Here is a 57,671-nt window from a genome sequence, read left to right as displayed (position 1 = left end):
GAGTATTACTACCCGGCCAAACGTTCGGGAAGACTTTCTATATCTGTAATTTAATAAGAATAATCTAATATCAATATAGAGCCCGGACAGCATTGTCCGGGCTTTTTTTGTTTTAAAACCAAATAATTATGATCAGTACATTACAAGAAAATGCAGCCATTATTCTTCCGGAAAACGGTCTGGAACAAAAATTCAAACAGGCGGAACTGGAAAACAGAAAATTAATGATCAAACTGGGATTTGATCCTACTGCTCCGGATCTGCATCTGGGGCATGCTGTTGTACTTAAAAAGTTGAAACAGTTTCAGGATCTGGGGCATCAGATCATTATTGTGGTTGGAAGTTTTACGGCCAGAATCGGTGATCCTACGGAAAAAAATAAGGCCAGAAAACCTTTGAGTGTTGAGGATGTCAATCACAATGCACAAACTTACATCAATCAGCTTTCTAAGATCATTGATGTGGAAAAAACGAAAATTGTTTTTAATTCTGATTGGCTGGATGCCCTCAGTTTTTCAGAAGTCATCCAGCTGATGTCAAAAGTTACCGTAGCTCAGCTGATGCACAGAAATGACTTTAATAAAAGATTTACGGAAAACACGCCTATTGCGATGCATGAACTTGTATACCCTATCCTTCAGGGCTTTGATTCGGTACAGATTAAATGTGATATTGAGATGGGCGGAACGGATCAACTTTTCAACTGTACCATGGGAAGACAGCTTCAGGAAGTTCATCAGATGCCAGCACAGATTGTGATGTGCATGCCTCTTTTGAAAGGTCTTGACGGTAAGGAAAAAATGAGTAAATCTTTGAACAATACTATCGGTCTGACGGATGAACCGAATGAAATGTTTGGAAAAACAATGTCGATTCCGGATAGCCTGATCGAGGAATTTATTGATCTCGCTTCTGACTTTACTTCTGAAGAAAAATCAGATTTAAAATTAAAATTAGAACACGGAGAAAATCCAATGCATATCAAAAAGAGAGTCGCTAAAAATATCATTACGCAATACCATGATCGATCAGCGGCATATCTTGCAGAAAAATTTTTCAGTAGTCAGTTTCAAAATAAAAACTTTGAAGAGAAAGTGTACGAACCTGTATCTTTAGCCTCATTTCAATCTCAAGCAAATAGAGTGACAGCAGTGGAATTGTGCAGCCGGCTTAAAAGTGACCTCAGCAAATCGGCCATTCGAAGAATGATCCAAGGCGGAGGCATTCAGATTAATGATACCAAGATAACGGATCCTGATCAGGAAATTGAGCTTTTAAAGGAGACTAAAATAAAAATCGGGAAACTAAGTTTTTTCGAACTTGTTTAAAATCGGGGGATTGGGTGCATAATTTTAATTATATTCGTCTGATTAAAGACGAAAGATGAGCTATTTTATGGTCGATATTGAATCGGATGGCCCGATTCCCGGAGATTTTTCGATGGTCTGCTTTGGAGCAGTCCTTGTGAATGACGCATTGGATACTACTTTCTACGGAAAACTGAAACCTATTTCAGAAAAATTCAATCCGGATGCTTTAGCGGTTTCCGGATTCAGCAGGGAGGAAACCATGTGTTTTGATGATCCTAAAGAAGTCATGCTGGAATTTGAAGAATGGATCAAAGAAAATTCGAAAGGAAGGCCAATTTTCATCAGTGATAACAACGGTTTCGACTGGATGTTCATCTGCTGGTATTTTCATCATTTCACCGGAAAAAATCCGTTCGGCTATTCTTCAAGAAGGCTTTCTGATCTCTACTGCGGACTGGAAAAGGATACTTTCGCGCAGTGGAAGCATCTCCGTAAAACAGAACATACGCACCATCCTGTAGATGATGCCAAAGGAAATGCTGAAGTTCTGCTGCATATGAAAAATGAAATGGGACTGAAAATCGGATTAAAGTAAATACTATGAACACACATCTTACCTACAGAAAAGCTTCAAAAAACGACATTGATTATCTTCTTGATCTCAGAACGAAAACCATGAATCCGCATTACACCGATTCTCATCTCCCAACAGACAGAGAAACAACACTTCAGCGAATTCTTTATCAGTTCGACAAAGCCCATATTATCCTTTTAAATAATGAACCTGCCGGATTATTGAAAATCAACAAAGCTGATGATAAAACGGAGGTTCTGCAACTGCAAATAGATCCCACCCAACAGGGCAAAGGACTCGGAAAAATGATTTTAAAAGACATTCTTGAAGAAGCGTCTAAAGAAGGAAAAACAGTAGAATTAAGTGTCTTAAAAACCAATAAAGCTCAACATCTATATACCCGTTTAGGTTTTAAAACGGTGGGTGAAGATGAACATTCTTATTTTATGGAATTTCAAGGGAACTGAAGCTCCTATTCTTTTCAACCACAAAAGTCACAAAAGCTTAACACTTAAGTTATTTTTTAAGCTTAACACTCTGCGTAGAAGAAGTACACTTAAGTTTTTAAAAAATCTATACATTTTTATATCATCATTCAAATCTGCTTTATCTGAGAAATCTGAGGGATTTAAATATACTATCACTGACGACAAATATTACTTGGGACTAAGGCTCCTGAAACCTTTACCTATTCAAATTCTTCTCAACAACAAAAGTCACAAAAGCTTTACAATTAAGTTATTTTTAAAGTTTAAAACTCTGCGTAGAAGAAGTACACTTAAGTTTTTTAAAATCTATAGGATTTTTTATGACTGATTCGCCAAAGTAACAAAGACCAGTCTTCCGCCTTCTTCAGCAGACAAAAGTATCTTCTTGCCATTCATAAGCTCAACCATAGATCCGGGAGGAATCTCTTTCTGTTCCGTAACATCTTTCATGGAAGTCAGACTCTGATTGACCAGCACCCATCTCCCTTCATGAAAAGTAAAATACCCTACAGGCATTTTATCCTGCATTGTAAGATTTTCGTTTCGGATCACCTTTCTGGAAACATGCCATTTGAATAAATACTGATTGTGATACACCATCAAGCGGTGATTCTCAGGTTTCCAAACCTCATCATCGAATTTAAAGTACAGATCCAGAACCGGAAGTGTTCCACGATGTGGAGTGCCGCAGAAAGGGCATTTCGGATTGCTGCTATTGTCAAATACGTACCATTTTTCAGTACATTCCGGATTGTGACAGGGTTGAATCAGATCGGCAGTCTTTAGCAGCGCAGTTTCCCATTCATTGGCTGTAGGACGCCTGATTGGATCGTGAAGTCCATCTATAAATGCTTTTCTAAAAAGTTCAGAAAGATAAGGACCCGCAGCGGTGTAAGGAATCTTTTGAGGATCGCCCCAGAAAGCATCCCATTTTCTCAGGTGATCGGCTTTTACATGATTGGAAGGATCCTGAGAATGTTCTATGAACAGAGCTTTTTCACCCATGGAAATTACCTCATCTTTTTCAGAATCCAGATCCCATATTTTACTCCCTCTCAAAGGATGTCTTCTGAAGAGGTACATATAAATCAGGACTGCCAATGCATGAAGATCCGTTTTCTGGTTAGGAAGGTGTCTTCCTGGATCCTGCATGCTAAGATGTTTCGTCTTTAAAACTTCGGGAGCAATAAAATCTGCAGTTCCAATCACTTCAGGAGGGAAGAGTTTCGGTACTACAAGACCGTCTATATCAATAATACAGGCCGATTTCGTCACCGGATCTATCAGAATATTATTATAGGAAAGATCGGAGTGCGCCAGTCCCATCTGGTGAAGCTTCTTCACTCCCCGGCTGATATTAATGGTGATCTGAAAATAGCTCAGCCAATCTCCGAGTTCTGAATGATCCAACCTCAACGGATACTGCTGATTCCTGAACATGGGAGCAGTGAACCATTTCCCGACTTTATCCTGCCCCTGAATATTATCAGATCCTATATATCCTTTCGCAAAGAAGAATTTTTTATGGTAAATGGGAACCACAATTCCCGTCAGTTTATCCTTTTCTACAATATCATAAGGCCACCTGAATATTTCGTTCAGAAAATACTCTGATGAATTTCCGTTCTGTATATTTCCAAGATAGGTGGAAACAATCCTCATGATACGTTCTTTCTGGCCGGCATCCAAAGGATTCCGGTAAAAAGCGACCACATATTCCCTGTCAGGCGAAAAGTAAACATCTTTCACGCCGCCCCGGATCGGGCTTTCATCCACATATTCATAGGATTTTGCAGTGTCCAGAACAGAAACAACTTTAACGGTCTTTTTCATGTTTTAATAGATTATGGCCAGTGTTCGGTCGTCATGATTTCCCCGGCTCCAGAAATCTGTCCATATCAGAAGTTGTTGATCAATATTGGTAGCGTTGATAAAGTCTACTTTTGTGCGGTCATCATTATTTCCGTCCAGATCGTTAAAAAATGCTTTCCAGCTATCTGTATCTTCAAGCTTGCTTTCTGTCATGAATTTCGGATCGTAAATACCATCCGTCATCAGTACGAGATAGGAAAAATCATTGACACAGGTCACTCCAAATCTTGAAACGATATCATCATTGAAGATCTCTTTCATGGTGATAAATCGGGTACCGCCTCCAAATTCACCTACATCCATTGTATTGAGCAGCTTTACTTCAGAAAACTCCGGACTGATTACATTGATGGGACAGTCTCCTACTCCAAACGTAAGAATGACATACCCGAAATCAAACTTTTTTATTAGTGCAAAGATCAACGTTGTATGAAGATCCTTTATGGAAAAGGAATTTTCCGTAGCTGTTTTATCCAAAACATGATATACATGCAGGACTCCTTTATAAAGTGACCTTATGATATTCTCTCTGGCTTTGGACCTTATTTCTTCTGATGATTCAGAAGTATTGTAAACGATTTCAATATCTTTTCCGATTTCGGTTAAAATTTCTTCAGAATTGAAGAAACTGTTAACTGAAACGGCAGCCAGTCTTGAACCTTCTCTGGCCATTACAGCAGACCCTGCCCCATCAGCAACGGAAATAATACTCCAGCCTCCGGGAAGTTCATTCACCGCAAAATCATCATCCCTGAATTTTCCTTCATGGGCATGGGAACGACCTCTCTTCGATACAACGGTAATTTTTTTGTCTGAAAATTTACCCTGATAAGATACTTCATCGGGTTTATAGTAAATATCGTTGGTATCAGAAGGAATATTTTTCCAAAGGTCTTTGGGATCGGCATTAACGAACAGATGCACTTTTTTAATCTCCGTGCTATTTTGGTCATGGGTATGGTAGAATTCAATATCAAGATCATGAACACTGCTGGTGTATGGAATACCGGATATTCTGTTATTTTCAAATGTAAGTCCGCTCTCTTGAAGATTCGCGATATTTTTGATCTTTATATTCGGAAAGTCATCCATCTCAAAACTGAATTCATAAAACTGTTTTGAACTGGCATTTTTAAGCACCAGATGGACTTCTTTAAATTCTTCTTTTTCCCTATAAATAGCCGCTTTTTCCATGTCTTTCGTTTGATCTCTCAAATAGGATTTTCTTTGCTACCCTAATGTTCTGTTAATATCAAATCCTTCGCTTGAAAACCCGTAATAATCTGAAGTTCCGCACCACGGACATTTGTTGTATCCTTCCCCTTTCAGGCAGTGAATTCCACCGCAAGAACAGGTTGCTAAAGCGATAGGATTCGCACAGTGAGGACAGGAAGTACCTCCCTGAAGTTCTTCTATGGATATTTTAAGGTTGTTTTTCTGAGAAGATGAAAGTCTGAAATAGGCTTTTTCATCAATTTTATACGCTCCATCCAGTCTGTAATATCTTGTGGACATTCCCGGTATTCCTGATTCGGCGAATGTTTTCTTGAATTTCATCAAATACAGTTTCTCGGTTTCAGAACATTTACCATTCAGCACCACAAAATTATTATCCGGGAATTTTTGTTCCAATTGAGGATCTACTTTTTCCAGAATAATGGAATCAATTTTCGAAAGATTAATTCCTTCTTTATTAGCTTCGGTAACACTCTGGCTGGTTGTTTTAATGGAATCCGTCACCCATTTGAAAAATTCTTTATAGGAATTCTCATCAGAGTTATTGAACAGCAAAACATTGTCTGATAAAGTACCCAGCAGCTTATAATTTGTATTTTCACCGATAGATACGGCAATAGTATTGGCTTTCCCGTGGTACTTATTGTTCCATCTTTCAATAGCTTTTGTCGCATCATCGGTAGGAACCCCATCTGTAAAAAGAAAAACGATAGGTTTCCAGTCGCCTTTTCTTTCATAAGTGGTTTTTACGATATCTCTGTCTATACAATCCATTACTTTAATAAGACCTTGCGACAGTGATGTACCACTTCCGATAGGAATCTTCGGCGGATAAAAGCTAATGATATCCTGAAGCGGCGTAATGACTTCAGCCTCTCCTGCAAAACCTATAATCGAAATATAGACCGTTTCCAGTGAATAGGGGTCTTTCTTCAATTCTCTGATGATATTGGCGATACCTTCCTGTACCTGCTCAATAGGATCTCCAACCATAGATTCGGAGACATCGACTAAAAAATAAATGGGCAGTCTTCTCATGATTTATAGTAAAGACAAGTGATTTAGATAATAATATTAAGCTCGGAAGGTGGCGGAGGCAGTGGTGTGCTTTCTCCGGTCCCCTGTGATTTCCCTCCCATGGTAATGGACGAACTTACCCATTTAAAAAATGAGGAAAGTGTAATGGCATCGGTAGTATCCAGTTTTACCACATGGTCTGTAAGCTCCTTCAGAAACTGTTCATCTGCTTTCGGACCTGCCGCGCAGCCTACAATAGCTCCGAATTCCAGGTCTCTGATCACGGGGATCATCTGTCTGTATTTCTGGATATCGGAAGGTTTCCCATCGGTAAAAATAAACAGCAGCGGTCTCCAGTCTTCTTTTTCATCTGAAGAACCTTTTACCAATTCTTTCTTCACCAATTCCGAAACCATTTCCAATGCCGCACCGGTATGGGTAGGACCACTGTCCGGACAGGTGATCTCCATGGGATAAAAACTGGCCAGATCAATCAGTGGTATGATATTTTTAACCTCGCGGTCAAAAGTGATCACACTCAGATGAAGGCTGTCCATTGCCTGAGGGTCGGCACGGAGCATGCTTATCAACCCGTTAAATCCATTATTTAATGCCTGGATAGGCTCTCCATTCATAGAACCTGAAGTATCCAGTAAAAAGTATGCTAATAATCTCCTGCTCATGGTAAGATGATATTAATTCTGAAGCCGGCAGGGAAGTTTTCAACTTCCGCTGCCGGCTTTTTAGTTTGATCAATAGTAAGGTTTAATTGCTGTATGCGTACTGCTTCAGAATCTCAATAAAATTATCTGTCTGATGAGGTTCGCCAATAGCACGGAATTTCCAGTCGCCATTGTGTCGGTATGCTTCTGCAAAGACCATTGCACATTTCCCGTTCATACTCGAATCTCCTGACAGGCTGTATTTTGTAATTTCTTTCCCTTTGGCATCTACCGCCCTGATAAAGGCATTTTCGATCATTCCGAAATGCTGGTTATTTTGTTTTCCCTGATAAATGGTCACCAGGAATAATATTTTCTGATAGCTTTCGTCCAATTGGTCGAGCTTAACGATGATCTGCTCATCATCTCCGTCTCCTGCTCCGGTTCTGTTATCTCCGGTCAGCCATATATTTCCGCTTGGATGCTGCATAGAATTAAAGAAAACCACATCACCCTGATACAATGCGATCTGCCTGCCTTCATTGGTCTGTACCGTTTTTCCAAGGTTGGCTACTTTCCCGTTTCCGTCTAAAAGAAAAGCTACTGCATCAAGATCATATTCTGCTTCTTTACTGAAAAGTTTCCCAAAGAAACCACCTTGTTTTCTGACATCCCATCCTAAACCGATCGTTACTTTTGAAAGGTCGTAAACACTTTCTCCACGGTCATTTTTTCTTAAATCAATCGTTTGACCTTTCTGTAAATTAATTGCCATAGTTATAGTTTTGTGTATTTGAAAATATAATTATTTAATGATCTGTCCTTTGTAGTATTTCTCCAGGAAGAATGCCAGATCTGCTCTGTAGCCTATTCCTGATGCTTCAAATTTCCAGCTTCCGTTTTTTTTGTATAATCTTCCGAATTCTACTCCGGTTTCAATAGAGAAATCTTCGTCCAGCTCATACTTTGCGATCTCCTGGTTGGTGCTGTTATCTACAATTCTGATGTATGAATTTCTCACCTGTCCGAAGTTTTGTTTTCTTCTTTCAAAATCTTCGATGGTCACTACAAAAAGAATTTCTTCTGCTTTCGGATCTACTTTTTCAAGATCTACAATAATGGCCTCATCATCGTCCCCATCACTATTTTTACCACTCGGGTCGTCTCCTGTATGAGTCAGTGCACCGTCGGGAGACTGAAGGTTATTATAAAAAACAAAACATTCCTCATTGACTAATTTTCTGTCGGAATCAATCATGATGGCAGAAGCATCCAGATCGAAGTCAAAACCTGTTCCTTCATTCGGGTCCCAGCCCAGTCCTATCGTCATTTTTGTAAGTCCTATCTCGATCTTTTGCCCTTTCTGTAAATTAATTGCCATAGTGTTTTAGATTATTAATTATTTTTCGTTTAAGATAAATTTGATTTGTGAACTGACCAAATTTATTGATAAAAAAATGAATGGCATGCGGTAATGTTTAATTTTAATAGGCTTTTAACATAAGGAAATGGAATCAAAAGGTTTCCTCAAGAATTTGATCTATTTTTAAACCATTAAAGACCAATGATTCTTTATCATTACAATCTCAACATAAAAAAAGTCCAATTTTTTAATTGGACTGATATGAATTGAAAAGGTATTGTTGAATTAATCTTTTATTTCCTGATCGGAAACTGCTTTTTCTCTTGCTTTCGCCAGCATAGGAATGGAAATAAGCCCCATTACCAGCATAATGGTAATCTGTAATGGAAGCGAGATGAATGAATAGGTCAGCCCCATTTCACCTCCTAGTTCGGCACTTTTCCCCATTGAAATAAAGAGTGCCATAAACCCGAACTTCATAGCCAGATTGAAAGCACCGATTCCGCCACTGGCAGGAACGATCATTCCCAATGTACCGACAACGATGATAAAAAAGCCGTCAGCAATAGTAAAATTGGAGGTTTCAGGAAGTGCAAAACAGACAAGATAGGCTGCAAAGTAATAACAAACCCATATTCCTAATGTATACAGGATGAATTTTCCTTTTTCTTTTAATTTAAATATGGATGCGAGTCCCTCGAAAATTCCGTCAATAAAATTCACGATCTTTCCTAGAAACGGAACGTTGGCCAATTTCTTCTTAAATACAAAGAATGCAACTGCCCCTACCGCCAGGACTGAAACAATAAGTACTATTTTATTAGGATTAATGTTAACGCCCGAGTTTTCATAAAAAGACAGAATTGCTTCATATTTAAAAAGCAGGGTCAGTCCCAGAAACCCAAGCATGCAGATAAGATCCACTACTCTTTCCAGAATAATCGTCCCGAAAGATTTATCTACCGGAACTTTCTCTACCCCGTATAAAGCAGTAGCTCTTGCCACTTCACCGCTTCTTGGAATGGTAAGATTCATCAGGTATCCAAAAGATATGGACCAGAGTGAATTTGAATTAGAAATTTCATGTCCCATAGGTTCCAGCATCAGGTTCCAACGTATCGCCCTGAACCAGTAAGCCAGAATACCAAATACGGAAGCAAACAGGACCCATAGATAATTGGCTTTCGCCAATGATGCCTTAATCACTTTAAAATCAAGTCCTTTTAACGCAAGCCATAAAAAAAAGCCTGCAAAAGCAAGCGATATTACTATTGTTAGTATTGATTTTAAAGGATTCTTTGATTGTTTCTCCATGGATTAGGTCAGAAGGTTTGTTTTTTCATCGGGGAAAACAATTTTCGGCTGGAAGACTTGCGCTTCTTCGGGCGTCATCTGCGCATAAGCAATAATGATAATGATATCATCTCTCTGTACTTTTCTTGCTGCAGGGCCATTCAGGCATACTTCTCCGGATTTTCTTTTTCCTTTGATAACGTAGGTGTCAAAACGTTCTCCATTGTTGACATTGACGATATAGACCCTTTCTCCCACTACCAGACCGGCAGCTTCTATAAGATCTTCGTCGATCGTTATACTCCCAATATAATTAAGGTCTGAGGCCGTAACCCGTACCCTATGGATCTTTGACTTGAAAACTTCTATTAACATACTGCAAATTTATTAATAAAAATTAATAAAACGGACATTTGAAATCATTTTAAAACTCCCACATACCCAGCTATTTAATTTTATATTAAACAAGTTTTCAAGCTATTATTTATAAAATATGCAAACATATCCGTAAAAATATTAATAGTTTGTACGAAATTCAGGATTTAATAAATACATGAAATAATATTAATTTTTTGCTAAAGTCAATACTCATAAGCATTTGGCATGATTTTAGTGAGCCGTAACGTAGATTTTACGTGAAAAGTCAAATTATCATATTTTAACTGTTTTCGTCAAAAAGCGAAAAATTTTTATAAGTTTTAATAAAATAATTGCACAATTAGAAAATAGTATTATATTTGCTATAATTACGAACTAACTTAATATTAAAAATTATGAACAAGTCTGAATTAATCGACGCAATCGCAAAAGATGCAGGAATCACTAAAGTTGCAGCTAAAGCTGCTTTAGAATCATTCATTGGTAATGTAACAACTACTCTAAAGAAAAAAGATGGAAAAGTTTCTTTAGTAGGATTCGGTACTTTCTCAGTAGCTGAGAGAGCTGCTAGACAAGGTATCAACCCTGCAACTAAAAAACCGATCAAAATTGCTGCTAAAAAAGTTGCTAAATTCAAAGCAGGAGCTGATTTATCTACTGCAGTTTCTGGTGCTAAGAAAAAATAATCATTCAGATTAAAAAAATTCAAAGGCCGTTTCTCGTGAAGCGGTCTTTTTTTATTTAGTAGATTGTGGCTGCTTCGGGAGCCTCAGTCAACTTCTCTTTTCTTTTATAATTTTTAAGTTTTGGCTAAAGCCATTGCCAAGCTTATAAATTGAAAGCGGGCTAAAGCCTGCTCCTATTGAATTTTAATTGATATTTCATCTATACATCGAAATTAGATTAAACCAGACCAGCATCGATTCGAATAAGAAATGTCACCAAGTAAGAATATCCCTATCACAACTCCCATCTTCCGGCTTCTAACTTCTAATCTCTAATTTCCAGCTTCTCATTCCTATGGTGCCAATCTTGAAATCTTCCAATCCAAATCTTCAAGTTGATAAATAATCCTGTCATGAAGGCGATTGGGTCTTCCCTGCCAGAATTCAATTTCGTAGGGTTTTGCGATATATCCACCCCAGTTGTCGGGTCTTGGTACTTCGCTGTTTTCGTATTGTTCTTCGAGTTCTTTTAATTTTTCTTCCAGAAATTCTTTATTAGGAATCACCTGGCTTTGTGGTGAAACTGCGGCTCCCAGCTGGCTTCCTTTCGGTCTTGAATGGAAATAGCCATCACTGAGGTTTTCCGCAATTTTTTCAAGATCAGCTTTAATGATGATTTGCCTTTCGAGGTTGGGCCAGAAAAAACTAAGACATGCTTTATGATTGTTTTCTATTGCTTTTCCCTTTCTGCTGCTGTAATTGGTGTAGAAAATAAATCCTTCATAGGTATATTCCTTGAGCAGGACCATTCTTGTCCTGGGACATCCGTCTTCTTCTACGGTAGAAACCGCCATAGCATTGGCTTCAGAGACTGCCGGACTCGCGCTGGCCTCCAAAAACCAGTCTCTAAACTGTTCAATGGGATTTTGTTTTATCTCACTTTCAATAAGTTGGGATTTCTCATACACTTTTCTCTTGTCGTGCAGGTTTTCCATAAATATTTTTTATTAAATTTGAGTATGAATTACTCATACAAAGGTAAAATATTAATTTCCACACCTGACATTTCCGGCGATATTTTTTCGAGATCGGTGGTGCTGATCGTTGAGCATAACGAAAGCGGTGCATTTGGTTTGATATTAAACAAAAAGAACAGCCAGATGAGTAGTAAGTTCAAAAATTTTTTTGACTTCAAAATAGAGGTCTATGACGGTGGTCCCGTGGAAAATGACAAAGTCTTTTTTATCGTTAAAGAAAAGAAGGTAACCGAGATCTTTTCTGAGATCAATAAGGAGTTCTATATTACGGAAGACATTGAAAGCATTATCAGCGCAGTCCTTAATAAGGAATTGAGCATTCATGATGTAAAAATCTTTTCCGGGTATTCAGGATGGTCTGCAGAGCAGCTGAATGATGAGGTACAGAAAAAGATGTGGACGGTAGTGGATGTGTATAATCTGGATTATACGCTTCCCAACGATCAGACTCTTTGGAAATCGATTATGCAGAACCTGGGTGGAGAATATCTGTTGTGGGCCAACTCACCGGAGGACATTTCCCTTAACTAACTGGATTCCTTCCTGATACACTAGGAAAACATTAACAAACTTTAAGATTACGTTAACCAATTTTAAAGAAAGAATTCCCGTTATTTGAGAAACCAAAAATCACGACCATGAGAGGAATCAAACTACTCGCTTTATCAGCCTTTTCTGCTTCATTTTTATCCTTTACCCCTATCAGTAAAAAATACATCGTTATAGATGCCGGGCACGGCGGAAATGATACGGGAAGTATCTATGGGAAATTCTCGGAGAAAGAAATTACTATAAACATCGCTAACGAGATTAAGAAACTGAATGAAAATCAGGATCAGTATGAAGTTATTTTAACCAGAGATTCTGATGCTTATCCTACTCTTCAGGAAAGAACAGCGATGATCAATAAGCTGAATCCGGAAATGGTTATTTCTCTTCATATGAATAGCAATCCTGAGAAGGAAACGCCAAAGGAAGGAACTGAAGTATATATTCAGAATACTGACGGTTCTAAAAAGCTTGCTGAAAAAATTTCCAAAAAATTTGATGTCCGTAAAATAGAGGAACGCAATCTCCATATGCTGAGAGAAACAAAAGCTCCGGCAGTACTGGTAGAGCTTGGGTTTATCAACAATACCAAGGACAGGGAGTATGTGACCAGCGAAAAGGGACAGAAAGAAATCGCTCAAAAATTCACAGAGATCATCCGTGAATACTAAATAAAGAAACAATTTCTGATTTAATCAGAATAAAACCCGGTAAAGGACTTGGGTACTTTGTTGTTTACCGGGTTTGTCAATTTATTGAAAACTATTTTTCCAGCTTTCCACCATTTCTATAAATCGGGAGCTTTCAAAAGTTTTATTTCTTATTTTACCTACACAAAATATTCCTTTCTCGTCAGAGATCATTAAAATCTCTTCGGCCTTTTGAGATTCAAAAGCTATAATTTCGTGTTCCTGAATATCTGCAAGGTTATTTTTATGTAAAAAAGTAACGAAATTTTCCATTAAAGGAGAGATGTATGCTCCTTCGGACTGTTTCGGAACTTTGATTACATTTCCTTCCAGAAACAAAAGATTTCCGGAAGTGGTACGTGCAATTCTTTTATTGGGATTAAGCAGAATCACATCATCCAGATCATTTTCTTCTGCATAAATTCCACCGTAGATATTTTCCGGACAGTGAACTCTGATATTGCTTAATAAATTATTATTTACATTGATTTCTTTGGTAAGATCCATTTCCAGCAGTCGCTTATGGACAGCCAGTATATCTTCGGATTCCGTTACTTCATAAAAATAGGCTACTGAAGATTTTGAAACGGTCACCGCATCATTATTTCTGAACACCTGGAAATTGATGATCCCGTTTTTTATGCCTTTACCCTCAATAACATCTTTGTGAAAAAGGGTCTGGAAAAATTCCAGGGTATAGGTAAGCGGAATATTCATTCTCATTTTTCTCATGGAGGCCATTAAGAAGAAATAGCATTCTTCATCCATGATCAATCCTCCGTTTCTCACGAAGAAAGAAACCTTCACAGCGTCGCCCAAAAGGAACGCTCTGTTCTTTACATGTAATCCGTCTGATGTAAAATATTGATTTTCCAATTTTTGATGTGATTTATTTATAAAAAAATAATGAACGATAAATCGTTCATCAGTTTTACCATTTAATTGTGTCCGGCTTATGCCGCACCTAATTTTATTCTAAGGTTTTCTATAAGGTTTTCCCAATACAATGCATTTTCCTCTTCATCTCCTTCTTCACAGAAATCTGTAATATTCAGGGCCAGATCTTCTGTAATATCGTCTACTGTAATTGTCATTTCAAAGAAATGTTTAGTCCCTTCATCTTCTTCCCATCTGAAACGTACGAAACCTTCAGGCTTGTATCTAATCAAAGTGGCCTTTTCAGCAGGTCCTCCACCCCAACTAAAAAAGAAATCATCTCCTTTCTCTGTTACCTCATCTGCAAACCATTCAGATAATCCCTCAGCCGTCGCCAGATATTCATATAAAATCTCTGACAAACAATGCATTGGAAATTCGTAATGGACTTTATGTTTCGCCATATAATCTTTGTTTTTATCGTCCCGCAATATATAAATTAATTTTTTTATTACACAAAAAAGCAATTATTTTTTTAAAGAATCTTCATGATATTTATCACAGGTTTCAAATATATATTCAATATTATTTGCATACCGAAAATTGCCATGTAATACATAAAAAATCTCTCCAAAGTGGAGAGATTGTATCGTTTAGTCTTCATTCAAAATATCCAGAATAATCTTACAGCCCTGTCTGATTTCGTCTAAGGAAATCGTTAATGGCGGTGAGATCCTCATATATTCGTTTCTGTAAAGCTGCCAGAATACAATAAGGCCCTTTTCCATGCATTTTTTAGCTACGGTGAGGGTATACTCAGGTGTACCGAGATTGACCGCAAGCATCAGGCCCTTCCCATTGATATTTTTAATCTTCGGATGGACAAGAAGTTCTCTGAACAGTTTTTCTTTTTCAGCGGTTTCTTCCATCAGGCCGCTTTCCAATACTTCTTTCAAAGTGGCATGACTTGCTGCTGCGATCAGAGGATTTCCTCCAAATGTGGTAATATGTCCTAATTTGGGTGAGTGCGAAAGTGTTTCCATAATTTCTCTGGAACTCATAAAGGCGCCTACCGGCACCCCGCCTCCCATTCCTTTTCCCATCACCAGAATATCGGGAACAATTCCAAAATGTTCAAAAGAGAATAATTTACCGGTTCTTCCGAATCCTGGCTGGATCTCATCAAGGATCAGAAGTGCGCCTACTTCTTCACATCTTTTTTTAAGATTAATCAGATAATTACCTTCAGGGACAAGAAATCCTGCCGCACCCTGAATGGTTTCTAAAATAACGCAGGCTGTTTTCTCTGTAATTTTATCAAAATCATTTTCATTGTTGAATTCAATAAAGCGGACCATCGGTAAAAGCGGACGGAATTCTCTTTTATGGGTTTCATTCCCGGACACACTCAATGCGCCGTGTGTATTCCCGTGATATGAGTTTTTAAAGGAAATAATTTCTTCTCTTCCCGTATACCGTTTTGCCAGTTTCAGGCTTCCGTCGATAGCTTCTGCCCCGCTGTTGACGAGATAGGTAATTTCCAGAGGATCCGGAGTGGATTCTGCCAGAAGTTTGCATAATGCGATAGGTTTTTCCTGTGCATATTCTCCGTAAACCATGACGTGCAGGTATTTGTCTGCCTGTTCTTTGATGGCTTCCACCACCTTAGGATGTGAATGTCCCAAAGTATTGGCAGAAACCCCTGCTACAAAATCCAGATATCTTTTTCCATCTGTTCCGTAGATAAAGCTTCCTTCTGCTTTTTCAACTTCAAAACCTGCTGCAAATTTTGTGGTCTGAGCCTGATATATAAAAAAGTCCTTGTGCATGTCCATTATCGCGAAAATTTTCAGCAAAGCTAAAAAAGATTCAGCACATGCAGAAATTATCGGTCCGGAATAAAAAAATACCCTTAATAAAAATTAAGGGTAAAACATAAATAAAAAAGTAGAATGTTGTTTTTTAAAACACTTTTTCCACTGTTACGTAGCTATTATTAATTACATTATAGGCTGTTGTTCCGCCAACTTCAGAAATCGCCTCTAAAGTAATATACTGCCCCTGAACTACATACACTGAAAAATCCACACTGATTTTCCTGATTGTCCCGTCAAAATTCACTGTATTTTCTAGAAGTTGAAATCTCTTAGCGTCATTGACGTATAAACTTGCCCCTAATCTACTGCTAAATGCACCCGCAGCTCCGGTAAAATTCAGACTTACATTCACTCTGTACAAACCACTTTCACGAATGTAAAGTCTGTTCAAATCTGCACCTGTAGTAGCTGCATTTGTTTTAAGTCTTAACGGATCCGCTAAAAAATTGGGTTTATCAATTAAAGAGTTAATAGGAAGCATTACGGAACCTGAAGTGGTATTGACCGGATTGATTCCAAAACGGGAAACATTGTCAGATTCAATTTCAAAAGCTTTGCTCCAAACCAGCCCGTCGAATACCATCGCCTGACCTGTACTTTTAACAAATAAGAGCATTCCTCTCAAAGCTTCAATCCTGGTCGCAGGGGTATTTACTCCTGTATAAGGTAAATCGGTCTCAGTTTCAACAGCCGGCAGACCAAAACCTTTGACCCCGGTGGCTTCACTTGTATTGGTGATATACATCATTACCTGATCATTACCATTAGCATTGGAATCAGGATTGGGTATATTTGTAAAATTGACTTGTGCACTATACATGTTTAATCCAAGTATGAACATGCAGAATATATATTTTTTCATGATTAATAGGCTTTGATTAAACGTGCTCCGATATATGAGTTTACAGAATTGGTATCTGTGCCATAAGCAGACAGAGATCCTCCTGACCCACCAACAGTTGTTATCGTTGGAACAACCCTTAGTTCAGCACCAGCTGGTAATGATACCGTTTGAGAAAAACTGGATGTTTTACTTCCCTGAGTATCAATGATGAATATGATAGAGTAATTACTCTTGGTAACAATAGTTTCCCAAGCCGAAGCCGGTGTATATTTAACCTGTAGTGTTAATTTAAATTCTGTAATCCCTATTTGGGCCCCTACGCTCCCACCGGTAAAACCCAAAGCTGCAGCTATATCATACATTCCATTTTGTTTGATGGTCACGGAGCTTGCATTTTTCAGAAGCAGATTATCAACAAGAACTTGACTTTTATCATCTGGTGCAAGATAAACCGGTGCACCTAAAGAAAGGCATATTCCAAGTCCAAAAGCTAAACAGGGGATGGTAATACCCGAAGAAATACCCAATCTTGAGCCTTTCAATTGAAAAACTCCCTGTAACTGTCTTGCCGGATTCCAGGCAAAGCCATCATATTTGTAATATTGATCATCAGCTTTATTATAGATAAGACCTCCTACAAGATTAGGATAGTCGCTAAAAAGATCTGTTGATGCCGCATCATACTTAGGAAAAGTGGTATAGGTATTAGAATATGGAAGGATCACTCCTCTTGTACCGTCCTGAACTTTCAGTATATTTTGATTGCTAACAGTGCTACTACCGATAGTAACTTGTGCCATTAATGCATAATGAGAAATAAGCACGATAAGTAATGTAATCTTTTTCATCTTATTGCATGTTTATTTTTTCAACAATAATCTCTGATACACCATTTCCTGTGGTATTCATTGAAAAAGACAATACATTCCCTCCAATGATGCCGGTACAAACCCCTGTTCCAATGTTTTGGTTTCCATAAAATCTAAGTCTTAAATTATCACCCGCCTCAAAACTCCCTATATAGGTAAGCACTAATGATTGTCCCACATCAATGGCACCTGGCGTTAAGCTCCCTAAGGATAATGCACCGCTGGTAGAACTGGTGGTATTATTTGTAATAGGTCTCCAAGTAGCAGGCGCTGCTGCAGTACTTGTTTCCAGATCAACCTTTGAGTATAAATTAATGGTTACTCCTACGCATAGAGCTGGCGTTTTAACATCTATGGCTCCGCTTTTAAAAGAAATTTTATACAAACCTCTTGTTTTGATATTAATGATATTGCTTGTGGCTGATGCGAGGGAAACATCTGCTGAAATATCATTATAACTTGGACTAGAACTTGTAAAAGGAACATCCATTGCTCCTCCTGCCTGCGGACAAAGCCTGTTGACACCTCCACATCCTAATCCACACGTTCCGCAATCTGCTGTTACAACAGCACTTCTTATAAAACGTGCCATTTTGTTGTTCTTCAGACTGGTCACAATAGGATCTGATATTTTCCAGACGGTCCCGTCATTCTGTACGATGCTTCCGGTTTCTCTATTGAAAATAATGGAACCCTGTGTCCCATTCCCTGTTGTACCAACTGCAGATGTAGGCAGTACCGCAGCTGTATTGGCCCGGGGCATTCGGGCTGCATTATTATCCTGTTTTACATGCAGAAGCGCTCTTGTATCAGGTTCAAAGCCCGGGGCTTTCGCAATCCCAACTTGTGCACTGACCCTGATGAAGCAAAAAGCAAGGGCCAAGAGGAAATAGTTGATTTTCATTTTTAAATTTTTTATCATTTTTTGTGTATTAAATTTATAAAATATTATAACTTAAATGATAAAACTTTTAAAAAATTAGCGTTAAATAAAAAAAGAAGAGAAAAAACGTAGGTTTTAAAGGGTTTTTAGGCACTTTGTGATTAATTTTAATCTGAAAAAATGGCAATTATTCACGTTTTATTGAAAATTTATATCGTTTGACTGCAAAATAAATCACCATTTCAAATAGAAAATGGTGATTTATTGTTTTCGTTGAAATTAATCAAGTCTTATTTTTTAACCCTTTTAGGTTTTTTAGCTTCTTCTTTGGCTCTTTCTTTATCTATAGCCTCCTGAGCTTTATTAAACAATTCATTGTCAGAAGAATATTTTATTTCTTCGTAATTAGGGCTATCGACAAGAATATCCTGCCATTTTCTGATCCGGTCTTTGGTATTCCAGTTGAAGTCGGAGAACTTTCTTTTCTCCGGCTCTATTTTACTCATGGGATAGGTATCTGAGTTGGCTCCGATGCTGCATGAGATAATTTGTAATCCGGTTTCTTCAAACAATGCTCCTATGATCCCACAGGTAGAAAGCGTAATACCGATTCTCTGCGGCTGTTTTGTTTCCTGATCTACATCATCTACGTAAGCGATGGATTGGGCATTTCCAACTACTCTGGCTTCTTTAATCTCGTTATTCTGATAGTAAACGGTCATAAACTTTCCTTTCACCTGGTTAAATTCATCTTTAAGGTTCAATGAATCTACCTTGCTTATAGCAAAGGCATTTCCAATGACTTTTAGTGAATCTATATTTTCCGTTTTGGTATTGAAATAGGCTTCAATTTTATCACCGGTTACCTGTTTTTCACCGCTCCAAAGAATTGGTTTTGTATACATATGCATGATCCCATCTGTCTCGTTGAAGGCAATGGAATCTGCTCTACCCTGTGCATTCGATTTATAGATACGTCCTTTTTTATAAGCTCTTAAAAAGCTTTTCTTTATGGTAATATCTGCCAAATCCGGTCTCTGATAAGAGAGAATCTTTTCTGCTGCAAAATAAATGGAGTCCTTTTCCATGATTTTAACGGCATAAGGACTTTTGGTCATCATGGCAGAATCTTTCTTTTGGAAAATCTCTCCGTATCCTCCTTTGAGGTACCTCCTTTCTATAGGATCGTCCAGAGTAACATTCCCGGTTGCTTTCCCGAAACCTGTGATGTTATTAAAATACATATCATCACCGGTAAGGATCTTATCATTATAAAATATTTTGGAGTTTTTAGTAAGGAAGGCTTCCTTGGTCTCCATTCTGTAAGTTCCTCTTTCTGTATAAATCCGGTTTTTAGGATTTGCACGGTTGGTGATCGTCGTAGGTCCAAAAAACTCAGCAACTTTTGTATTCTGATTTTGTTTGATATTGACTCCGTCTATAATATAATCCGGAGTATCTATTTTCACATTATCAACAAAATCTATCATTTTGGTATTGAGAAAATAGGTTGCAGACTTGGTGTACATAACGTTCTGCCCCTCATAAATCGTTCCTCCGGTATTGAAATACGCCTGATTGGCAAGTCTGTCGTAATAAAGAATATCAGTTTTGATGGTCTGTTTTGGATCAGTAAGAACCACATCTTTTTTGGCCACCCCTTTCTGGGTAACACCATTATACTCCATTTCGTGGGCAGTGATAACAGAACCGTCTGCATTCTGCAGCTTTGCATTACCAATCGCCTTTACGAGACTTTGATCATTATAAATAATAACCTCATCGGCATAGAGAATAGATCCCTGATGCTCTATCTGCACGTGACCTACCATGTACTGGCTTCCTTCGTACTTGGTGTCTTTTTTAAATTCATCGGCATGGATGATCTTCACCTTATCTTCAGGTCTTACTGCCGGTAAAGGTTTGCCTTTATTTTGAATATAGGGATCCATCTGCGTGGTTTTATTGTCCTGTGCGGAACTGAACGCAGAAATAAAAAGTAACAGAAAAAGAAATATTCTCATTAATTAATCATTCTTAGTACCATAGAAATACAGCGAATGCGAATCAATATTTACGCCAAAGGCTTCTTCAATTGCTTCTTTAATTCCCTGAATTCTTGGATCGCAGAATTCTATGATTTCTTCAATTTCTTTATCAGAGCCTTTTTTGTAGATCACCAAGTGGTCATGCTGCTTGTCAAAATAAGACTTCTCATAAGATGAAGAGGTCAATGTTTTTTCTCCAAACTGATGCTTACGGATCAAACCGGCATCAAGGAAAATTTCAATAGTGTTGTAAATGGTTGCTTTTGAAACATGATATTTCTTCTGCATCATCAAAAGATACAGATCATCCACATTGAAGTGGTGATCCATATTATAAATCTCTTCCAATATCGTATATCGTTCAGGAGTGTTTCTGAAACCCTTTTCTAATAAGTAGTTTCTTAAAACATCCTTGATCAAGGCAATATTTTTTTCTTTTTGTATTGTATCCATCAAAAAAATTATCTACAAATTTATTGATTTTTATTTAAATACACCGCATGGTTTGGTGTCCGGACCTTTAGGAATTATGACGGAAGAAGCCAGATTGCTCAATCTTGCTGTCATAAACCGTCAGTTCTGTAATGGGTGCAGACTCCACTTCCACGTTATGTGATGATACTCCCCACGCTTTAAAGTCATCACTTCCGATGTACTTCACAAAGTTATAGATATTGAGTGTAATCTTCTGTTTAACAGTTAAAAGTATATCGTTAATATATGTATTATCTATAATCACATACTTCAGATCTGGTGGAATATTATGGGATCTTAAAGATGGATGGCTGCTTCTTGAAGGAATGGTTCCGTCTGCCATAAGATCTTTCAATACCATATTAAAATAGTCATTGATCCTACGGTCTACTTTAAATCCTAAAAGGAAATTGACCTTATATACTGTTCCAGGTAAAATTTCATCTACGGTATATTTGAAAGTATAAGGATCTTCCTGATTGACAATACTTAATATAAAATAATGATCTGCTCTTTTCGGTTGTTTCTTGATGATGGAATAGATGATTTTTGACTCTACCTCATCATTTCTTTTAGCTCTGCTCAGATAAGCAAGATTGGTCGCATATTTTGGAATGCTTTCATCGAGTTTCATATCTTTTATGATAGATACATATTTCTCAATTTTCACAAACTGGATAAATCTTGTTTTTATCAGTCTTCCGTTATACCAAGCGTACATAGAGATCCCAATAGAACCAGCTAAGACCACTGTGATCCAACCGCCTTCCATGAACTTGATGATATTTGCGCTAAAGAATCCTAGTTCAATAGACAGATATATCAAGGCAAAGAATAGAATTAATACTTTACTTACTCTATGTTTTAATAACCAGAAAATAAGCAAAATTGTTGTCATCAGCATTGTGACTGTGATGGAAAGTCCATAGGCGGCTTCCATTTTCCCTGATTCTCTGAAATGGAGCACTACAATAATACATAGAATCAGAAGGCCCCAATTGATTCTTGGAATATACATTTGTCCTTTAACTCCAGAAGGATAATCGATTTTTTGATTTGGCCATAAGTTAAGAGACATTGCTTCTGAGAAAATGGTAAAAGAACCTGTAATTAAGGCCTGACTTGCAATAATTGCTGCTGCAGTTGCCAAAATTACTCCTGGTACAATCATCCATTCTTCCATGATTCCAAAGAATGGGTTGACTACAGAAAAGCCCGGTTTTGCATGATTAGTTAAAAGCCATGCTCCCTGTCCCAGATAGTTTAAAATCAGCATGATCTTCACAAATCCCCAGCTTACTCTTATATTTTTAGCACCGCAGTGTCCTAAGTCCGAATAAAGAGCTTCTGCCCCTGTTGTACAAAGAAAAACAGCACCAAGAATCACAATTGCACTGGGAGAGTTAGCAATAAGTTTATAGGCATAATAAGGGTTGAAAGATCTCAGGATTTCCAAATTTTCGCTCAAATGCATGACGCCCAATCCTCCTAATACAAGAAACCAGACAACCATTACAGGACCAAAAAATTTCCCGATAAAACTGGTCCCAAACTGCTGCACCACGAAAATAACAATGAGAATTCCGATCGTAATGGGAACAACAGGGGTATGCGGATTATAGATCTCAAGACCTTCAATAGCAGACATCACGGTAAGTGACGGTGTGATTACACCATCTGCAACAAGTGCAGCTGCGCCTATAATAGCAATAAGGTAGAGCCATCCTTTTTTAAGGTTTTTAACTAATGAGAACAAGGCTAAAATACCTCCTTCTCCTTTGTTATCTGCTCGTAAGGCAATTACTACGTATTTTATTGTAGTCTGAAGAGTTAATGTCCAAATAATACAGGAAAGAGCTCCTTCTATGTATTCGTTGAAAGGCATATTGCTACCACCATCTCTCGCATTTACAATCGCTTTCATTACGTAAAGCGGTGATGTCCCGATATCCCCGAAAACAATTCCGAGAGAGACTAAAACTCCAATAAAAGAAAGTTTTTTTATGTCAAAATGATAACCTTCTTCTGTAACGTCTGCCATGTCAGCTTATTTTTTTTAAACGCGCAAATTTATACTAATTTTATGACGTCAAGAACTATTCTTCATGAATAGAATAAATGAAAAAACTTCCTTTCGGAAGTTTTTCTCTATAATAGTTATTTTACGTACATCGCTTTTTTGATTTCCTCTTTCACTTTTTCAAGCTTAGGGAACCATTCTGCAAACAGTGCAGCTGAATATGGTGCAGGTGCATCAGGAGTGGTAATTCTCTTGATAGGAGCATCTAAATAATCAAATGCTTTCTGCTGTACCATGTAAGTAATTTCAGAAGATACTGAACCGAATGGCCAGGCTTCTTCCAGAATCACCAATCTATTTGTTTTTTTAACAGAAGCTAAAACTGTATCAAAATCCAGAGGACGAACTGTTCTCAGATCGATCACTTCTACAGAGATTCCTTCTTTGGCCATATCTTCAGCAGCCTGGATAGCCAGCTTCATAATTTTTCCGAAAGAAACTAAAGTAACGTCTGTACCTTCTCTTTTGATATCTGCTTTTCCGATTGGTAAATAATATTCTTCTTCAGGAATTTCCATTTTGTCTCCGTACATCTGCTCAGATTCCATAAAAATAACCGGGTCATTATCCTGAATAGCTGTTTTCAGCAATCCTTTCGCATCGTAAGGATTTGAAGGAACGACTACTTTAAGACCAGGAACGTTGGCAAACCAGTTTTCAAAAGCCTGAGAGTGTGTAGCTCCCAATTGGCCTGCTGAAGCAGTAGGACCTCTGAAAACGATAGGACAGTTCCACTGACCACCACTCATCTGACGGATCTTAGCCGCATTATTAATAATCTGATCAATACCTACCAATGAGAAATTGAACGTCATATACTCTACAATTGGTCTGTTACCATTCATCGCAGCACCTACAGCAATCCCTGTAAAACCAAGCTCAGCAATGGGTGTATCGATTACTCTTTTAGGACCAAATTCATCCAACATTCCTTTTGAAGCTTTATACGCACCATTGTATTCTGCAACTTCCTCCCCCATTAAAAAGATGGATTCGTCTTTACGCATTTCCTCGCTCATTGCTTGTGCAATTACCTCACGAAAAGTATATTCTGCCATATTTATTTGAAAAATTTAGACTACAAAAATAGTGTTTTTTTATTACTAACATAACAAAAAAGGCATCTCATTGAATGAGATACCTTAAATATTAATTGAATTAAAAAGGTTTTTCTTCCGCCTGGCTCAGTTCTCTGTAGTTTTTTCTGAGATCGGACAGGATTTTGCCATACGTTCTTTTATAAATCAGATACAAAAGATAAAAGCTGACAAGCATACAAAATCCAAACAAAGCATAATTTCCCAATTCAGGATCCATACTTTCGGGATTGGTATGGGTTACAATATGATGCCCTTTGTTCCATCCATCTTTTACACCTGCCATAAAATCCTTTGTATAGAAATCAAAATGAATCAGGTTATCCAGAATAATCAGAAAAAAAGAAATTCCTGCATAACCTAAGATCAGCTTTCTCAGATCCAGAATGTTTTTCATCAATGACAGGGAGTTCTTTCCGGTTTTCAATCTCCGGAACAATAAAACGGTAAGGATTATAAATCCGGAAAACAGGATGATTCTTAGATAAGGAAATTCTCCATTAATATATCCATACACCGACCACAACATAATTTCTGTTAAACCAATCACCAATAATGTTTTCGTCACAGAAACGGACCTGTGTTTGATCATGGAATAAATTTCATTTTCAGAATAATCTTTAAATTCTCCTTTATCTTTATTCCAGTCTTTTTTCAAAAGTTCTAATTCTTCCATATTATCTTGTGCTTATTTTGGATCTTAAATTATTCTTTGCCCTGTTCATTTTCACCCTTGCATTACCTTCTGTTATCCCCAGGATCTCTCCAATCTCTTTATACGGTTTATCTTCCAGGTACATCATGATTAAAGCCTTTTCTACATCGGATAGTTCATGGATAGCTTTGTACATTTTTTTTAGTTTGTGCTCATTATCTTCATATGCTTCATATTCTATTTTCAAAGAGGAAACGTCTACATCAGCGTGCTTTAGTTCTTTTTTCTTTGGTTTTCTGAAAAGAGTCATCGCTGTGTTGAGTGCAACTCTGTACATCCACGTTGAAAATTTAGCTTCTCCTTTAAACCCGGGAAAAGATCTCCAGAGCTGGACGGTAATCTCCTGAAAGAGATCTTCATGATCTTCAACATTATCTGTATATATTCTGCATATTTTGTGAATAAGCCTCTGGTTGGGCCTAAAAAAATCAACAAAAGTTTTCTCCAGTTCTGTGCTCATACCCTATGAGTGGAAAGTTTTTATTTTCGTTACATATTTTTTCAAAAAAAATAAAAAAACGGCATCTCATTGCTGAAATGCCGTCTTAAAATTCTATTTAAATTGGGTTAATTTACTTTATCCCAAATCTGAGTTCTTCCTAATATGGAAACTCCCATATATCCTCTTACATTCAGTTTGTCACCACTTTTTGTGATGGTACATTTGTAAGTTTTACCTGTTTTAGGATCTGTAATCGTTCCTCCTGTGAATTCATTACCGTCTTTTTTAAGCCCTCTGATGATCTCCAGTCCTAAGATTGGTTTTCCTTTTCTGTCATCTTTACAAGAAGAACAGTTTGGATCTGCAGGCTTTATAAGCAGCTGAGAAACTTTTCCGTAATACTTTCCATCTGACTTTTTATAGATTTCCACAACAGATTTAGCCTGCTTTGTTTCATCATCTATAGTCTTCCACTTGCCTTCAATCTGTGCAAACGATAATACGCCAAACAGAGACAGCACGAATGTTAATAATAATTTTTTCATATTTCTTATTGTTTTAATTCCGATATACGTTATTTGTTATCTATCTATTGCTAAAAGTATAAATTAAATTTTAAACATACAAAAACTTTTACTATACAGAGCATATGATAGGCCAAAGTGTAAACAGGTTATGTTAATAGTTATGATGATACAAGAGCCAAGATTTCAGATTTCAGACACAAGATATGAGACACTAGACTTTTTCCCTGTAGACTTTAGCAACTCATAATGTTTCGGATTGGGAACAGGCAACTATTAACCCGCAACTATACTCTAAAACCCTAAAATTCTCGGACTCTCAAACTTATTTAAGCTTTCTATTGATCACTCTATCCATATAATCCTGAAACCATGCTTTTGCCGTCTGCATTCCTTTTTCTATTTCAGGCGTTTTCAGTTTACCCATCAGATTGTTTTCAAATCCAAGGTCATTTTTAGCGTATACTCCGGTGATTTCTTTCCCGTCGAAACGGTACATATGGTTTCCAATGATAAATTGTTCTGAACTTCCGTCTGAATTGACCACAATAGAAGGATATTTTTTATCGCTTACCACACTTCTCCCCCAGCTTCTTATGGGTTTATTGTATCCTATAAGATCTGCCAGTGTAGGATAGATATCTATTTGCTGAGCGGTTTCGGGATTCACCCCTTTAAGGTTGTATTCCGGATTCGGAGAGTACAGGATCAGAGGAACGGCGAAACGGTTCATCGCTTTTTCATATTCACCATAAGCCACCTGATTGGTATGGTCTCCCGTGAAAACAAAGATTGTATTATTGAACCACGGTTGTTTTTTAGCGGTTTCAAAATATTTTTTGATCGCATAATCCGTGTACTGCATAGGCTCATGCATTTCTATGGTTCCCTTTTTGAATTTACCATTGTATTTTTCAGGAATTTTAAACGGGTGGTGTGATGATGCCGTAAATACCGTTGCCATAAAAGGTTGTTTCTTTCCTACATTCTTTGCGAAATACTGAAGGAATGGTTCATCCCATATCGCCCACATTCCGTCAAAATCTTCATCGTGATTGTATTCATTTTTCCCGAAATAATGTTTAAAGCCTAATATATTTCCAAATCCAAGGAAGCCCATCGATCCGTTCGGAGCCCCATGATAAAAAGAAGTATCATAGCCCAAATCATTACACACAGAAACAATAGACTGAATTTTCTGATTGGAATACGGAGAACTTGTAAAAGCATCAGTAAGACTTGGAATACCCGCCAACACGCTGCTCATCCCATGAATAGACTGTCTTCCATTGGCAAAAGTATTAGGAAAAATTAAACTCTGACCGGCAAGACTGTCTATAAAAGGGGTGTAGGAAACATAACCTTTTATATTTTTATCTTTATTAAAAGCTCCGGAATATTCTCTTCCAAAGGATTCAACAATAAAAATAACAACATTGGGGCGGTTGGCGACTTTCCTGTCGTATATTTTATAAGGCTGAACATTGTCATTGATGTATTTTTCGTCTACAAAATGAACTTCTTTAAAGTTATTGGTTCCCAATGTTCTGAAAAATGAAAATGTACTGTTCAAAACCACATTACCCTGCAGGGGATTGACTACAAAACGGTTGGCATCTACTAAATTAATAGGTCTCGTGCTGTGCTTGAAGTCCCCACGAATTCCTCCAATGACCAAAACAATAGTACTGCAGAGAACCACCACAGACCAGATAAAGTATGGAATGAGTTTTAAAGGTTTCTGTTCTGTAATCTTCACTTTTTTATACAGAAACACCCAAAGTGCCATTAAAACAACAAACCAGATCAAGACAAAAGGATGCTGTCCTAGAGAAACAGTGAAGACTTTAAAGACATTGGACTCGTGTTTTGCCACATCCAAAGCCGTAGATGTCAGTCTTGCCTGAGAAAATTTATAATAGATAAAGTCTCCGAAATTCATGGCATAGGCAATTCCGTTGGTGATGAAATACAGCCAGAACAAAACGGTCTGATAAACTTTCTTTGTATTGATAACAATTGGGACCAGGCTTAACAGAATAAATAAAGCATTGACATATAGAATCGCCGTTGTATCAAAGGCCGTTCCGTGAAACGCCAGGTTGAAATAATCTGAAACGGAATCCACTTTGATGAGTTCTTTATTGAAATACCAAAACAAAAGCCGGGCAATCTGATAAAAAACGTATGCTAAGAAAATCCTGTACAATAGGACCAGAACTTCTTGTTTTCTAAATTCTTTAAAAAATTTCATTCGGCAAATTTACATCAAAAACGGATTAATGTATTTTTTCCTTGATAAAATTTCGGGATAAAATTTGGAAAAACCCTATTTTTGTTGACATGAATTTCATAAAAAATAATCTTGCCAATTTATTGACACTTGCCAATTTATTTGCGGGCTGTGTAGGTGCGATACATCTTATTTTAGGAGATTACCAGACCACGGCCATCTGTCTCATTCTTTCTTCTATTTTTGATTTCTTTGATGGGTTTGTAGCACGGGCCGTAAAATCAAATTCCAATCTGGGCCTTCAGCTGGATTCTCTGGCGGATATGGTGAGTTTCGGGCTGATTCCCGGTCTTACGATGTACAAAGCCCTGGAGCCGTTCGGAAATGAAATTTTAGGACTTCATCTTCCTTTTGACATCAGTTATATTGGTCTTCTGGTAACGATCTTTTCTTGCCTTAGATTGGCTATCTTTAATCTTGATGAAGAGCAGCGTTATTATTTTAAGGGACTGAATACGCCTACCAATACCGTATTGCTTTTTGGATTGTATTATGCATTCAAAGAAACAGGAACTTTTGGATTTTTATTTGAAAATTCATCGTTTTTAGTTTTATTGACGGTTGTTACGTCATGGCTTTTGATCAGCCCGATCAAGATGATGGCTATGAAATTCAAGTCGAAAAAACTGCAGGATAATTATCCGAAAGTTATTTTATTAGGCGGCGGAATTGCTGTTCTGATTATATTTCAGATTGTAGGTATTCCAATGCTTGTTATTTATTATATATTAGTATCATTGGTTTTTCAGAGACAGCTGAATTAGATGCTAGATTTCAGACATCAGATTTTTAGAAGCTAGATTAGCTTCATTTTCAAATTAAAACATTATCAAATTATAGACATGAATTTAAAACTCCATAAACCCCTTTGCATTTTTGATCTGGAAACGACAGGAACCAATATTGGAAAAGACAGGATCGTAGAGATCTGTATTTTAAAAGTAAATCCGGACGCGTCCAGAGAAAGCAAAACATGGCGTGTAAATCCTGAAATGCCGATTCCTAACGAATCCAGCGAGATCCACGGAATTTATGATGAAGATGTAAAGGATGCTCCTACGTTCAGAGATATCGCTTCAAAAGTGATGGAAATGCTTGCCGGAAGTGACCTGGGAGGATTTAATTCAAACCGGTTCGATGTTCCGCTTCTGGCAGAAGAACTTCTGAGAGTGGAAATAGATTTTGACCTTAGCAAATTCAGACTGGTAGATGCGCAGACTATTTTCCATAAAAAAGAGCCCAGAAACCTAGGAGCTGCTTACCAGTTCTACTGTGGTAAAGTTTTGGAAAATGCCCACTCTGCTGAAGCTGATGTGATGGCTACTTTTGAAGTATTGGATGCGCAGGTTGGAAAGTATGAAGATATCCCAAATGAAATTGCGCCTTTAAGTGAGTTTACATTCCATAATAAGAATGCTGACCTGGCAGGATTTATTGGATACAATGATAAAACTGAGGCCGTTTTCAATTTCGGAAAATATAAAGGACAAGTTGTAAAAGCTGTTTTCCAGAAGGACCTGGGCTATTATGGATGGCTTCAGAATGCGGATTTCCCATTGTACACGAAGAAAGTCTTCACCAAAATTCAATTATCAGGTAAATTTTAATACATGTCAAATCTGGTCCGTTTTAAATTCTACGAAACCGCCCTTGAAGCTAACAGGGACAAACAGATCCTTGCCGAAAACGGAGTGAATGGTTTCATTGCGAATGAGCAGCTGATTCAGTCTGACTGGCTGCTTTCACAGGCTGTGGGAGGTATACAGCTTCAGGTTTTTGAGGATGATCTGGAAAAGGCAAAACAGATTCTACAGGATTATAATGACAATGAAGCTTATTCATTGGAAGTGGAACACACCATCAAAGATCCGGCATTTGATTTTGTATGTCCGAAATGTGGCTCCAATCACATTTACAGGGACGACAGATCAACGAGCTTCTTTGGGATTTCCATTTTGGCAAGTCAGAAGTTTGTATGTTATTACTGTGGGAACGAGTTTACGCATTAATATCATTTAGGATTAAAAAATAATAAAAGATTGCTTCGTCATGCTACTCCCCTCAATGACGGAAAAATAAATACTTAAGAATTATGAAAATCATTTGTATAGGAAGAAACTACAGCGAACATGCGAAAGAATTGGGAAATGAGATTCCTGAAAAACCTGTTATTTTCATGAAGCCTGACACAGCGGTTTTAAAGGGAAATGATTTTTATATTCCTGAATTTTCGAATGACGTTCACTATGAGCTGGAAGTTGTTTTAAAAATTTCTAAAGGAGGAAAATACATCCAGAAAGAAGCTGCCAGCAAACATTATGAAGAGATCAGCTTAGGAATAGATTTTACGGCACGAGATCTTCAGAGCGAGCTAAAGTCTAAAGGTCTTCCATGGGAACTTGCTAAAGCTTTTGATGGTTCTGCGGTGGTAGGAAATTTCTTCAAAAAAGAGGAGTTTGACCTTGGAGGATTAGAGTTTTCGTTGCTCAAAAATAAAGAAGAGGTTCAGGATGGCAATACAAAAGATATGATCTTCAGCTTTGATGATATCATCGCGTTTGCTTCTCAATATTTTACCTTGAGGGTGGGTGACCTTATTTTTACAGGGACACCAAAAGGGGTAGGAAAAGTGGAAGAAAATGACGTATTGGAAGCTTATCTGAAGGATGATAAAATTCTTGATATTCGAATATTATAAGTATTTAACATCAAGTTTTGGCGATTTTTTCTTATCTTTAAATAACAAAATTAAAGGTCATGATAAATATTGTACTACCCGTAGATTTTGGGGACAAAACAGAACAGCTTGTAGAAGGGGCCGTAAAATTCGCAAAACAATTAAACGGCAGAATCTTTCTGATTCATGTAGCGCCATCAGATATTGGTTTTGCTATTGGTGATATGGGATATCAATATTTTCCTGAAGTAGAAGCTAATGAGATCAGAGCTGAACTGGTAGAGCTGAATAAGATTGAGCAAAGAATCATTGCACACGATGTGGACTGTGAGCATCTTTTAAAACAAGGGATTGCCAAGGATACTATCCTGGAATATGCAAAGGATAAAAATGCCGACTATATCGTCATGGGATCACATGGAAGAAGTGGGATCTACGATGTTTTTGTAGGAAGCTTAACTAAAGGGCTTACAAAAGATTCACATGTTCCGGTACTGGTGCTTCCCATCCACGACTAAAAAAATTACATTTTAATTGTTAATAAAAAAACCGATCAGACCTTAGTCTAATCGGTTTTTTACTATATAACCAATTAATTAACCTTCTTTTTTGTAGATCTTTGGATCGTAGTAAGGGTTCTTACCCTCAGTTGGAGAATAATAGTCTTTATCCTTATCACCACCCAATGTTACTACCAATACATAGCACCAGTATGTAAACAATACGCAGCAAACGGCAAATAGAATCCAGTTTAGAACATTTCCAAATGTATCAAAAAAACCGAAGGCCCATTTGAAAACTTTACTTAAGAATAACCAGAAAGACGTCATTATTTTCCTTTTTTAAATTAACTTTGTACAAATTTATAAAAAATGTTTAAATTACTTTCAAAAGAAAGCAATATTTTTTCAATTCCTGTTTATATTGGTTTTCTTCTTTTAGTAGTTATAATATTTAACATACTGAATTTCAATACTTATGAAGCAATTATTGCAGGGGTAACTTTCCTGGGAATTGCATTGGGATATTTTTGTTTTCACAGCATTGCGCTCAATTATCAGACGCACTTGCCATTATTTTTATATACATTTTTTATTTTCGGGCTTTATCCTGGAAATCTGGACATTGGAATTGCCGTTTCGCTGCTCACCAATTCTTTTCTGGTTTTACTTCTGACGAGTGCAGATGAAGACATCAGAAAGAAGTCTTATGTATTGGTAGGAGCCATTGTTGCATTGAATTTTATTTTCTTGCCCACCACGTGGCCTATGGCCCTTTTTGTGATCATTCACGTGATAGCAACTTCTCAAAAAATAAGTTTAAATCTCTTCAGGTTTCTTTTAGGAACTGTATTAATTGCGTTCAGTTATTTCTCCATCATGTTCTTTTTCCATTTCACAACTTGGAATATAGATTATTTCCCGTTTGGAAAAATGAGACCCATGACGGATTATTTGGACCTGTTCCCTTTAATTCCTATTATCCTGATGCTGATTTATGCGGTATACGACCATTTTAAAAACTATAACAAGAAAAGCCCGATTAGCAGATATAAATACACGTTTCTGCTTGTCTTCTCACTAGCCCAGCTGGTGACTATTATTCTGTATATGAATAAAAATTATGAATATTTACTGCTTCTGGCATTCCCATCGAGTATTATCCTGAGCAGGATGATGAGATTTTTGCCTAAATACTGGATGCAGGAGGTAAGCTTATGGCTTATCATTATGAGTTTGATTGCTTTTAAGGCAGGTACGTATTTTAATTTATTTTAAAGATTATGATTCAGATAGACGATAAATTGATTTCAGAGGATATATTTTCCGAAGAATTTGTTTGCAACCTTACGAAATGTAAAGGTGCATGCTGTGTGGAAGGAGATGTAGGGGCTCCGCTAGATAAGGATGAACTTGAGACTTTAGACCGTATTTTTGACAAAATAAAGCCTTATCTTACACAGGAAGGCATCAAAGCCCTTGAAGAACAGGGAACATGGACCACAGATCCCCAGGACGGCATGTATGTGACGCCTATGGTAGAAAACCGCGAATGTGCCTATGTAACTTTTGACGAAAAAGGAATCACGAAATGTGGTATTGAAAAAGCATACGAAGATGGCGCTGTGGACTGGCAAAAACCAATCTCATGCCACCTCTACCCGATCCGTATCACGGAATATTCTACTTTTACGGCCCTGAACTACCACGAATGGAGTGTATGCAGCGATGCCTGTGCTCTGGGAAAAGAACTTCAGGTTCCTGTCTATAAGTTCCTGAAAACTCCACTGACCAGAAAATATGGTGAGGAGTTCTACGGCGTATTAAGTGAAGCCGCCGATGAATGGAAAAAAGCCTATGGCTCTTAAACCAATAGAAAAGCCGCAGATTTCATCTGCGGCTTTTCATTATCAATTATTCTGAAAAATATTATTTAACAACTGCGGCTCCAACTACTGCTGGTTTTGTCTCAGTCTTTTTATTATTTTCCCATCCGTCTTCCGGCATCAGTGTAGCTGTGATTTTTCCTTTTGCAAGGTATTTTTTAGCAACATCCTGAAGGTCTTTCACCGTAAGTGCTTTTACTTTTTCCTGATAGTTCAGAATTTCATACTTATCGCTGCCATCTAACTGATTTTTAGCAAGAGCACTCAGCCAGAACATATTATCCTTAAGTTCCGTTTTGTTATCGTTGTACTCTCCTTCTTTATACTTATCCAGATCTTTCTGCTCAGGCCCTTTATCAATTAGTTTCTGAAGCTCAGTCACTGCACTTTTTGTCAGTTTTTCTGCATTTTCAGGTCCACAAGGGAAGCTGATACTGAAATTGTATGCACTGTAAGGAATTTTGTTCATACTTCCTCTGGCACCACCACCGTAGATCCCGCTTTCATCTTCTCTAAGTTTTTCGATCACTTTGATCGTAGCGACTTCTCCAAGGGCTGAAAGAGCTAAGGCTTCTTTTTCGTTGTAAGGAGTTTCTCCGCTGTAAGAAATGGTTACCAAACTTTTAGGATCTTTTCCTTTTTTGTAGACTTTAGAATAATCTCCGGTCATCTGTCTGTATCCTGTATCTTTAAACGTTGCTGTTTTTCCTGATGTAGGAAGTCCACCGATATACTGAAGTACCTGCTCTTTTAGCTTAGCTTCGTCAATATTCCCTACGAAATAGAACTGGAAGTTTCCGGCGTTGCCAAATTTCTCTTTATAGATATCGTATGCTTTTTTGTAATCTGTATTGGCCCAGTCTTTTTCCATTGGGAACAATCCGATGAATCTTGGGTTCTTCTGGTTCATGAATTTTGCATGCTCATTGGAGAAATACGCCTGAGGGTTAGACAGAAGGTTATCCAGCATTGCAGACTGCTTTTCTTTATAGGCATTGAATGATGCAGGATTGTAATTTAAACCTGTAAAATATGCGTAAGTAAGCTCCATAGCTGTCCCTAAATCTTTCTGGGAAGTTCTTCCTGAAATCCCTTCAAAGTAAGGTCCGATCGTTGGATTGACACTTACTTGTTTTCCTGCAAGGTAATTGGTAAGATCAGCTTTTGAGAATCCGCCTACTCCCGCTTCAGATAATGCTCCGAAAGCGAATTGGGTTTTGATAAAATCAGCATCGGAAATAAGAGAGTTTCCTCCTAAACTTCTTGCTGAAAATACAATTTCATCATCTTTGAAATCAGTCTTTTTGAAAGTCACCTTAGCTCCGTTGCTTAACGTCCAGGTTGTTGTTCCCAGTTTAGCATCTGTTTCAGTCTTGGCAATTTTTCCTTCAGACTTGAAAGGCTTTACTAAATTTTTGATGGCCGCTTTTTCTTCGTAAGGCTTAAGGTCTGCCATTTTCACAGATTCAAATGTACTGAGAACCATTGCTTCTGTAGGCATGGTAACATTGTCTTTCTTTGGGCCTGTTATCACGATCACTCTGCTGTCGTCCTTCACCATTTTCTTGATGATCTCATTGGTCTGCGCCAGGGTAACCTGAGGAAGGAACGATTTTGTATCTTCATATTCCCACGCAATTCCCGGCATCGGTTCCTGCTCCAGGAAGTTTCTTACGTATTCGTCTACCAGCATGTCACTTTCCGTCTTATCACGGTTGTTATATGATCTTTCCAGATTAGATAACATCTGTGCTTTTGCTCTGTCTAATTCAGACTGGGTAAACCCAAATCTTTTTGCTCTTTCCACTTCTTCCAAAAGAACTTTCAAAGCACTCAGCTGATTTCCTTCTTTTACCATAGCAAATCCCTGGAAGGCTTCTTTGCTTCTCGCATAAGTTCCTCCGTGATATACCGATCCGAATGTAAAAGGTGGATTGGTTGAGTTGATCAATTCTCTCAATCTGTTATTCAGCATGGCAGTAGAAAGACCTTCTATAATGGTCTGATTGTACTGTTCTACAGTCACATCCGGCTGGTAAGCCTCAGCATCTTTCATGATGAACTGCACCATAGAACTTGTAGCATCAGGATCTGTCTCAATCGCTACTAATGTTTCTTTATGGTTAGGCAGGTCAAATACTTTTCTCTCCCTTGGTTTAGCAGGGTTTTTATATTTGCTGAAATTATCTTTGATCTTCTTTTCCACTTCATCTACATTAATATCTCCCACTACAACGATTGCCATAAGATCCGGTCTGTACCAGTCTTTGTGGAATTGTCTTATCACATCTGGCTTGAAGTTTTCCAAGACATCCTTTTTACCAATTGGAAGTCTGTCTGCGTATTGAGATTTATATAATAGTTTGGGAAGGTATTTGTCTGACATTCTTTTATCAGCTCCCAAACCAAGTCTTAATTCTTCCAAAACTACGCCTCTTTCTTTGTTGATCTGAGCATCGGAAAGCGTGGCATTAAAAGCCCAGTCCTCCATTACTTTCAAACCTGCATCAAGATTTCCTGCTTTATCCAGAGGAACGGGAAGCATGTATACCGTTTCGTCAAAGCTTGTGTAAGCATTCAGGTGTTGTCCGAATTTCACTCCGATAGACTGTAGGAAATCTACCAGTTTGTTATCCGGGAAATTCTTGGTTCCATTGAAGTTCATATGCTCCATAAAATGCGCAAGACCTCTCTGGTTTTCATCTTCAAGAATAGATCCTGCATTGATTGCCAGACGGAAATCTACTTTCTTTTCAGGTAATGTGTTTTTTTTGATGTAGTACTTCATTCCGTTGGGAAGGGTACCGATTCTCACAGAAGCATCCACGGGAATATTCTGTCCGAAAACATTTGAAGACATCAGGAAGATGACCGCAAATGATGATAAAACTTTCTTCATGTTATTTGAATTTATTTTCGTGCTAAAAGTATCAATTATTCACCAGCTGAAGAAATGTTAAAATTCATATCATAGTTAAATTTGAGTTAAAATTATAAAGGCAACAAAAAAGCCGGAAAATATCCGGCTTTTGTTCTGTAAAATGACAGCATTTTATTTAAAATCAGCATCTGAAACCCCTGAGTTTAAAACAACTTTGGTGGTTTTTATCGTCACTTTCTGACCTTTTCCTTCAATATCAACTTCGGAAGGAAACTTGATCCCTTCTACCGTCATATAATTTTTCACGATAACACTTCCTTCTCCTACAGTAGATTTGTATAGAAGTCCGGTAGCAGCATCAAAGTAAAATTTTCCTTTCTCTGAAGATAATACGTTATAATCTTTAGCGTCCACTTTTTCTACGGTAACCGCTTGAAAACCTGCAGGATCAAAAGATAATGCTTCAACGGTCTTGCCTTTTTTCAATTCAGCTATATTATCGGCTGGGAAGTCTGTTTTTTGTCCTCCTCTTTCTATATATCCTTTTTCACCGTCAAAAAACTGGGTCACTTTCTGTCCCATTGCAGTTTGTACGGATTTGAATTTATTGCCTTGTTTCATAGTGCTCATGGTAATATCCATTCCCTGAACATTAAGGGTATTGTCTACTACCGTAGATTTTACGGCTTCTAACTTAGCCTTTCCTCCTAACGCTTTGAAGTAATTCTCAATAACTTCTTTGGGTGTCAGTTTAGATTTCACGACTTCCGTCTTTGCGGGAGCTGCGCTGGTCTGCTGAGCTGCTGCCGGCACTGAAAACAATACGGCACAGAAAAACGGAATGATGATCTTTTTCATATCTATAATAAATTTAAGGATGTAAATATATGAATAATGACTGCAACAAATTAATCAAGGGATATTTATATGAAATACCTTATCATTTCGGCCCGGATACATTAAGATTTTTTAAGACAATGGAGCCTGTTTCTAAATTGATCGTATAAACAAAAGCTAAGGATAGCGAAAATAAAAAAACCTCCGATTGCTCGGAGGTTTTCAAATATTTATATCGAAAATAAATTATTTCTTAAGTTCTTCTAAAAACTCGTCGTGAGAGATTTTAGTTTCTTTTTTTCCTCCTTTTTCAAGGATAACATCTTTCAGTTTAGCCATAGCTACTTCAGAAGAAATTTGTCTTACCTGCTCCTGGTCTTTCAACATCTCAACAGCATATTTCTGGATTTCCTCATCCCCTAAGTGGTGGATTCCGTAGATAGCCAACTGGTTTTTCACCAACTGCTCAGCCTGTGCCAATACATCAGCATAGTCTAACTTGATTTCGTTATCGGTCATTAATTTACCTTCAATGATCTGGTATCTTAACTGACTTTTCTCTGCTTCAAGAATTTCTTTAGCCTGCTCTTCAGACTGGATATTCTGGTTAGAGAATAACAACCATTTTACTAAGAAATTTTCCGGAAGTTTTACTTCTTCTTTTTCAGTAACCTGCTCCAATACTTTATTCACATAGTGAACATCAGCATTTTGCTGGAAGTACTCATCCAATTCAGATTTTACTTTTTCTTTAAGTTCTTCTTCAGAAGTAATAGTTCCTTCTCCGTATACTTTGTCGAATAATTCCTGATTAAGTTCAGCTAAGTTCAATGCATAGAAATCTTTTACTTTAACTTCTACTTCAGCATGGTGTAAATGCTCTACTTCTTCTTTAGTGAATCCTAATTCTTTAGCTAATTCTTCATCACCTGCAAGAGTTTCTTTAGATACTTTTACAGAACCGTCCATTTTCAAAGCTTTTACCAATTTGAAAGCTTCTTTGTTTTCAGCAGTAATGGTAACGTTCTTTGGCTGGTGGTGGTGCTCTCCTTCAGCATCTTCTTCTACAACCTGAGAAATTTCTAAAGCTACATAAGAATCTTTACCGATTTTATCCTGAGGAACCTGCTCCGCAAAACGTTTCTGCATGTTCTCAATGCTCTTTGTGATTTCCTTGTCAGAAGCTTCTACCTTGTAATGAGGAGCTTCATATTTAGCTAAATCTATAGTGAATTCAGGCTCATATCCTACTTCGAAAGCAACTTCAATTTGCTCAGCGTTGTAATCCAGTTGGTTTACAGGCTGAGGAACAGGCTGTCCAACTAATCTTAACTTGTTGTCGTTAACATAATTGTTCAATGCGTCAGAAACCTGTTTGTTGATTTCTTCGAATGCAATACCTGCTTCATATTGTTTTTTAACCATACTCAAAGGCACTTTCCCTTTTCTGAAACCAGGAACTTGCGCATTTTTAGCATAATTAATCAACTGCTTGTCTACTTTTTCTTTGTAGTCAGATTTTTCCAATGTCACTGTAAGTAATGCACTTACGTCATCATGGTTTTGTGCGGTAACCTTCATTATTGATTAAAATTTTAGGTTGCAAAAATATGAAAATTTTATGAGAATAACCTACTTCTAATCAATTCTTAGTCTTCAAATGTTTATAAATAAAAAACCACTGAAAATATCAGCGGTTTTTATCTATGTGAAGTATTTCTAATTACTTAGATTATAAGTAGCTTCTGCATCAGTTTCTCCTCCTACTACACTTCCCCAGGCCGTTCCAACCTTTGCATCATTGACACTCTGAGGTTCATGAATAAGGGTTAATTTCAGGAACGGAGAAGTTCCGTCAACAGCTTTTACAACATCCCATTTTGTTTTCAATCCAACTCTTTTGCCATCTTTTCTAAGGTCATTTCCGTCCAGTCTGGTAACAGCAATGTTAGATTTCGGAAAGTCGAAAATAAGGAAATGCTCATCTTTAGCCTCAATGATTTCGTTGGTAGCGTCCTCATTTCCGTTTCTGAATTTTGCTTCCACGGTATAAGACTTCCCGTCTTTCAGAGGAATGGTGGGGATTCCTCCTGCTCCGATGCTGTAATTATATTCGATCGCTGTAGATCCAGGAGTATCTTCTTTCACCAACAAAATAATATTGGTAAGTTCTTCCTGAGGAAGATCATCTTCTGCTACAGAACCGTCTCTCTGACAAGAAATAACGGTGATCGTAATGAATAAAACAGCTAATAATTTGATGATATTTTTAGTATTGAATAGTTTGTTCATTTTTAGAATTTTAAGTTTGTGAAATTTTAATGTAATATTTTTCTGAATCCTTAGAATTTGTATCTAAAGTTTAAAATAAAGTTTCTCCCTGCCTCATCCGCAAAGAACCTCAAACGGTTCAGATAATCTCTGTATGAAGTATTGAAGAGATTGTTGACAATAAGCCCTGCAGAAAGATTTTTACTGATATTGATTCCCGTTTGCACATTCCAAAGTGAATAACCGTTTGGCGGCGTACTCAAATCAATAGTTTTATCCACCAATTCACCGTCCACATATATTTCCAACGGAACATTTCGAACAGGGAATCTGGTTTGTTTCAGAGAGGTTTGATTTTCAACGGTAAAATAGAAGTTATTCCATTTTTCCTTTTTAAACTGCAATGCGTTGGAGAAATTCGGAGGCATCATCAGAATTAAAGGTTCATTGTTGGTATCATCCTGTCCGTGAACGTAACTTCCTTTTCCCACATAGGTAAGGTCATCCGTAAGTTTCCAGTTCACATCAAGGTCTATCCCATACATCTTGGCATCGATCTGCTGATAAGCCCACTCAGGAAATACTCCTCTGATTGTTCCCTTAATTCCCACAGGAACTTGGTTGATAAAGTTTTTAGTGATAAATAAATAGGGATTTACAGAAATATTCAGTCCTTTCAAAACATTGAATTTTGAATCTACTGTTAAATTAAACTGATGACCCTGTTCATTTTTCAACGCCATATCTCCAGTCTCAATCACTCCTGCAGAATGGTGTAATCCGTCTGAAAACAACTCTGCAACATTCGGCGATCTGCCCACTTTTGCATAGTTAAATTTCAGATCAAAATTTGAACCTGGACGGTATTCCAAACCTGCATTAAAGGAAACATTATTGTAATTAAGCTGAGGACGTGTTAGAATCCTGTTCTTGTCTTTCTTCACATAAAATTGAGGATAAGTATCTGCATATAATTTCTCCCAGTCACTTTGATCATACCATTTGGTCACATCATAACGGGTGAAATCATATCTTGCTCCCGCTTCAAAATTAAAATCGTGAGAAATTTTGTATTTAAAAACAGAATATATTCCTGCAGAATATTTATCATAATTAGGGATCAAACGTCTTGCTTTTGTCGCAGGATCTGAATAATTGTTTTGAAAACCCGCATCAATTCCTGTTTCCAGAGACCATTTCCCCCTTTCCAATAAATCATTAAGGTTAAATTGATGGGTCATCAGCTCCAAATCCAGAGAAGGCGTATCATTTAATTCACCTCTTCGTATGTCATATTCCTGTCTGTGATTGTATTGATAACTGTATGTTGCTGAAAGCTTTCCAATATTTTCAAATCTTTTAAAAGCTGAAACTTTTGCAATATGATGTTCCACAACCTGTCTTGGATTATCAATATCGTAACTGAATTTCCCTGAATAAATTGGTGGATTTGCAGTCATTGCCCTGTCATAATCCCCTGAGGTAGAAACGTGTGAATCTCTCAAAATTCCAATATTCTGGTTCGTCAGGTAGTAGTCAAAAGAAATTCCTTTTTCATAACTATTGTTCTGAACCGTAAAATTAAAGGAAGAAAAATCCATTCCTGTATTCTTCAGATTATAATCGGGAGCACTCTGATCTCCTAATTTTTTGACACTACCACGGGATTTTACAGCCCATCCGTTTTTCCAGACTTTAGCAACATCTACATCAAGTCCCAAACCTCTGCCATTGGAAATCCCCGTAAGTCCTATTGAACCTTTGATCGTGTCTTTTTTAGGGAAAATTTCAGGTTCCAGCACCACCACTCCTCCGATAGCATCGCTTCCATATTTCAATGCAGAAGCTCCTTTTATCACATCAATGTGCTGAAAATTGTTAATATCAACATTGGGCGCATGTTCTACCCCCCATTCCTGTTCTGCAAGCTTTACCCCATTATTTAAAATAGAAATTCTGCTTCCATACAAGCCGTGAATAACAGGTTTTGAAATATTATTCCCCGTTTTTAAAGTGGCAACCCCAGAAATTTTAGATAATAAATTCCCCAGATTATCCGTAGAATTTCGCTCAATTTCCGACTTATCTAAGGTTTTAATGATCAGAGAACCATTAGATTTATGGCTCCCATGAATGGTCACCGTTTCTATATCATGGCTATGATGCTCTAACTTAATTACCAAGTGTAGATCCTGATCAACTCCTATATTTTCAGTATAATCACTACAATCAGGATGTTTGGCAATAAGTATATATTTTCCCGCAGGAATTTTATTAAACGTAAACTTACCTTTACTATCCGTTTTAGTGGTGAATCCGCCAATATTCACTACCGCACTTTCCAGCAGTGTTTTATCGTGAAAATCCTGAACGGTTCCTTCTATCGAATACGATTTTTGTGCACTTATCGATGCCAGTCCACAAAAGACCAACATCAGACTATATATCAATTTCATTGTCTATAGATTGATTGCGTACCCTTTACAGGTACATTTTTTCGTAAAATTTTGTTGAATGGGTTTGTTTTTAAATTGTAAAATGTACAATGTAAAAAGTAGTAATGATTGATTAGATGCTAGAAATTAGATTTGAGATAAGAGATATGAGACTACGATACTGATTCAATATCAGCTAATTCATCAAGTATTTATACTATTCTACTCCATGAACTTGGATATTCTTAAACTCATATATCCCGAAATCTAAATGGGAATGGCATTCGTATTTAAGACCTCCGGAAACTTCCATCTTCCAACTTCCTTCTCCCAGTCTTTAAAACCCGAATTTAAACCCGAATTTCGTACACCTATCTCGAATTCCGAAAATTCGAAATCCCATATCTAACAGCTATCAATCAATAGCTTTAAACCCAAAGTATTGAACTTTAAAATCAATTAAAGCCCATAAAATCTATGATTTAAGAAACTGCGGGAGGCCCCCGAAGCTGAAAAGTGAATTTGGTCTGAGACCATATTTTTTCCTGAACAGCAATAACTTGCTTTACTTCGTGCGTAAAATGCTCAAAAGAAAAACTGTATTCGTCCGGAACCAATGTGTGTCCTGTAGCTAAGAAATGACACGCCAGACAGTCGCCGGGCTTTTCTTTAGCTGAAGTCTTAGCCATTGTATTTTCTGTCTTTTTAAGATTGAAACTCTTAAAATAGTCGACCGCATCGTGATGGTGAAAACTTTGGGAAAACAGTGCAATGAAGTAGATCCCAAACAAAAGTTTGGAAATAAAGTTCTTCAGATTTCTGCTTTCCTTAAAAATCATTTGGTAAAATTATAAAAATAATTTAAGTTTTAAATTAAGTTTTTATTAAAACGCTGCATTAAAACTGTTCAATACGTCGGTAAAAGTAATTTTTTGTTACAAAAAGATACTGCAGCGTATATGTTTATTTATTTTCTTTATTAAAAAATCCTTCGATTCCACCCGGGATGACATTCCTAATACTAACTGTCATTTACCGTGATTATTCACAAAAGTAAAAACATTATTATTGTAACACTGTCATCCTGAGCGAAGACGAAGGATCTCTATTGTATTGTTTTTTATGACCATTGAATATTCAAGAACTCTTAAGCTCCAAAAAACCACAATCTTAATCCAACTGAGAACCCAAATGCTCCCATTCCTGTAAAGCAACTTCCAGTTCTTCTTTAGTTTTATTATATTTTTCTAAAGTTTCCTCAGAAGGGTTTTCTTTGGTGAAAGTAGCTTCCATCTTTTCAATTTCCGTTTCAAGTTCAGAAATTTTCTCTTCTACTTTCTTTAATTTATTCTGGATATTTTTTTGTTCCTTGCTTATAATGGTAGATTTTTCTTCCACCTTCACTTCTATCGGAGCCTGCTTTACCTCAACTTTCACATCTTCACTGTGAAGTTTAGCTTTTTCAGCGGAGATTTCTCTAAGCGTTTCCTTTTGTCTGTATTCAAGATATTCACCAACACTTCCCAGGAATTCTTTCATTTTTCCGTCACGGAATTCATAAATCTTATCACAAAGTCCATCCAGGAATTCTCTGTCGTGAGAAATCACGATCAGCGTTCCCTGAAAGTTCTGTAAAGCCAGTTTGATAATTTCCTTAGACTGAATATCAAGGTGATTGGTAGGCTCATCCATGATCAACGTGTTGAAAGGACGAAGCAGCAATTTACAAAGGGCCAGACGGTTTCTTTCTCCTCCGGAAAGTACTTTTGTTTTTTTAGAAACGGCTTCACCCTGAAATAAGAAAGATCCTAATAAATCTCTTACTCTAGGTCTTGTTTCTTCTGTTGCCGCATCTTCGGCTTCTTCTAAAACGGTTTTATTGGGTGTCAGTACTTCTTCCTGATTTTGGGCAAAGTATCCGATGTTCACATTGTGTCCTAAATTCCAGGTTCCTGAATAATCTTTGATATCTCCTGCAAGAATTTTCGCTAACGTAGTTTTTCCCTGTCCGTTCTGTCCTAAAAGTGCAATTCTGTCTCCTCTCTGAACAATAAAGTCTACATCATCGAAGATTTGTTTTTTCCCGTATGCTTTTCCTAAATTCTCAGCTTCGAAAATAACTTTTCCAGGAATCATAGATTGTACAAAACGGATATTGAATTTTGAAACGTCTTCATTATCTACTTCAATACGTTCGATTTTATCCAACTTTTTAATAAGTGACTGTGCGAAAGATGCCTTAGTAGCGCTTGCACGGAACTTATTGATGTTATCCTCCATCTGCTTGATCTCTGCATCCTGATTCTTTTTAGCGCCAATGAGTTTCTCACGGCGTTCTTCACGCATGATCAGATATTTGGAGTAGTTGGCTTTATAATCGTCAACTTTTTTATTGTTGATATCAAAAGTCCTGTTACAGACAGCGGTCATAAACTGCTTATCGTGACTTACCAGAACGATGGCTCCGGGATAGTCTTTCAGGAAGTTTTCCAGCCAGATAATAGATTCCATATCCAGGTGGTTGGTAGGCTCATCGAGAAGCATGATATCATTTTTCTGAAGCAGCAGTTTAGCCAGTTCAATTCTCATTCTCCAGCCTCCGGAAAATTCGTCCGTGATTTTTTGGAAATCATCCGCTTTAAATCCTAGACCGAACAATACTTTTTCCATATCACCTTCAAGATTGTAGGCGTCATGGTTCATCAGAAGATCGTTCAGCTCTGTCATTTTGTTGATCAGATCAGTATAAGCATCACTTTCATAATCTGTTCTTACAGTCATCTGATGATTCACCTCTTCCAGTTCATTTTTCCAGGCATTGATTTGCTCAAAGGCCTGCATGGTTTCATTCCAAACTGTTCTTCCTTTTACGAAATCCAGATCCTGCTTCAGGAAACCAATGGTAGCCCCTCCTTCGCGAACAACAGTTCCTTCGTAGAAATTAATTTCTCCTGAAAGCATTTTCAATAAAGTGGATTTCCCCGCTCCATTTTTTCCAACGAGCCCCACTTTATCATCCTTTTTAATGGTGAAATTTGTATTTTGAAACAGATAGTTTCCCGAATGATGTAATCCTAAACCTTGAACCGAAAGCATTTTATTAAATAAAAGTTAGTGATGAATAATGAATTTTCGGGTGCAAAAGTACGGAAAAAGAAATGAATAGCCCAGAAATAAAAACGGGGGACCTTATAGCACGGGTATTTCGGACCACAAAAAGGGATGTCCTGCCAGACATCCCTTCGTAACCTAAATTTAAAATTGAAAAGTACTAACGTTATTTATTTAATTCTGTTCTGCCGCAAAGGATCTTATCTCTATCGTACGGCTCCAGATATCATTATTGGGAACATTGGTTCCATACAGAAAGTCTGCTACAAAACTATCTTCAGGAAGGTGCAGTTCGGTAAGAAGTTTGGTATGAATTCCACGGTCTACAGAGGTACTGCTGGGTACGTTCAGGCCATTATTGATCAATTCTGCTTCAACCTCATCCGCTGACCTTTGCAACAGATCAGCACTATATATTCCAAAATTGGCTGAAATATGGGTGTAATCTGCAAAACGTATATAATCATACTTCGGTTTCGCAGGAAGTGAAAAATTTTTAACATATGCTGCAAGGTTTGTACAAAAATCAGAAAGGAAAGCATCATCTGTAATCTCCAGACCTGAATTGACCAGATCTGTACTGAAAATTCCGGCCACGGCGTTATTGGTTTCCTCCAGCATGATTCTTCCGTATACTATGGGAAGAGTATTCAAAATCACTTCTCTGGAAACGTAAGCTTGGGAAAGAACCACTCCCTGCTCGATCTGAAATCCGGAAAGCAGGGCGTCCCATATTTTATTGCCTTCAGCATCGGTTTTTGCATTTCTTACATCTGAAACATAATCTCTGAGATCATTGGTATTGATAAAATCTGTAGAAATATATACGGAATGCGGCGCCTGAAGGTATCCACCTCCCACGTCAGCATGGGCTCCGGGAACGAAAACTTCTTTCCAGACAGAGCCGGAAGTTTCAGTTTTGGTATCCTGCATATTTTTTGAATTTTCAAAAAAACCGGTAAGTGGGAAAAAGAACCTACATTCATTAACCGCACAAATATGAAGGGCATTTTCCACTTCCTGTGGCAGGTTCATGTCGTAGGTATTGAATGGCTTGGATTCAACCGTATCAAAAACACCCAAAAACTTTATGTTTATATTTTTGGATGGATATTTTGTGACAAGTTGATTGCAAAATTCTCTTGCGAGCATACTTCCTCTGCTGAATCCGTAGACATAAAAATGATAATCTGTATTTTTATCATCTATCACATTCTGTACGAAAAGGTCTGCCTTCTGCAGTTTGTCATCAGAAGAATATCCCTGTCCATCGGGAGGATTGGCGCATGTGGCCATCGCAAAATTATTATCCTCGTCACCAGTGATTGTTCCTATGCCTTCAACATATATTTTTTTGTTTCCTTTGAATACATTGAATAATTTATAGATATTGGTAGCTGCTCCTTTGTAGCTTTCATTATTTTGTGAAGGCCTGTCAGATGAAGAAGCATTGATCCCGTTATTTCCTGTTCCGTCAAAAAAAATTCCGACAGATAGTAGTGTATCGTTTTCCATCGCTGTGTTGTGCTTTAATTATTAAAATCCCCTCTACATCTTCATGATTGAATTTTGCTTTACATGCTGTAAAACTTATTTTTCAAATTAACGGAAGTAGAAGGAGCAATACTAGCGTGAAAAATACCAAATAAAAAATTCCGTATTTCTACGGAATTAAATTTTATCGAGAGCATATATATTGTTGACAACAGCATAGATGACAATCCCTACCGTGTTCTTGGCTCCTATCTTTTCCAGGATCCGTTGGCGGTGACTTTCTACCGTTCTGGGACTGATAAATAGTTTTTCACCAATTTCATTATTCGTATATTCCTGGCAGATCAGTTTGACCACATCTTTTTCTCTTTCAGACAGTTCATCTTCCATTTCAAAAAGAGATTTCTTCTTTGCAGAACTGTTCATGTAGGTGAAAAGCATCTGATGGTCTTCGGCAGTAAAGAAAACTCCATTTTTATAGACCATGGTAATGGCATCAATAAATGTTTTCCGGTCCGAATTTTTAGGTAGAAAAGCAGAAACCCCCAACTTGACCATATAGCCCAAAATGGAAGTTTTGTAATGGGAGGAAAGGATAATGATCTTGAGATCAGGATATTTCTCTTTAAGAACTTCTACCAGCTCAAAGCCGTTCATCGGCTGCATTTGTACGTCTACCAATGCGATGTTCGGAAAATCATCTTCCGAAAGGCTTCCCAGTTTCTCAATAAAATCCGGACCGTTACTGGAGGTAAGGCACACGGATATATTCTTTTCATTTGAAAGCAGCATTTTCACCCCTTCCAGGATCAGCTGTTCATCATCAATTAAGGCTATTTTGATTTGGGAATTCATGGTTTTTTGGAATTATAATGATTAAACGGCTGCCTTTATTCAAAGTGTTTTTCCATTTATGGACGGCATTCATGGATTTTATTCTGGATTCGATATTTTTGATACCCATTCCCTTTTTCACCAGATCATAATCAAATCCCTGCCCGTTGTCAGAGATGATCACAGCCATATTCAGGGGATAGTCTTTTATGTAGATCCAAAGATCCGTCGCTGTGGAATGCTTGATCACATTGGTGGTAAATTCCTGAATAATTCTGTACAGCTGTACTTCAACAAAGATATCTTTTTTCTCATATCCCGGCATGACCTGCATGGAAATATTGATCTTGTGCGAAAGGTTCGCAATCAGCTCCTCTACATAGAGAACGAATCCCACAGATTCAAGATTTACGGGATACAATGAATGGGAAATACTTCTGGCCGCATCGATGAGTGATGACATTTGGCCGTAAATATTTTTTTTAATCAGCTCGTCTCCTTTGGTATCCAGATTATTCATCCACAATGAAAGGATATTGAGCCGGTTTCCTATATCGTCATGGATCATGACGGCGATTCTTTTTCTTTCTTCTTCCTGAGCTTTGATGTTTTCAAGCACCAGTTTTTTCTGATGAAGTACTTCGGCTTCATGCTGCACGTTCTTCTCCTTGATGATCCGGCTGATAAAAGACCTGTAGGCAAGGAGAATAAAAGATACTATAACTGCTATGGTAACAATTATAAGGATCAGCAGGCTAATATTTAGGGTTACTTCTTTAATTTGATGAAGGTATATAAAAATGAACAGTACAAAATGCTCGACAGAATATTATTCGCGCTTAAAATAATAAGATAGTCATTTTCTGACAGGTTAGCAATCTGGTGCTGAATAATGAAAATAAAAACCGAAACCGAATAGTAGAAAAAAATACATGCATCTACCAGAAGAAAACGGTTTTGTGTAGATCCTTCTTTAATCTCCCGGATTAAAGCAAATCCTGAAAGACAGATGATTACAATATTTGAAATCACCTTCACAATATCGCTATTGAACGGATAATCGAATACATATTTTGATACCATAAATGCCGTTGCCAGCAATGCCGTGATGCCCGGTAAATATTTCGGAAGCTCCAGTTTCCTGATAAACAAAGCCGTAACCAGGAAAAACTCTCCGGCGATGTATAGCGGGTACAGAAACGAGGTATCATTAAGGTTGAACACATAAGGCAGAACCAAGTTCAGCAGTTCAATAAAAAAAAGAAAAGCAATACAGTGAAAATATTGCTTCTCTTTATTATTCAGTATACGGTATTTTGCTGCTCCCAAAAATATTATGGACAAAAGCAGACCATAGTTTAGGAATAAAATTGCTTTAAAAAAATCTGTCATTCCTATCTATACTTCGTATTTAAGATCCAAGTTCAGGAATACGGCAGACAGGCGGACATGGTTTCGCCCAATCGTAGGTATTGGAAATAGTTTCTATGCTTTCTCCCTCCAGAAGTAGCTCATGGAACGAAATGAAGATCACTGTTACCAGCATTCTCTGGAAAATATCATTGTATCTGAGACCGAACGAACATTTGATCCCGGCAACCTCTGGATATGGATGAGACAAATCTTCCATAGGAATATAAAATCTTTTAAAAATTCTCTCTCCTCCGAATTCTGTACACTCACGGTAAAACCATTCCATTCCTTCATTTCTCCAGCGCTCAATAGCTTCTATGGCGACATCCTGGTCAAGGATAGGCTGATTGGTTATCGGCAGGGACGTGTTGGTATTGCCATCTACTTTTGTAAGATCACTGGAAAGAACAGCGTTTTTGGTCACCGTAAATTCTTTTGTTTCCTGCAGTCTGATGTTATGTTTAAGTGGTCGAAGAGTCGTGTACTGATATTCAACAATGCTTTTGTCAATATACCCCTGTTCATTTAAAGGAACAAAGATAAGGACCATTTCACCTCCAAATACACCTACTTCTGCGCAGGCATCTATGTATTTATTTTGTTTTTTGATTGCATCGATCTGGTCTTTAGACAGCTCAAAAACATAATTTGTTTTAATCAGATTTGTGATCAGGAAATAATCTGACCGGTACCTGTTCCACTCAGCGGTCGCCAGTTTGTAATCGTTCTCGTTCATAAGTTCATGGTTTATTTAGTTGCATAAAATTATACAAACTAAACATCCTGCACAAATAATCACATCATAAATTTATTATTCTTAAAATAAATTTAATTTTAACAAACCTAAAGCCTTTTCTACAATATGGTATATTTTGTGACTTATTGATCATCATATTGTTCTGCCACGAGAACAGAGTATGAATCAATAATTCCTTACCGTAATATGATAGCAGCTCTGCTGTCTTTCTTTAATGTAATAAATCTTCCCAGCAGCTGCATAAAACTTTAAAACCTTCTCCAGGGCAGTTTCCATTTTCGGGTTGTATTTCAGCACATCGTTGAATCGTATATAGGAAATATCAAACGAGTTTCCATAATTGTGGGAGCTGATCCCCAAAGACGCATTAGAATTCACTTTTCTCAGTCTGCATTGGTCTTCAAGTGTCCTTGTAATCGATGATACCGTAAAAGTATGCCCTTTTGTTTCTTTACTGAATCTGGCACCCATCTTTTCCAGGGTAGTTTTTGCTTTGGAAACCATATACGCCCGGCTGTAATCCAGTTTCTGAACGCGGTATCCTTTTCCGGTCTTTTTTATTTTGTGAAATTTTCCTTTGCTGATATATTTTTGAACCGTTTTAGAGTCTGTAAGTAATTTTACACCAAAACTTTTTGAGGCATCCAGATGTGATTTGTACAGAGCGGTAGGCTCTACTTTTAGTACCGATGTAAGATCATAGCAGGGAAGCACCTTTTTTGCTGCCTGCGCATAATAAAAGCTATACATAAACGGCACAAAGGCCACACAAAAAAACGTTCTCATTAACCACCCTTTTAAATTACTAAACGAAAGATAAACATTTATGCTATATCATTCACCCCCTCCATACTGTCATCCTGAAAAAATTCCCAACAAACATCAAACCAAATTACTAAATCATTAATCTTTCTTCCCTAAAAATTGAAATATTTTTTAAGATTTATCTTTCTATTTTAAGATTTAAATTTTACATTTGAGATACTTTTAAATAATAAACATATGATAAAAAAACTTTTTGCTGAATTTTTCGGCACATTTTGGCTTGTTTTCGGTGGCTGCGGAAGTGCAGTTTTTGCTGCCGGAGTTCCCGATATCGGTATTGGCCTTTTAGGTGTGGCTTTGGCCTTTGGTCTTACTGTTCTTACGATGGCTTATGCTGTCGGGCACATTTCTGGCGGACATTTCAATCCGGCAGTATCTTTCGGACTTTTGGCAGGAGGCAGATTTTCTGCAAAAGATCTTATCCCTTACGTCGTAGCACAGTGTCTTGGAGCTCTTGCAGCAGCAGGATGCCTGTACGCTATCCTTAACGGTGCAGGTGTGGTAGATTTTTCAAAACCGGGAGCTTTTGCGACCAATTTCTACGGAGAAGCGGTCTATAACGGAAAAGCATTCAGTATGGGCGCTGCATTCCTTGCAGAATTTTTATTAACCGCTTTCTTCCTGATTGTTATTATGGGAGCTACAGACAAGTGGGCTAACGGAAAGTTTGCAGGTATCGCTATTGGTCTTGCTTTAACGCTGATTCACTTAATTTCTATTCCTATCACGAACACTTCGGTAAATCCGGCAAGATCGCTTTCACAGGCTGTTTTCACGGGTGGGCTTGCGATGTCACAGCTTTGGCTGTTCTGGGCAGCGCCTATTGCAGGAGGAATCGTAGGAGGATTGATCTACAAATTCTTACTTCAGAGAGATACTGCTGAAGTGACTGATTAATAGTATCATTGATTTCAATATAAATCCTGTCAGACGACAGGATTTTTTTTGCAGCTGTATCTGCAGTGCAATGCAGGAGTTTTTTATTTAATCTTTTTGATGTCAAAAGGATTTTTAAAAATAAGTTCTTCGTGTTTTCCCTTGATTTCCATTTTTCGCTGCAGCAGATTTAACGCCATTTTCCGGATAAAAAGATCTTTATCATTCAGTTTCCAGTAAGGATCTTCATGTACTCTTTTGGGACTGCGTATGAGGTAAAATTCCGTTTCCCAGGTGTCTACATTATGATAAAATTCAATAATCCCACAATGTCCAGGAATCACAGCATGTTCTATCATGCCCATCGGAAGAAGAAAACTGAACGCGTTGCATATATAGTCACCGCAGGAGATTTTATCGTGTTTCAGGAATTTTTCGCCGGTTTCTTTATTGAGGTATGCTTTTTTGAAATCATTTTTGAAGTCACTCTTTGAAAGCTTGATCTCTATTTCATGACTGAACCCTTCAGAATCAATGAACAGCATATCCGCTTCCCAGTCGGCCTGGAAATAATTCGTCAGTACAATTTCTTTTTCAAAATCGCAGTGTGAATGGATATAAGCGTGAACAAGTTCTTCTATCTTCAGCATAACAATTAAAATTCAGATTATCTCTTTTGCAGTTCAACGACGCCATAATGCAGCCAAATCCCGAAAATACCAGTTTTGGTAAAATAAGATTCATCTTTTCCGAACATAACGGTCGTATTGCGCTGTGTCTGGCAAATAAAAAAATGTCCGCCATCGATACAATTCATTTTTCCTTCCTTATGAAGATCTGTCCAGCCAAATTCTTTATAGCCATCTTCGTCACCTTCAACATCAAATAAAAACCGCCTGACTGTGATTTTATCTTTACCTCCATCTCTTTTTGAGGTCATCGACCATCGGGCAAGATCCGACTCTTCTTTTGCCGGAATTTCTTTAGGATTGGCATCCTTAATTCTTGACATCACTAAAGTATCTGTAATCGTGGAAACTTTATTATTAATCTCATTCACCAGATAAGTTCCGGACCAGATATCTTTTTCTTGCTTTTTCTGCGCAGATAAAAGATCAGAAACCCCAATCAACAATGCTATTAAAAAGAGATTTTTCATGAGATTCATAATAAGAGTCATTATTTGTTTAAAACTGAATTTTACGATACCAGCAAACTGCATCCGCGGATATCGGAATGATCTATTCTTCCCAGCACCTGAAATTTGTCTTCTGAAAGCGTTTTACCCAAATCCTGTGTTGCTATAAAACAGCATGAGTGGATATTGGCCAGATCAATAATATTGATCGCTCCGGTTCTCCCCTCCTGTTCATAGGAAAAAGGATCTTCTGCATTCCGCACCAGTATTTTCATCCAGTTGGGACATTGATATTCATTGTTTCCTAAAGAATAGGCCTGCGAAAGCAGTTCCGTCATTGAATATTCTGAATAGATCTTCTCTGTTTTAAAACCGCTCTGAAGAATTTTCAAAAGTTCATCTTTGGTCATCTCTTCTTTTCGTCCTTTCATTCCTCCGGTTTCAATAACCGTTAGATTCTGAGATTCAGCAATAGAAAAATTAAGAGATTCCACGGAATCCAGGAAATCTAAAAGAGCAAAAGACACCCCAAAAAGAATGACCTTCTTATCTTTCAAATTATTTAAAAGTTCAAACAGCTCAGCATGATTGTAAAGAAAATAGCCATTCTCCGGTTTTGCAGACTTCTTCATCAGATAATCCACCATATAAATTAAAGAAGAGTTCTGTTTCTCGAGATAACTCGGAAGCAGACCTAGAAAAATAAAATCTTCAGGCTTTCCTATAAATTGTTCAAAACTCTTATAAATGCTTTGTTCATAGAGATCAGGATCTGCAATATAATGCTTTGAAAGATTCATCTGCGTCGTTCCTGAACTCTGAAAAAACAAATCAGTCTTCGCATTTTTGTCCAGGATCTGATGGTTTTTAAACATTTCTATCGGTAGAAAAGGAATCTTCGTCACCGTATTGACCTCATCGGGGTTTATTTTCAGATAATCCACGAACTTTCTGTATATCTCAACATGTTCATATTGGTAATGAAAAGCGGCCAACGATGCATCCAGGAAATCCTGTTCTGTCTGTATGCTGAATATATTTTCCAATTTTAAAGACTATTTAAAACTCACTAACTACTGAAAATGAGATAATTACAAAAAAGGTGATTTTTTTTAATATTTTTTTAATTGAAGAATTAAACTTTGGTAAACTTCTTGCAATTATTAATTCGGAATATGGATTAAAAACAAGAGTGAACTTCGGTTCATTCGAAAATTACCTCTCTCAGGGGTAATTTTTTTTTGTGCCGTCTTTAAACGTTTTCAGTTCAAAATCATGCTCAAAGACTCCGTAAGTAAAATAGGAAATCCAGTCTCCCAGATTAATATATTTCGCTTTCTGTTCCAGATCCAGAACCATCGGAAGGTGGCGGTGACCGTAGATAAAGTAATCTATTTTCTCAGTCTTCAGTTTTTCTTTTGAGTAGATAATCAGAAATTCTTTTTCTTCTCCTAAAAAGGCTTTGTCCTCGTCGCCGGAGATCATTTTATTTTTCTGTGAAAGATACAGGGCCACTTTCATCGCAATATCGGGATGCAGCCATTTGAAAAACCACTGGGCTACCGGATTGGTAAACAGTTTTTTCATTCTTTTGTATCCTTTGTCACCAGGTCCGAGGCCGTCTCCATGGGCCAGGAGAAACTCTTTTCCACCCATCTCAAAATACTGCTTCTTATAAAAAACGGTACATCCTATTTCTTCTTCGAGGTAGTCTTTCATCCAGAGATCATGGTTTCCTACAAAGAAATAGATATGGATTCCTCTGTCTTTCAGTTCTGCAATTTTTCCGAGAACGCGCACATATCCTTTTGGAATAACATGTTTCCACTCGTGCCAGAAGTCAAAAAGATCCCCCATTAAAAACAAAACCTGGGCATCTTCCTTGATCTCGTCCATCCAGCGGATAAACTTCTCTTCACGCACTTTGCTTTCCTTAGGATCAGGAGCGCCAAAATGCTGGTCTGAAGCGAAATAGACTTTTTTTCCAGGTTCTAAATTAATGATCGTTTTTAACACCGGTCTGAATTTTTATGAGTAAAATACTGTTACTTATTATCTTCTGCGAACCATTCTCCGTAAGAGTTTTCTGTTTCGTGAAGTTTAAGATAGGCCAGAGAAACCTCAGCCGGAAGTTTTGATTTTATTTTGGCAGCAATAGCATACAGCATATTTTCGCAGGTAGGCTGAAAACTGCAATAGATCACCTTATGACCTTTATTTTCAAGATCTTCGCCCAGTTCTTTATGGGGAGACAATGCATTAACAAGGACTGCATGATCCCAAAGATCCACGATCTCAGATTTTACGATACTCTTTATATCTCCGAAATCCACTACCATCCCATTTTTAGGATTCTCCAAATCATTAATCACCCTTCCTTTTACCGTTACAAACAGTTTATAGGAATGTCCGTGCATATTTTTACATTTCCCATCATAGTTGTACAGCACATGGGCTGTTTCGAATGTGAAAGTTTTTGTAATACGTATCATAATGCAAAGATAGGATAAAACATAATTATAAGTTGCGTATTACATCGGGAAAAACAATATTGAAAGCTATTATTTTAGCATTAAAAATTTGGCAAAACACATGAATAAAGCATTAAAATTCCATTACGTTCGCTCACTTATAAATTTTCCACAGAATGAATATGGTTATTCTGCAATCGTATCCAGCCAGTCACTTTCCAGTCTTTTCATCTTTTGTGTTTTCATATCCACCAATACCCAAAGCGTATCTGAATCCACCACGAGTTTATCATTGCAGTAGAATTCTACTTTTCGGGGTTGCTTTATGCCTTCTGGGGCTTTTGGATAGGTTCTGATGGTGATCACATCATTTAAAAACACCTGTTTTTTGTACTGAATATGGTGATCAACGAGTATCCATGCGAATTCAGCAAATTCAGTTTTGTGCTTCAAAGAATCCCAATGTTCAGCGGCAATTTCTTCTACCCAATGTACATACTGCACATTATTGACATGATGATTCTTATCAATATGTTCTTCTCTTACCTGAATCTGTTTTTGATACATTAATTCCATTATGCTTTCTTCTTCATTACTAATCAAATATATAAACTTTAAATTTTTAATTCTAATTTCAATCAAAAAACCTTCCCAAAACTGAGAAGGTTCACCTCGAAAAATTTTATATAATATGGAAAATGATCAATGAAACTGTGCTGTTTCTGTAGAATCTTTCATAGCAACCGTTGCGGAAGAACCGTTAGTCACCACATTCTGTACCTCGTCGAAATACCCCGTTCCAACAAACGACTGGTGTTTTACCGCTCTGAACCCTTTCTGCTGAAGAGCAAACTCACGTTCCTGAAGTTCAGAATATCCTGCCATTCCTCTTTCTTTGTATGCCAGAGCAAGTTCAAACATGGCAGTATTCAGTGCATGGAAACCTGCGAGTGTAATAAACTGGAATTTATAACCCATTTTCGCAAGTTCTTCACGGAAATTACCCATTTCTTCCACACTTAATCTTGCCGCCCAGTTGAATGACGGTGAACAGTTGTAAGCCAGCATTTTTCCCGGAAACTGAGCATGAATTCCTTCTGCAAATTTTCTTGCCTGCTCCAGATCGGGATTAGAAGTTTCCATCCAGATCAGGTCTGCGTAAGGCGCATAAGACAAACCGCGGTCTATTCCCTGCTCTACTCCATTGTTTACAACGTAAAAGCCTTCGGAGGTTCTTTCTCCCGTTACAAATCTCCGGTCTCTTTCATCAATATCTGAAGTCAGAAGATCTGCCGCATCTGCATCTGTTCTTGCGATAATAATACTTGGAACACCTAATACATCTGAAGCCAGACGGGCTGCAACCAGTTTATTAATAGCTTCCTGAGTAGGAACTAAAACTTTTCCGCCCAGGTGTCCGCATTTTTTTGCTGAAGAAAGCTGATCTTCAAAATGAACGCCTGCTGCTCCTGCCTCGATCATCTGTTTCATCAGCTCGAAAGCATTCAGGTTGCCTCCGAATCCTGCCTCAGCATCTGCAATGATAGGAACCAGATATTCTTTATCTCCGTTTCCACTCACCGATTGGATCTGATCTGCTCTCAACAGAGCATTATTGATCTTTTTCACCACAGAAGGCACTGAGTTCGCAGGATACAATGACTGATCAGGGTACATTTCTCCTGATAAATTAGCATCAGCAGCTACCTGCCATCCTGAAAGATAGATCGCTTCCAGTCCTGCATCCACTTCCTGAACCGCCTGGTTTCCTGTCAGGGCACCAAGTCCGGCTACATAATCCTGATTATTTAATTTATCCCAGAATTTGTTAGCCATTTCTGTTGCAATGGTATAGTCTATTTTGTAAGAGCCTCGAAGTTTTAATACTTCTTCAGCGCTATACGTTCTTTTTACTCCGGTCCAACGGGGGTTGTTTAGCCAATCCTGTTCTAAAGCCTGGATTTGTTCTTGCCTTGTTTTCATAATATTTTGATTTATTGTTTGTTAGGGATTAGGGGTGAGAGGGTTTTAGAGTTTTAGAGTTTTAGAGTTTTAGAGTTTTAGAGTTTTAGAGTTTTAGAGTTTTAGAGTTTTAGAGTTAGAATTTATGATTTAGTGTAGATTGTTTTAAAATATATATTGAATCTTCATGCTTTTTCACCCACCAAGTCTCTTACATTAAAAATTCTCCTACCCAAAAACTCACCCACACTCCTACTCCAAAACTCTCCTACTCATATACGCTCTCACGCAATGAACGGGTATGCTTTCAAGGTTAGGAATTCTTCAAATTTTTCTGAAAATACCAGTTCGTTGAAAAGTTCTTTTGCAAGATTGAATTTTCCGTTTTTGAAACGCTGTTCACCTACATAGTTTTCGATGTGATCTATTTCTTCAGCTTCCCATTGAAGAATCATTTCACGGGTCAATACCTTGTCGTTATCAAGCTTAGCTTCGTTTTGTAACCATTGCCACAGCTGCGTTCTTGAGATCTCTGCGGTGGCGGCGTCTTCCATCAGATTGTAAATGGCTGCTGCCCCTACTCCCATCAACCAGCTTTCCAGATATAAAATACCTACATTGATGTTTTTTCTGACTCCTTTTTCGGTGATTTCTCCTTGTGGAACTTCCAGCAGATTTGCTTCTTTAATATGGTATTCAAATTTTTTATCGATTTGATTTTCTGTTGGCATATGCTCGTCAAAAATCTCTTTTGCAATGGAGACCAAAGCAGGATGTGCCACCCAGGTTCCGTCGTGACCGTTTTTCACTTCACGTTCCTTGTCTTTTCTTACTTTTTCAAAAGCAGCGTTGTTCGCTTCATCATCGTTTTTTACGGGAATCTGTGCAGCCATTCCTCCGATGGCATGAACGTTTCTTTTATGACAAATCTCGATTACTCTTTTTGAATAGGCACTCATAAATGGTGAGGCCATGGTCACCTGATCTCTGTCCGGTACCATAAACGCGGGAAGATTTCTGAATTTTTTGATGTACGAGAAAATATAATCCCATCTTCCGCAATTCAGTCCCGCACTGTGATCTTTTAATTCAAATAAAATTTCATCAATCTGAAATGAAGCGGTAATGGTTTCGATCAAAACAGTTGC

Annotated in this window: 59 protein-coding genes (1 of these 59 running past the window's edge); 14 read left to right on the top strand and 45 right to left on the bottom strand. The window is 37.6% G+C overall.

All coding sequences use genetic code 11. The features are described 5' to 3' along the window. The first annotated feature begins 128 nt into the window (after nucleotides 1–128). The 3 genes from tyrS to NZD88_RS09430 are packed head-to-tail and all read left to right on the top strand — an operon-like array spanning nucleotide 129 to nucleotide 2,351. Complete coding sequence (gene tyrS, locus NZD88_RS09440) at nucleotides 129–1,328, top strand: tyrosine--tRNA ligase (protein WP_259828874.1); 1,200 nt, start codon at nucleotides 129–131, stop codon at nucleotides 1,326–1,328. Nucleotides 1,329–1,383: 55 nt separating this feature from the next. Next, nucleotides 1,384–1,905 carry a 3'-5' exoribonuclease domain-containing protein gene (locus NZD88_RS09435; RefSeq protein ID WP_169234907.1) on the top strand — a complete coding sequence of 174 codons (522 nt, stop codon included), beginning with the start codon at nucleotides 1,384–1,386 and terminating at the stop codon, nucleotides 1,903–1,905. Between the two features lie 5 nt (nucleotides 1,906–1,910). Then, complete coding sequence (locus NZD88_RS09430) at nucleotides 1,911–2,351, top strand: GNAT family N-acetyltransferase (protein WP_259828873.1); 441 nt, start codon at nucleotides 1,911–1,913, stop codon at nucleotides 2,349–2,351. Nucleotides 2,352–2,690: 339 nt separating this feature from the next. Here NZD88_RS09430 and NZD88_RS09425 read toward each other — a convergent pair whose 3' ends face one another. From NZD88_RS09425 to panD, 8 genes are all read right to left on the bottom strand, one after another. Then, entirely contained in the window at nucleotides 2,691–4,205 is a 1,515-nt protein-coding gene (locus tag NZD88_RS09425; protein WP_259828872.1) for a helix-hairpin-helix domain-containing protein, read from the bottom strand. A 3-nt stretch (nucleotides 4,206–4,208) separates the two neighbouring features. Continuing rightward, on the bottom strand, nucleotides 4,209–5,459 hold the full coding sequence (locus NZD88_RS09420) for a PP2C family serine/threonine-protein phosphatase (protein ID WP_259828871.1): 1,251 nt from the start codon (nucleotides 5,457–5,459) through the stop codon (nucleotides 4,209–4,211). Between the two features lie 15 nt (nucleotides 5,460–5,474). Beyond that, on the bottom strand, nucleotides 5,475–6,518 hold the full coding sequence (locus tag NZD88_RS09415) for a TerY-C metal binding domain-containing protein (RefSeq protein WP_259828870.1): 1,044 nt from the start codon (nucleotides 6,516–6,518) through the stop codon (nucleotides 5,475–5,477). A 23-nt stretch (nucleotides 6,519–6,541) separates the two neighbouring features. After that, nucleotides 6,542–7,180 (bottom strand): vWA domain-containing protein, encoded by a 639-nt coding sequence (locus NZD88_RS09410; protein WP_259828869.1) that lies wholly within the window; start codon nucleotides 7,178–7,180, stop codon nucleotides 6,542–6,544. 82 nt (nucleotides 7,181–7,262) lie between these two features. Next, on the bottom strand, nucleotides 7,263–7,934 hold the full coding sequence (locus NZD88_RS09405; protein WP_259828868.1) for a TerD family protein: 672 nt from the start codon (nucleotides 7,932–7,934) through the stop codon (nucleotides 7,263–7,265). A 30-nt stretch (nucleotides 7,935–7,964) separates the two neighbouring features. Beyond that, nucleotides 7,965–8,540: a TerD family protein gene (locus tag NZD88_RS09400; RefSeq protein WP_169234900.1), complete on the bottom strand. Its 576-nt coding sequence runs from the start codon at nucleotides 8,538–8,540 to the stop codon at nucleotides 7,965–7,967. 267 nt (nucleotides 8,541–8,807) lie between these two features. After that, entirely contained in the window at nucleotides 8,808–9,836 is a 1,029-nt protein-coding gene (locus NZD88_RS09395) for a lysylphosphatidylglycerol synthase transmembrane domain-containing protein (RefSeq protein ID WP_259828867.1), read from the bottom strand. Between the two features lie 3 nt (nucleotides 9,837–9,839). Beyond that, nucleotides 9,840–10,190, bottom strand: a complete 351-nt coding sequence (gene panD / locus NZD88_RS09390) for an aspartate 1-decarboxylase (protein ID WP_034709952.1) — start codon at nucleotides 10,188–10,190, stop codon at nucleotides 9,840–9,842. Nucleotides 10,191–10,588: 398 nt separating this feature from the next. Here panD and NZD88_RS09385 point away from each other — a divergent pair, with 398 nt between their 5' ends. Then, complete coding sequence (locus tag NZD88_RS09385; RefSeq protein ID WP_034706527.1) at nucleotides 10,589–10,879, top strand: HU family DNA-binding protein; 291 nt, start codon at nucleotides 10,589–10,591, stop codon at nucleotides 10,877–10,879. Between the two features lie 332 nt (nucleotides 10,880–11,211). Here NZD88_RS09385 and pdxH read toward each other — a convergent pair whose 3' ends face one another. Continuing rightward, nucleotides 11,212–11,853: a pyridoxamine 5'-phosphate oxidase gene (gene pdxH, locus NZD88_RS09380; protein ID WP_259828866.1), complete on the bottom strand. Its 642-nt coding sequence runs from the start codon at nucleotides 11,851–11,853 to the stop codon at nucleotides 11,212–11,214. Between the two features lie 24 nt (nucleotides 11,854–11,877). Here pdxH and NZD88_RS09375 point away from each other — a divergent pair, with 24 nt between their 5' ends. Both NZD88_RS09375 and NZD88_RS09370 read left to right on the top strand, forming a co-directional pair. Then, complete coding sequence (locus NZD88_RS09375; protein ID WP_169236924.1) at nucleotides 11,878–12,426, top strand: YqgE/AlgH family protein; 549 nt, start codon at nucleotides 11,878–11,880, stop codon at nucleotides 12,424–12,426. Nucleotides 12,427–12,533: 107 nt separating this feature from the next. Beyond that, nucleotides 12,534–13,115, top strand: coding sequence for an N-acetylmuramoyl-L-alanine amidase family protein (locus NZD88_RS09370; protein WP_259828865.1), 582 nt, complete (start codon nucleotides 12,534–12,536; stop codon nucleotides 13,113–13,115). An 81-nt stretch (nucleotides 13,116–13,196) separates the two neighbouring features. Here NZD88_RS09370 and NZD88_RS09365 read toward each other — a convergent pair whose 3' ends face one another. The 14 genes from NZD88_RS09365 to NZD88_RS09300 all read right to left on the bottom strand — a co-directional run bounded on the left by NZD88_RS09365 (nucleotide 13,197) and on the right by NZD88_RS09300 (nucleotide 28,116). Beyond that, the gene (locus tag NZD88_RS09365) at nucleotides 13,197–14,009 is read right to left on the bottom strand and encodes an aminotransferase class IV (RefSeq protein WP_169236922.1); all 813 of its coding nucleotides are present in this window, start codon (nucleotides 14,007–14,009) and stop codon (nucleotides 13,197–13,199) included. Between the two features lie 77 nt (nucleotides 14,010–14,086). Next, complete coding sequence (locus NZD88_RS09360) at nucleotides 14,087–14,473, bottom strand: START-like domain-containing protein (protein ID WP_169236921.1); 387 nt, start codon at nucleotides 14,471–14,473, stop codon at nucleotides 14,087–14,089. A 189-nt stretch (nucleotides 14,474–14,662) separates the two neighbouring features. Then, nucleotides 14,663–15,838, bottom strand: coding sequence for an aspartate aminotransferase family protein (locus NZD88_RS09355; RefSeq protein WP_259828944.1), 1,176 nt, complete (start codon nucleotides 15,836–15,838; stop codon nucleotides 14,663–14,665). 133 nt (nucleotides 15,839–15,971) lie between these two features. Continuing rightward, complete coding sequence (locus tag NZD88_RS09350) at nucleotides 15,972–16,748, bottom strand: hypothetical protein (protein WP_259828864.1); 777 nt, start codon at nucleotides 16,746–16,748, stop codon at nucleotides 15,972–15,974. Nucleotides 16,749–16,750: 2 nt separating this feature from the next. Continuing rightward, entirely contained in the window at nucleotides 16,751–17,578 is an 828-nt protein-coding gene (locus NZD88_RS09345) for a hypothetical protein (protein WP_259828863.1), read from the bottom strand. 1 nt (nucleotide 17,579) lies between these two features. Next, on the bottom strand, nucleotides 17,580–18,503 hold the full coding sequence (locus tag NZD88_RS09340; protein WP_259828862.1) for a hypothetical protein: 924 nt from the start codon (nucleotides 18,501–18,503) through the stop codon (nucleotides 17,580–17,582). 269 nt (nucleotides 18,504–18,772) lie between these two features. Continuing rightward, a complete protein-coding gene (locus tag NZD88_RS09335; RefSeq protein WP_259828861.1) occupies nucleotides 18,773–20,506 on the bottom strand; it encodes an OstA-like protein in 1,734 nt (577 codons plus the stop codon). A 3-nt stretch (nucleotides 20,507–20,509) separates the two neighbouring features. Then, entirely contained in the window at nucleotides 20,510–20,983 is a 474-nt protein-coding gene (locus tag NZD88_RS09330) for a Fur family transcriptional regulator (RefSeq protein WP_034731532.1), read from the bottom strand. Nucleotides 20,984–21,050: 67 nt separating this feature from the next. Next, nucleotides 21,051–23,045: a KUP/HAK/KT family potassium transporter gene (locus tag NZD88_RS09325; RefSeq protein WP_259828860.1), complete on the bottom strand. Its 1,995-nt coding sequence runs from the start codon at nucleotides 23,043–23,045 to the stop codon at nucleotides 21,051–21,053. A gap of 116 nt (nucleotides 23,046–23,161) precedes the next feature. Continuing rightward, the gene (locus NZD88_RS09320; RefSeq protein WP_034748438.1) at nucleotides 23,162–24,142 is read right to left on the bottom strand and encodes a pyruvate dehydrogenase complex E1 component subunit beta; all 981 of its coding nucleotides are present in this window, start codon (nucleotides 24,140–24,142) and stop codon (nucleotides 23,162–23,164) included. Nucleotides 24,143–24,242: 100 nt separating this feature from the next. Then, nucleotides 24,243–24,857 (bottom strand): hypothetical protein, encoded by a 615-nt coding sequence (locus NZD88_RS09315; protein WP_259828859.1) that lies wholly within the window; start codon nucleotides 24,855–24,857, stop codon nucleotides 24,243–24,245. Nucleotide 24,858: 1 nt separating this feature from the next. Then, nucleotides 24,859–25,356 (bottom strand): RNA polymerase sigma factor, encoded by a 498-nt coding sequence (locus tag NZD88_RS09310; RefSeq protein WP_259828858.1) that lies wholly within the window; start codon nucleotides 25,354–25,356, stop codon nucleotides 24,859–24,861. Between the two features lie 107 nt (nucleotides 25,357–25,463). Next, nucleotides 25,464–25,883: a DUF2147 domain-containing protein gene (locus tag NZD88_RS09305; RefSeq protein WP_259828857.1), complete on the bottom strand. Its 420-nt coding sequence runs from the start codon at nucleotides 25,881–25,883 to the stop codon at nucleotides 25,464–25,466. A 304-nt stretch (nucleotides 25,884–26,187) separates the two neighbouring features. Continuing rightward, nucleotides 26,188–28,116 carry an LTA synthase family protein gene (locus NZD88_RS09300; RefSeq protein WP_259828856.1) on the bottom strand — a complete coding sequence of 643 codons (1,929 nt, stop codon included), beginning with the start codon at nucleotides 28,114–28,116 and terminating at the stop codon, nucleotides 26,188–26,190. A gap of 89 nt (nucleotides 28,117–28,205) precedes the next feature. Between NZD88_RS09300 and NZD88_RS09295 the strand changes: the two genes are divergently transcribed. From NZD88_RS09295 to NZD88_RS09275, 5 genes are all read left to right on the top strand, one after another. Continuing rightward, a complete protein-coding gene (locus tag NZD88_RS09295) occupies nucleotides 28,206–28,919 on the top strand; it encodes a CDP-alcohol phosphatidyltransferase family protein (protein ID WP_259828855.1) in 714 nt (237 codons plus the stop codon). A gap of 78 nt (nucleotides 28,920–28,997) precedes the next feature. After that, nucleotides 28,998–29,762, top strand: coding sequence for a 3'-5' exonuclease (locus NZD88_RS09290; RefSeq protein WP_259828854.1), 765 nt, complete (start codon nucleotides 28,998–29,000; stop codon nucleotides 29,760–29,762). A 3-nt stretch (nucleotides 29,763–29,765) separates the two neighbouring features. Beyond that, the gene (locus tag NZD88_RS09285; protein ID WP_169236427.1) at nucleotides 29,766–30,164 is read left to right on the top strand and encodes a putative signal transducing protein; all 399 of its coding nucleotides are present in this window, start codon (nucleotides 29,766–29,768) and stop codon (nucleotides 30,162–30,164) included. An 83-nt stretch (nucleotides 30,165–30,247) separates the two neighbouring features. Further along, nucleotides 30,248–30,853: a fumarylacetoacetate hydrolase family protein gene (locus tag NZD88_RS09280; RefSeq protein WP_169236425.1), complete on the top strand. Its 606-nt coding sequence runs from the start codon at nucleotides 30,248–30,250 to the stop codon at nucleotides 30,851–30,853. 59 nt (nucleotides 30,854–30,912) lie between these two features. Beyond that, the gene (locus NZD88_RS09275; RefSeq protein ID WP_169236424.1) at nucleotides 30,913–31,350 is read left to right on the top strand and encodes a universal stress protein; all 438 of its coding nucleotides are present in this window, start codon (nucleotides 30,913–30,915) and stop codon (nucleotides 31,348–31,350) included. Nucleotides 31,351–31,428: 78 nt separating this feature from the next. Here NZD88_RS09275 and NZD88_RS09270 read toward each other — a convergent pair whose 3' ends face one another. Continuing rightward, nucleotides 31,429–31,662: a DUF6341 family protein gene (locus NZD88_RS09270; protein WP_169236423.1), complete on the bottom strand. Its 234-nt coding sequence runs from the start codon at nucleotides 31,660–31,662 to the stop codon at nucleotides 31,429–31,431. 42 nt (nucleotides 31,663–31,704) lie between these two features. On the opposite strand from NZD88_RS09270, the gene NZD88_RS09265 reads away from it, so the two are divergent. Both NZD88_RS09265 and NZD88_RS09260 read left to right on the top strand, forming a co-directional pair. Then, nucleotides 31,705–32,610 carry a DUF6427 family protein gene (locus NZD88_RS09265; protein ID WP_259828853.1) on the top strand — a complete coding sequence of 302 codons (906 nt, stop codon included), beginning with the start codon at nucleotides 31,705–31,707 and terminating at the stop codon, nucleotides 32,608–32,610. A gap of 5 nt (nucleotides 32,611–32,615) precedes the next feature. Beyond that, a complete protein-coding gene (locus NZD88_RS09260; RefSeq protein ID WP_259828852.1) occupies nucleotides 32,616–33,200 on the top strand; it encodes a DUF3109 family protein in 585 nt (194 codons plus the stop codon). 61 nt (nucleotides 33,201–33,261) lie between these two features. Here NZD88_RS09260 and NZD88_RS09255 read toward each other — a convergent pair whose 3' ends face one another. From NZD88_RS09255 to NZD88_RS09195, 13 genes are all read right to left on the bottom strand, one after another. Continuing rightward, nucleotides 33,262–36,117, bottom strand: a complete 2,856-nt coding sequence (locus tag NZD88_RS09255) for a M16 family metallopeptidase (protein WP_259828851.1) — start codon at nucleotides 36,115–36,117, stop codon at nucleotides 33,262–33,264. A gap of 153 nt (nucleotides 36,118–36,270) precedes the next feature. After that, on the bottom strand, nucleotides 36,271–36,957 hold the full coding sequence (locus NZD88_RS09250) for a hypothetical protein (protein WP_259828850.1): 687 nt from the start codon (nucleotides 36,955–36,957) through the stop codon (nucleotides 36,271–36,273). A gap of 225 nt (nucleotides 36,958–37,182) precedes the next feature. Continuing rightward, complete coding sequence (locus NZD88_RS09245) at nucleotides 37,183–38,517, bottom strand: trigger factor (protein ID WP_259828849.1); 1,335 nt, start codon at nucleotides 38,515–38,517, stop codon at nucleotides 37,183–37,185. A gap of 138 nt (nucleotides 38,518–38,655) precedes the next feature. Beyond that, nucleotides 38,656–39,228, bottom strand: coding sequence for a hypothetical protein (locus NZD88_RS09240; RefSeq protein ID WP_259828847.1), 573 nt, complete (start codon nucleotides 39,226–39,228; stop codon nucleotides 38,656–38,658). Nucleotides 39,229–39,278: 50 nt separating this feature from the next. After that, entirely contained in the window at nucleotides 39,279–41,663 is a 2,385-nt protein-coding gene (locus tag NZD88_RS09235) for a TonB-dependent receptor (protein WP_259828846.1), read from the bottom strand. Between the two features lie 461 nt (nucleotides 41,664–42,124). Beyond that, entirely contained in the window at nucleotides 42,125–42,481 is a 357-nt protein-coding gene (locus NZD88_RS09230) for a hypothetical protein (protein ID WP_169236413.1), read from the bottom strand. A 331-nt stretch (nucleotides 42,482–42,812) separates the two neighbouring features. Continuing rightward, nucleotides 42,813–44,738: an ABC-F family ATP-binding cassette domain-containing protein gene (locus NZD88_RS09225; RefSeq protein ID WP_259828845.1), complete on the bottom strand. Its 1,926-nt coding sequence runs from the start codon at nucleotides 44,736–44,738 to the stop codon at nucleotides 42,813–42,815. Between the two features lie 189 nt (nucleotides 44,739–44,927). After that, nucleotides 44,928–46,268 carry a T6SS phospholipase effector Tle1-like catalytic domain-containing protein gene (locus tag NZD88_RS09220; RefSeq protein WP_259828844.1) on the bottom strand — a complete coding sequence of 447 codons (1,341 nt, stop codon included), beginning with the start codon at nucleotides 46,266–46,268 and terminating at the stop codon, nucleotides 44,928–44,930. A gap of 156 nt (nucleotides 46,269–46,424) precedes the next feature. Further along, nucleotides 46,425–47,102 (bottom strand): response regulator transcription factor, encoded by a 678-nt coding sequence (locus tag NZD88_RS09215; RefSeq protein ID WP_169236410.1) that lies wholly within the window; start codon nucleotides 47,100–47,102, stop codon nucleotides 46,425–46,427. Next, nucleotides 47,071–47,739, bottom strand: coding sequence for a sensor histidine kinase (locus tag NZD88_RS09210; protein ID WP_259828843.1), 669 nt, complete (start codon nucleotides 47,737–47,739; stop codon nucleotides 47,071–47,073). Before NZD88_RS09210 ends, NZD88_RS09215 begins: the two co-directional genes overlap by 32 nt. 110 nt (nucleotides 47,740–47,849) lie before the next feature. Further along, nucleotides 47,850–48,425 carry a hypothetical protein gene (locus NZD88_RS09205; RefSeq protein ID WP_259828842.1) on the bottom strand — a complete coding sequence of 192 codons (576 nt, stop codon included), beginning with the start codon at nucleotides 48,423–48,425 and terminating at the stop codon, nucleotides 47,850–47,852. A 67-nt stretch (nucleotides 48,426–48,492) separates the two neighbouring features. Beyond that, nucleotides 48,493–49,230 (bottom strand): hypothetical protein, encoded by a 738-nt coding sequence (locus NZD88_RS09200; protein ID WP_259828841.1) that lies wholly within the window; start codon nucleotides 49,228–49,230, stop codon nucleotides 48,493–48,495. A 186-nt stretch (nucleotides 49,231–49,416) separates the two neighbouring features. After that, complete coding sequence (locus NZD88_RS09195) at nucleotides 49,417–50,037, bottom strand: DUF5715 family protein (protein WP_259828840.1); 621 nt, start codon at nucleotides 50,035–50,037, stop codon at nucleotides 49,417–49,419. Nucleotides 50,038–50,256: 219 nt separating this feature from the next. Between NZD88_RS09195 and aqpZ the strand changes: the two genes are divergently transcribed. After that, nucleotides 50,257–50,973 carry an aquaporin Z gene (gene aqpZ / locus NZD88_RS09190; protein WP_259828942.1) on the top strand — a complete coding sequence of 239 codons (717 nt, stop codon included), beginning with the start codon at nucleotides 50,257–50,259 and terminating at the stop codon, nucleotides 50,971–50,973. A gap of 83 nt (nucleotides 50,974–51,056) precedes the next feature. Here aqpZ and NZD88_RS09185 read toward each other — a convergent pair whose 3' ends face one another. The 8 genes from NZD88_RS09185 to aceB all read right to left on the bottom strand — a co-directional run. Beyond that, complete coding sequence (locus tag NZD88_RS09185) at nucleotides 51,057–51,602, bottom strand: hypothetical protein (RefSeq protein WP_259828839.1); 546 nt, start codon at nucleotides 51,600–51,602, stop codon at nucleotides 51,057–51,059. A gap of 17 nt (nucleotides 51,603–51,619) precedes the next feature. Next, nucleotides 51,620–52,111, bottom strand: coding sequence for a phosphate ABC transporter permease (locus NZD88_RS09180; protein WP_259828838.1), 492 nt, complete (start codon nucleotides 52,109–52,111; stop codon nucleotides 51,620–51,622). 41 nt (nucleotides 52,112–52,152) lie between these two features. Next, a complete protein-coding gene (locus tag NZD88_RS09175; protein ID WP_259828837.1) occupies nucleotides 52,153–53,136 on the bottom strand; it encodes a LuxE/PaaK family acyltransferase in 984 nt (327 codons plus the stop codon). 178 nt (nucleotides 53,137–53,314) lie between these two features. Then, nucleotides 53,315–54,106 carry a UDP-2,3-diacylglucosamine diphosphatase gene (locus NZD88_RS09170; protein WP_259828836.1) on the bottom strand — a complete coding sequence of 264 codons (792 nt, stop codon included), beginning with the start codon at nucleotides 54,104–54,106 and terminating at the stop codon, nucleotides 53,315–53,317. Between the two features lie 29 nt (nucleotides 54,107–54,135). Next, entirely contained in the window at nucleotides 54,136–54,582 is a 447-nt protein-coding gene (queD, locus tag NZD88_RS09165) for a 6-carboxytetrahydropterin synthase QueD (protein WP_169236397.1), read from the bottom strand. A gap of 165 nt (nucleotides 54,583–54,747) precedes the next feature. Next, the gene (locus NZD88_RS09160; RefSeq protein WP_259828835.1) at nucleotides 54,748–55,137 is read right to left on the bottom strand and encodes an acyl-CoA thioesterase; all 390 of its coding nucleotides are present in this window, start codon (nucleotides 55,135–55,137) and stop codon (nucleotides 54,748–54,750) included. Between the two features lie 126 nt (nucleotides 55,138–55,263). Next, nucleotides 55,264–56,544 carry an isocitrate lyase gene (gene aceA, locus NZD88_RS09155; RefSeq protein ID WP_259828834.1) on the bottom strand — a complete coding sequence of 427 codons (1,281 nt, stop codon included), beginning with the start codon at nucleotides 56,542–56,544 and terminating at the stop codon, nucleotides 55,264–55,266. A gap of 263 nt (nucleotides 56,545–56,807) precedes the next feature. Next, on the bottom strand, nucleotides 56,808–57,671 hold the 3' portion of the coding sequence (gene aceB / locus NZD88_RS09150) for a malate synthase A (RefSeq protein WP_259828833.1). It continues 714 nt past the right edge of the window; the window shows 864 of its 1,578 coding nt (coding positions 715–1,578); its start codon lies beyond the right edge, outside the window — the gene reads right to left on this strand; its stop codon occupies nucleotides 56,808–56,810.

Origin of the sequence: Chryseobacterium pyrolae (assembly GCF_025153485.1) — a bacterium.
In the GTDB taxonomy this organism is placed as follows: domain Bacteria; phylum Bacteroidota; class Bacteroidia; order Flavobacteriales; family Weeksellaceae; genus Chryseobacterium; species Chryseobacterium antibioticum.
Note: the sequence above shows the minus strand (reverse complement) of the source record. Positions and strands in the feature narration are given on the sequence as shown.

Excerpts from the sequence above, each read along its gene's own strand:
- tyrS (WP_259828874.1), top strand. The coding sequence starts at position 129 with ATGATCAGTACATTACAAGAAAATGCAGCCATTATTCTTCCGGAAAAC.
- NZD88_RS09435 (WP_169234907.1), top strand. The coding sequence starts at position 1,384 with ATGAGCTATTTTATGGTCGATATTGAATCGGATGGCCCGATTCCCGGA.
- NZD88_RS09430 (WP_259828873.1), top strand. The coding sequence starts at position 1,911 with ATGAACACACATCTTACCTACAGAAAAGCTTCAAAAAACGACATTGAT.
- NZD88_RS09425 (WP_259828872.1), bottom strand. The coding sequence starts at position 4,205 with ATGAAAAAGACCGTTAAAGTTGTTTCTGTTCTGGACACTGCAAAATCC.
- NZD88_RS09415 (WP_259828870.1), bottom strand. The coding sequence starts at position 6,518 with ATGAGAAGACTGCCCATTTATTTTTTAGTCGATGTCTCCGAATCTATG.
- NZD88_RS09410 (WP_259828869.1), bottom strand. The coding sequence starts at position 7,180 with ATGAGCAGGAGATTATTAGCATACTTTTTACTGGATACTTCAGGTTCT.
- NZD88_RS09405 (WP_259828868.1), bottom strand. The coding sequence starts at position 7,934 with ATGGCAATTAATTTACAGAAAGGTCAAACGATTGATTTAAGAAAAAAT.
- NZD88_RS09400 (WP_169234900.1), bottom strand. The coding sequence starts at position 8,540 with ATGGCAATTAATTTACAGAAAGGGCAAAAGATCGAGATAGGACTTACA.
- NZD88_RS09395 (WP_259828867.1), bottom strand. The coding sequence starts at position 9,836 with ATGGAGAAACAATCAAAGAATCCTTTAAAATCAATACTAACAATAGTA.
- panD (WP_034709952.1), bottom strand. The coding sequence starts at position 10,190 with ATGTTAATAGAAGTTTTCAAGTCAAAGATCCATAGGGTACGGGTTACG.
- NZD88_RS09385 (WP_034706527.1), top strand. The coding sequence starts at position 10,589 with ATGAACAAGTCTGAATTAATCGACGCAATCGCAAAAGATGCAGGAATC.
- pdxH (WP_259828866.1), bottom strand. The coding sequence starts at position 11,853 with ATGGAAAACCTGCACGACAAGAGAAAAGTGTATGAGAAATCCCAACTT.
- NZD88_RS09375 (WP_169236924.1), top strand. The coding sequence starts at position 11,878 with ATGAATTACTCATACAAAGGTAAAATATTAATTTCCACACCTGACATT.
- NZD88_RS09370 (WP_259828865.1), top strand. The coding sequence starts at position 12,534 with ATGAGAGGAATCAAACTACTCGCTTTATCAGCCTTTTCTGCTTCATTT.
- NZD88_RS09360 (WP_169236921.1), bottom strand. The coding sequence starts at position 14,473 with ATGGCGAAACATAAAGTCCATTACGAATTTCCAATGCATTGTTTGTCA.
- NZD88_RS09355 (WP_259828944.1), bottom strand. The coding sequence starts at position 15,838 with ATGCACAAGGACTTTTTTATATATCAGGCTCAGACCACAAAATTTGCA.
- NZD88_RS09350 (WP_259828864.1), bottom strand. The coding sequence starts at position 16,748 with ATGAAAAAATATATATTCTGCATGTTCATACTTGGATTAAACATGTAT.
- NZD88_RS09345 (WP_259828863.1), bottom strand. The coding sequence starts at position 17,578 with ATGAAAAAGATTACATTACTTATCGTGCTTATTTCTCATTATGCATTA.
- NZD88_RS09340 (WP_259828862.1), bottom strand. The coding sequence starts at position 18,503 with ATGAAAATCAACTATTTCCTCTTGGCCCTTGCTTTTTGCTTCATCAGG.
- NZD88_RS09335 (WP_259828861.1), bottom strand. The coding sequence starts at position 20,506 with ATGAGAATATTTCTTTTTCTGTTACTTTTTATTTCTGCGTTCAGTTCC.
- NZD88_RS09330 (WP_034731532.1), bottom strand. The coding sequence starts at position 20,983 with ATGGATACAATACAAAAAGAAAAAAATATTGCCTTGATCAAGGATGTT.
- NZD88_RS09325 (WP_259828860.1), bottom strand. The coding sequence starts at position 23,045 with ATGGCAGACGTTACAGAAGAAGGTTATCATTTTGACATAAAAAAACTT.
- NZD88_RS09320 (WP_034748438.1), bottom strand. The coding sequence starts at position 24,142 with ATGGCAGAATATACTTTTCGTGAGGTAATTGCACAAGCAATGAGCGAG.
- NZD88_RS09315 (WP_259828859.1), bottom strand. The coding sequence starts at position 24,857 with ATGGAAGAATTAGAACTTTTGAAAAAAGACTGGAATAAAGATAAAGGA.
- NZD88_RS09310 (WP_259828858.1), bottom strand. The coding sequence starts at position 25,356 with ATGAGCACAGAACTGGAGAAAACTTTTGTTGATTTTTTTAGGCCCAAC.
- NZD88_RS09305 (WP_259828857.1), bottom strand. The coding sequence starts at position 25,883 with ATGAAAAAATTATTATTAACATTCGTGCTGTCTCTGTTTGGCGTATTA.
- NZD88_RS09300 (WP_259828856.1), bottom strand. The coding sequence starts at position 28,116 with ATGAAATTTTTTAAAGAATTTAGAAAACAAGAAGTTCTGGTCCTATTG.
- NZD88_RS09295 (WP_259828855.1), top strand. The coding sequence starts at position 28,206 with ATGAATTTCATAAAAAATAATCTTGCCAATTTATTGACACTTGCCAAT.
- NZD88_RS09290 (WP_259828854.1), top strand. The coding sequence starts at position 28,998 with ATGAATTTAAAACTCCATAAACCCCTTTGCATTTTTGATCTGGAAACG.
- NZD88_RS09285 (WP_169236427.1), top strand. The coding sequence starts at position 29,766 with ATGTCAAATCTGGTCCGTTTTAAATTCTACGAAACCGCCCTTGAAGCT.
- NZD88_RS09280 (WP_169236425.1), top strand. The coding sequence starts at position 30,248 with ATGAAAATCATTTGTATAGGAAGAAACTACAGCGAACATGCGAAAGAA.
- NZD88_RS09275 (WP_169236424.1), top strand. The coding sequence starts at position 30,913 with ATGATAAATATTGTACTACCCGTAGATTTTGGGGACAAAACAGAACAG.
- NZD88_RS09270 (WP_169236423.1), bottom strand. The coding sequence starts at position 31,662 with ATGACGTCTTTCTGGTTATTCTTAAGTAAAGTTTTCAAATGGGCCTTC.
- NZD88_RS09265 (WP_259828853.1), top strand. The coding sequence starts at position 31,705 with ATGTTTAAATTACTTTCAAAAGAAAGCAATATTTTTTCAATTCCTGTT.
- NZD88_RS09260 (WP_259828852.1), top strand. The coding sequence starts at position 32,616 with ATGATTCAGATAGACGATAAATTGATTTCAGAGGATATATTTTCCGAA.
- NZD88_RS09255 (WP_259828851.1), bottom strand. The coding sequence starts at position 36,117 with ATGAAGAAAGTTTTATCATCATTTGCGGTCATCTTCCTGATGTCTTCA.
- NZD88_RS09250 (WP_259828850.1), bottom strand. The coding sequence starts at position 36,957 with ATGAAAAAGATCATCATTCCGTTTTTCTGTGCCGTATTGTTTTCAGTG.
- NZD88_RS09245 (WP_259828849.1), bottom strand. The coding sequence starts at position 38,517 with ATGAAGGTTACCGCACAAAACCATGATGACGTAAGTGCATTACTTACA.
- NZD88_RS09240 (WP_259828847.1), bottom strand. The coding sequence starts at position 39,228 with ATGAACAAACTATTCAATACTAAAAATATCATCAAATTATTAGCTGTT.
- NZD88_RS09235 (WP_259828846.1), bottom strand. The coding sequence starts at position 41,663 with ATGAAATTGATATATAGTCTGATGTTGGTCTTTTGTGGACTGGCATCG.
- NZD88_RS09230 (WP_169236413.1), bottom strand. The coding sequence starts at position 42,481 with ATGATTTTTAAGGAAAGCAGAAATCTGAAGAACTTTATTTCCAAACTT.
- NZD88_RS09225 (WP_259828845.1), bottom strand. The coding sequence starts at position 44,738 with ATGCTTTCGGTTCAAGGTTTAGGATTACATCATTCGGGAAACTATCTG.
- NZD88_RS09220 (WP_259828844.1), bottom strand. The coding sequence starts at position 46,268 with ATGGAAAACGATACACTACTATCTGTCGGAATTTTTTTTGACGGAACA.
- NZD88_RS09215 (WP_169236410.1), bottom strand. The coding sequence starts at position 47,102 with ATGAATTCCCAAATCAAAATAGCCTTAATTGATGATGAACAGCTGATC.
- NZD88_RS09200 (WP_259828841.1), bottom strand. The coding sequence starts at position 49,230 with ATGAACGAGAACGATTACAAACTGGCGACCGCTGAGTGGAACAGGTAC.
- NZD88_RS09195 (WP_259828840.1), bottom strand. The coding sequence starts at position 50,037 with ATGAGAACGTTTTTTTGTGTGGCCTTTGTGCCGTTTATGTATAGCTTT.
- NZD88_RS09185 (WP_259828839.1), bottom strand. The coding sequence starts at position 51,602 with ATGCTGAAGATAGAAGAACTTGTTCACGCTTATATCCATTCACACTGC.
- NZD88_RS09180 (WP_259828838.1), bottom strand. The coding sequence starts at position 52,111 with ATGAAAAATCTCTTTTTAATAGCATTGTTGATTGGGGTTTCTGATCTT.
- queD (WP_169236397.1), bottom strand. The coding sequence starts at position 54,582 with ATGATACGTATTACAAAAACTTTCACATTCGAAACAGCCCATGTGCTG.
- NZD88_RS09160 (WP_259828835.1), bottom strand. The coding sequence starts at position 55,137 with ATGGAATTAATGTATCAAAAACAGATTCAGGTAAGAGAAGAACATATT.
- aceA (WP_259828834.1), bottom strand. The coding sequence starts at position 56,544 with ATGAAAACAAGGCAAGAACAAATCCAGGCTTTAGAACAGGATTGGCTA.